Here is a 57208-nt window from a genome sequence, read left to right on the forward strand (position 1 = left end):
GACCGGCTCCGCGTCACCCGGGGATTTCGCGGGCTCTCGGTGCCACAGGCGGTCGGATACCTGGAGGGGCTCGGGGGCGAACGGGTCGACGAGCGGACGGTCGAGGGACCGGGGTGGCGGGCGACGCTCGACACCCGGACGATTCCCGTCGGTGCCTACCGACTGACGGAGGTGCTCGTCACGTGGGAGGGGGATCCCGCCGCCGTCGAAACGGTCGTGTTGCGGTTCCGACTCAAGGCGTTCAGGGCACCCGGGTGAGCGACCGCCGGCACCGGCCCCGAAGCCCTCGCGCCTCGAAACCCGAAAGACAACGATTAAAACCCGCGAGCGGGTTCGTCACTGTATGAGCCAGACGGAAGGAAAGCAGGAGCGTCAATGTGTCTCCTGTGGCATCAACATCTCCGGGATGAGTGCCGCCTCGTTCAAATGCCCGGACTGCGGACAGCAGATCTACCGCTGTGCGAAATGTCGCAAACAGAGCAACCTCTACGAGTGCCCGGACTGCGGGTTCAGGGGGCCGTAAGCATGGGCAAGGTCGCCGCCAAGATCAAGGTCATGCCGGAGAGTCCCGACATCGACCTCGACGACCTGCAGGAGCGACTCGAGGCGTCGCTCCCGGAGGGCGCGAAGATCAACGGCTTCGAGCGCGACGAAGTCGCGTTCGGCCTCGTCGCGCTCCTGCCCACCGTGATCGTTCCGGACGACGCGGGCGGGACGGAGGCCGCCGAGGAGTCGTTCTCCGGCGTCGACGGCGTCGAGAGCGTCTCCGTCGAGAACGTCGGCCGCATCTGAGCCGCGGAACGCACCATTTATAATCGCCACCGCAGTATTCATCTTCACGACAATGCCGAGTTCAAACGGTCCGCTGAACGGGACGCGCGGTAAGCTCTCGAACGACCCGCGGGACCGCGGTGCGTCCCCCCCTCAGCGCGCGATTCAGGAGTACGACGTCGGTCAGAAAGTCCACCTCAAACTCGACCCGAGCGTCTCCGAGGGTCGGTTCCACCCCCGCTTCAACGGGCACACCGGAACAGTCGTCGGGACGCAGGGAAGCGCGTTCAAAGTCGAGATCAACGACGGCGGCAAGGACAAGACGGTCATCGCACGACCGGCCCACCTCAAGGCCCAGCAGTAGAGTCGCCCGATGACTATCTTCAAAGAGCAACTCGACGAGGAGTTCGTCACCGTCTCGGAGGTCAAGGACGTCCTCGCCGAAGTCGAGGCGGAGCGCGCGGCGGACGTCGACCGCGAGATGCGATACGAACTCGCGCGGGCCATCGAGCACGCCAACACCTTCGCCGTCCTCGACGCCGAGGAGTCCCGCGAACTCGTCGAGAACCTCCTCGAACTCGAACAGGTCGACGAGGTGGCGGCGTTCAAGATCGCGGACCTCCTCCCGTACGACCGCGACGAACTCCGGTCGGTGTTCGCCCACGGCCGCTACTCGCTCGACGGCGACGAACTCGACGAGATCCTGAACGTCGTGGCGAAGTACGCCTGATCCCGCGCCGACCGCACCGCTCGGCGGCCGTTCACTCGTCCTCTAGTTCCGTGATCCCCGTGAGCGCCTGTTCGAAGGTCTCCGGATCCATCTCGCCGACCGTCTCCGAGGTCTCGGCGTCCAGTTCCGCCGCTCGCTCGGCCAGCCGCTGGTACTCCTCGCTCTCGGCGAGTTCGGCGCCCGCCTTCTCCGTCTCCAGGGCCGCCATCTTCTCCGCGATGGCGAACCGCTCGCGCACCTGTTCGTCGTAGTCGGTGAGCGTCAGCAGACCGTCGACGGTCTCCCGGAGTTCCGCCTCCCCCACGGGTTTTGTCAGGTAGGCGTCGAAGGGCATCTCCGCGATGTCGAAATCGGGGTCGACGGCCGTCACCATCGCGACGCGAACGTCGAACCCCCGTTCCCTGATCGCCGCGAGTACCTCCCGCCCGGAGAGTCCCGGCATCCGACGGTCGAGCAGGACCACGTCCGCGTCGCTCACCTTCTCCAGGGCTTCCTCGCCGTCGTGGGCTTTCAGGACGTCGTAGTCCTCGGAGAACGCGAGAGCGTAGACGTCGACGATGTCCGCCTCGTCGTCGACCAGGAGGACGGTCGGCTGCGCTGTTGACATCGTAGGCTATCGGACGCCGGAGGGGTTAAACGATGGGGATCGGTTCCCGATCCGCCGGTGGTTCGGACTCCCGTCCGGTCACGTCCGCGTCGACTCCCCCCGAACGGATCCGTGTCCCGTCACTCGTCCGTGTTCCGCAGGTCCCCGACCGTCGGCACCTGCCAGTCCCGCGTGACCGCGACCAGCCGGACCGCCACGGTCACCGTCGCACACGCGAGGGCGGCCCCGCCGTCGATCACGCCGGCACCCGCTACGAGCCAGTACGAACAGCCGCCCAACACCGCACAGCTCGCGTAGAAGTCGTCGAACAGGATGAACGGGGACCGATCGAGGAGGATGTCCGCGAACGCGCCGCCGCCGACGGCGTTGACCGTCGCGATGGCGACGACGCCGAACGCCGAGGTCCCGACGTCGCTCGCGACGATGGCACCGGTGGTGGCGAACGCCCCGAGCCCGACGGCGTCCGAGACGACGATGAGGGTGTGCTCGTCCGGGGCCCGCAGGCGGAGGCTCAACACCACGGCCAGTCCGACCCCGAGTAGTCCCAGACCGATCTCGACCGGCGACTGGAGCGCGAGCGGCACCCGGTTCACCAGGAGGTCGCGCGTGACGCCGCCGACGAAGGCCGTCGCCAGTCCGACGACTACGACCCCGAACAGGTCGAACTCCTCGCGGATCGCCTTTGCCGAGCCGACGAGCGCGAACGCGACCAACCCGGTCGTGTTCACCACTGCGAACGGGTCGCCGAACAGGGCCGAGACGAGATCCTGCGTCACTGCGTTCGCGTTCGCCGGGCGCCGTCTTGAGTGCCACGTCTCCGTTCCGGGACACCCGAACCGATCACGCTCCGAACCCCAGTCGGTCGATAGCTCGTGGTCCCGCTGTACCGTTTCCCCGGACCGAGCCGGTCGCGGCACACCCGTTCGCTTCGTGTATCACGACGGCCTCCTCGGAGCGGCTCACTACGCGAGCAACGGCATCCCCTTTATGATCGGCGGTTCGCGTCTCGACGCTAGCTCCGGTCATCCGCGCCGTCGTACAGTCGCACCGTGATCACGCTGCCTGTCGGCTCGTTCCGGTCGAAGGTGAGTTCACCGCCAAGCTGCGTGACTGCCCAGTGGACGAACCAGAGCCCGATACCCTGCCCGTGTCTGAGTTGGCTCTCCGTCCCGGCGGCCAAGATCTCCCGTTCGCGCTCCGGGAGGCCGGGTCCACGGTCGGCCACCACGACCTCGGGGATCCCATCGGACCCACGCTGGACGCGGATTTCGACGCGTGGCGACTCGGTTTCGGCGTGCTCGAGTCCGTTCTCGACCAGTTCGAGGAGGACCCGCCGCAGCACGGTTCGGTGGGAGACGACCTGCGGTTCGTCGTCCACCACGACCGACACGTCGTTCGAATCGTCGCGCGAACGGAACGCCTCGGCGACGGACGACGCGACGTCCGCGATATCGACGGGTTCCGGCGTGTCGGTGACGGCGGTCATCACGTCCTCGGCCTCCCTGGCCTTCGTGCTGAGCCGTAGCGTCCCGTTCACGGTCGTTCTGAGCGTCTCGCGTACGTCCTCGTCGTCGATCCGGTTGGTGTGTGCGAGTACCGTGTCCAGATCGTTCCGGACGTTGTGTCTGAGGATCCGGTTGAGGACCGAGAGCCGTTGCTGTCGGGTCTGCTGGTCGGTCACGTCGCGGAGGAGGACCGTCCTGGCGACGGGCGCGTCCCGATCCGACGAGGTGTCGGTGACCGCGGAGACGCCGAACTGGAACTGTCGTCGACCCTTCGAGGTCCGCAGCCACACGGTTCCGGTGGCACCGGCCGAGAAATCGGGGCCGTCGAGCCCTTCGGAGAGCGTCCGGATCGGTTCCCCGATCACGGCCTCGGCCGACGTGTCGAACAGATCGATCGTGGCTTCGTTCACGTCGAGTACGTGGTCGTTCCAGTCGAGGACGACCACCGACTCTCGGAGGGTTTCGAAGACGCGCGTTCGAGCGACGTGATCGGCCTTCGGGAAGCCGGTCGTGACCGGATAACGACGGACGGCCACCGTCAAGAGCACGCCGGAGACCAGCAGGCCGACACTCGTCCCGCCCCCCGTCCCGGTGGCGTTCCACACGGTCTCGAACGTGTCGAGACTGATCAGGTACGGTGCAGCGACGCCGCCCGTTACGACGGCGACCTGTGTGTTGGAGACACGGGGATGGTCGCCGCCGAAACGGACCAGCAGGTAGGTGCCGTAGACGAACAGTCCGAACAGATAGAATACCTCGAATCCGATCAGCGGGGCCAACTGACGCACCATCGCCGTCTCCGAGTTCGTGGTGGCGATGGCGACGCCGGACATGACCACGGGGAACGCGATTCCGAGAAACAGCGCGATCCGGCGCTTCGTCAACCCCGTCCCCCGGCCCGTGTACCCGAGCGCGTACACGGTCCAGATCCCCGGAACGAGCATGGCTGCGCCCAACTGACCGAGCGAACAGACCGTCGAGACGACGTCGCCGGGGACGAGAGGCGACAGTTCGTCCCCGAGCGCGAACCCTGCCCACAGCGTCAGGGTGCCGAGCAGGGCCATGAACGGCTCCGCACTCGGTTGCTCCCGTGACTGGGCGGTTCGCCACAGCGTCCGACCCAACAGGGCAGTCGCCACGGCCTTGAGACTGACCGTCCCGAGTGTCGACAGGAGCTCCATGCGTGCTCACTCGGATGGGTTCCGGTCACGCGTCAGGTCACCGTGCGATCGATGGGTAGCGAGCACCACGTCCCGTCGCCGGCGACCGTCGTTCCGTCGGGGCCCGTCCCGACACGACAGTGCGAAGGCCTCCATAGGTCGAGCTGTTCCGTTGTCGCTATGCCCACGGTGGAAATATACCTCCGGTCGCTGCTTCGGACTCGGAAACGCCCGTACGGTGGTCCCCGCCCGTCCCCCCATCAGTCCGGATCCGGGGGTCGGCTCTCCACGGTCGTGCCGTCGTCGCTCACGAACGGGAGCGTTCCCCCGAGCGTGTCGACCCCCACTTCGGCGCCCGGAGGCCGAGTCAACGGCTGTGTCGTACCGGCGTCTCCTGTTCGTTTGCCTTCGCTTCGGTCTCGCTGAGCACTGCTCCGTGGCTGTCGGTGGTCGGATCGGAGGATCGTTCGTCCGATGGTCGTGTTCCGACGGTCCCCCTCGTAGGAAGTGATCCCGTCCGATTCGTTCCCGTCGAACAGGACGTAGGCGGTGAAGCCGCCGAGCACGAACGTGTCGGTCACGGAGAGCGCGCTGGTGCACCTCCTCGGGAGCGGTCGTCGACGGGACGATCACGACCGATCGATGGCGAAGAGCCGCTCGTTGTTCGCCGCATAGAGGAGCTCTTCCCCCGCGACGACCGATCCGACGACGCTGTCCGTCTCGACTTGCCACCGCAGCTCGCCGTCCCGGGAGAACGCGTAGACGTGGTTGTCGTTCGATCCGGCGTACACCATCCGGTCGGTCACGGCGGGTTCGTAGACGGTGCTGTTCTCGTCCGTGAACGACCACCGTTCGGCGCCGTCCGAGCGATCGAGTGCGACGAGGGTTCCGTGCTCCCGCCCGCTACAGCCGAGATACACCGTGTCGCCGTCGACGACCGGACGCGTCCCGCGTTTGGGCGACGGTGTCTCGACCGCCCACCGAACGGCGCCGTCCGCACGGTTCAGGGCGAGCAGCCGTCCCGCCAGTCCCGGCTCGGTCGACGTGGCCACGTAGACGGTGTCGCCGGCGACCGTTGGACCCCGGGTCTCGGTGTCGGTCCGATACCGCCACCGTCGCTCGCCATCGACGTCGAACGCCGTCACGACTCCGTCGACGCGGTTGGTGAAGACGACCCCATCGGCCGTCGCGGCCGGCCTCGTCAGGCGGTCACCACCAGTGTCCGCGCGCCAGACGACGTCGCCGGCCTCGGCGTCGACGGCGAGCAGGTCCTCGGCGTTCGCGTACACCCGCCCGTCGCCGACGCCGACACCCTGCCTGAGCGGCGCGTCGACGAACCAGCTCCGCTCGCCGTCGGACCGCCGGAGGGCCCGGAGGCCGTCACAACCCGGAACGTAGACCCGCCGGCCGTCGACGGCGATGTCGCTGCGGAGACAGAGCCGCTGGTCGAAGTCGCCCTCGCTGTATTCGGTCGTCCACCGTTTGCTCCCGTCGGTCGCGGACAGTGCGTGAAGCGTCAGTCGCCCCATCATGTAGAGCGTCCCGTCGTCGAGGAGGGGCTGACCGCGGATCCGTTTGCGCCACCGGATCCGGTCGGACGACGGCCCGGATCCCCCGATACAGCCGGCAGTACCGCCGGCGAGGAGGACACCGAGTGACCGGAGTGCCGTTCTGCGGGAGACCGGACACTGGGACTCGATCCGTGCGGATTCGGCGTCCGATCGGTCGGCACGCGTTCGTGGCGGTATCATTCCCGAGCTTCGTCGGTGTTGAGCCGGTAGTACGTCGTCGTCCCGTTGCCCGTTTCGACGTCCTTCGTCGCGACCATCCCCTCGGCGACGAGTTCGTCGAGCGCCCCGTCGACGTCGTCGACGAGCATCCCACTCGCGACGATATCGCCGACGACGTCGACCAGTTCGTCCTGAATCTCGGTCAGGACTTCGCGGATCGTCTCCGGGCGGGCGTCGTTGCCGAAGTCGACGCCACGAACGATCTCCGTTTTCGTGTACGCGTTGTCGACGTTTTCCGAGAGGAAGGCGACGATCAACTCCGTCTCGTCCTCGAACTCGCCGACGGGGGTGGTCCCCACCTCCGACGCGTCGTCCGCCCGGGCGCCGTCGTCCCACTCGGTCTCTGAGATGGGCATGAACGTCGATGTTTCCCGACCCCGTTCAATGTGGCTCACTGTTTCCCCGAGTGCAACTCGCTTCGATGGACGACCGACGGCCCTCCAGTGATTTCCGAGCGAGCAACGCTGATTCGGGTTTCACACGTCGGGTGTTCGAAGGGCGTCGTATGGCGCTCCGATTGGGTCAAGCGGTCGGGCGTGGTGCCCGACGCGCACTCTCGATCAGTGGTATCGTCGCGCTCGTACTGACGATCGGGTATCAGATCGTCTTCGTCGGATCGCTGAACACCCTCGTCGTGGACCAACTCCCGCCGAGCGTTCAGCCCGGTGACGTGACGATCGGATTCACGCTCCCGCTCTCGACCGACGTCGCGGCCGCGCTGGGGGTCCTGGCGCTGTTGCTCGGTGTCGGCGTGTTCCTCGTGACCGCGCGGTTGCTGTCGCGTGATCTCTCCGCGCTCGCCACGCTTCCCGGTGGGCTGTTCACCCGCCGCATCGCCCCCGCGTTCCTCTCCGCGCTCGTCGTCAGTGTGGTTCTCGCCGTGGCGATCCCGCTCGGGTTCGCGCTCCTGTTCGTCCCCGGTCTGTTTCTCACGGTGAGTCTCCAGTTCGCGCTGTTCGCCGTCGCCGTCGAGGATTCCGGCCCGATCGACGCGCTCCGTCGGAGTTGGGCGCTGGCGAGCGGTAACCGCTGGCGGTTGCTCGCCCTGGTCGTCCTGTTCGGCGTCCTCGGCGGCATCGGCGGTCTCGTCGGGTCACTGTTCTCCTTCGTCTCACCGTCGGTCGGACAGCTCGCGTCGCTCGCCGTCAATTCGGTACTCGTCGTCCTGATGTACGGAATCCTCGCGGACGCGTTCGTCCAGCTTCGTGGCGAACCGACGCCCTCGGCGAACGCGCTCGCCTGACCGCGGTTGACCCCCGACGGGCCACCGGCCGAGAACGATGCCGGACGGGGTCGAACGGGAACCGGTGTCCGAGATAGAGGAGAGGTCTGCGACGTTCGTAACGGGTATGCCCACAGGACGCGTTCGTGGGGGTATGCCAGGCGCAGCCGTACGGACGTCGTCGACCCGCCGGACCCACGCGGCGAGGGGACGGCTGGGGAGCGCTCCGAGTCGACTACCGGGGGGCGAAGCGTGACCGTCGCGGTCTGCCCGCGTCCGCGGGTCGGGTCGGGGGCGGCGATCGAGGGGCCGACCTCGGGCGACCTGCCGGTACGGGACGTCGATCGCGTCCCGAGCACGGAGACGGTCCCGACGGCCGTCGCCGACCTCGCGGACGGCACCGTTCGGAAGCGCGGGAACGGGCGCTATCGGATCGGCCGTCACACGCGATAACCATGGTCGAGGAAGTCACACCCGAGGAGCTTCACGACCGGTTGGAGTCGGGTGACAGCCCGCAGATCGTCGACATCCGCGGGCCCCGCGAGTTCGCGGCCGGCCACATTCCCGGCGCGATCAACGTGCCGATGGGCGAACTCCCGAGTCGGATCGACGAGATCGACTGGGCGGACGACGTCGTCGTGGCCTGTCCGATCGGCCAGTCGTCGATCCAGGCCGCACGACTCATCGGGAGCTACGAGGACGTCGACGACGCCGGCTCGGTTCGCAGCATGAAAGGTGGCTACGACGCCTGGGAGTACGAACTCGAACGTGACGGGTGACGTGACCGGGTCCGTCCTCCGGCTATCGCGGAGTGCCTACGACGACATCGTCCATCAGGGCTACGACGGCGGCGACGAGGAGGTCTGTGGCGTCCTCGCCGGCGAGCACGGCGACACCGAAAGCGTCGTTCGCGAGGTACACCGGGCGACGAACGTCGCCGACGAGCCACAGGTCCGGTACGCGATGGATCCCGAAGAGCAGTTCGAGATCATCGAGCGGGTGGAAGCGGACGGGATGGCGGTCGTCGGGTTCTATCACAGCCACCCCGCCGGCCCGGTCCAGCCGAGCCGGACGGACGTCGACCGCGCGACGTGGCCCGGCTACTCCTACGCCATCTGTGCGTTCGACGGCTACCCCTATCTGGGGTCGTGGCGGTGGACCGGCGAGACGTTCGAGCGGGAAACCGTCGCGCTGTTCGCCGACTAGTCGCGGTCGTCGGCGCCTCCGGCCGCAGCGCGACCACGAACGGGAACGGAACGTCCGCCTCCCGCGGCGTCGCATCCGTCGCCGTCGTCTCGACGCCGGTCATCCCACGCCGAGTTCGAACACTGCGAGGTATATCTGTCCGCTCCCCGCTAGGATCATCACACCGGCCGCGAACCGTCGCACCCGTCCCGAGTACCTGCCGGCGGAGCTCCAGAAGTCGATTCCGGCGCCGGCGAGCAGCGTCACCCCGACGAGCGGGAGCGCCACCCCGAGCGCGTACACCGCCAGGACGAGGACACTGGAGTGGACCGGCAGTGCCAGCGCCTGGGTCAGCACGCCGAACAGTAGTGGCACCACACAGCCCGCCGCGGCGACGGCGTACACGGCGCCGAACACGCCGAACCCGGTTACTGACGCCGGTCGTTCGGGAAGCGGGACGTGGAACGCCGGCCCTCGATTCAGGAGCGTCAGGATGCCGAACGCTATCAGCCCGACGCCGACGACCGGTTCGAGCATCGGGAGTGCGGTCTTCACCGGCCGGCCGACCGCTAGGACCAGCACGGTGAGGACGGCGAACGCACCGAGCGCACCCCCGGCAGCGGCGACGGCGGGGGCGACCATCCCCGTCTCCCCGTCGTTCTCGCTCAGATAGTACCCCACGTAGCCCGGCAGGAGCGGGAAGGCACAGGGGGCGAAAAACGTCGCGACGCCCGCGCTCGCGGCGAAGGCCAGCGCCGCAACGGCTCCCGGTTCGATCATTCCACCAGTCCGTCGAGGTGGTCTCGCAGCGTGTCCGCGCCGGCGAGCCCGCTGTGACCGAACCGGCGGGTTCCGTCCCCGTCGACGATGGCGATGTAGGGGAGTCCGCTCGCCCCGAACGCACTCAACAGTTCACTCCCCGGATCCAAACCGACGGTCCAGGCGCCGCCGTTGCGATTCCACCACTCGGCGATGTCCGCCCTCGTCAGCGTCTCGCTCGGACGTTCGTTCGTGACGGACACGAACGACACCTCGTCGTATTCGGGACGGATCGCGTTCAGTACCTCGAGTTGGTCGTCACACGGGGCACACCACGTGGCGAAGAGGTCGACGACGGTCACGGTTCCCGGTGTCGGCACGAGCGCCTCTCCCGCCGTCGACCCGTGTGCGTCTAGGGTCTCTACGCGGATCGGCAGTCGCCCTCCACTCCGGGACCGTCCCCCCGGGATACCGCGCTGTGAGACCCAGAGACTCCCGCCAGTGAGCCCGAGTCCTGCGGCCATCGCGGCGACCGTCTGCCGACGGTTCACGCGCCTCTCACCGCTTTCAGGTCGGCGATGATGGTCTCCTCGTCCGGCGATTTCGAGCGATACGCGCGCTCGACGAACCCGTCGGCGTTGACGAGCAGCGTCAGTGCCGCGTGAGTGAACATGTAGCTGTCCATGTCCTCGGGTTCGGTTCGCTGGAAGGCGACCCCGAACTCCTCCTGGACGACGGCCTTCGCTCGGTCCTTCGAGGCCGGCCGGAGAAAGTGCCAGTTCTCCTCGGCGGGGTCGACGTTCATCTCCTCGGCGTACGTTTGGAGGCGTTCTGCGGTGTCACGGGCGGGATCGAACGTCACCGGGAAGAACGAAACGGCGTCACCGTACCCGTTGTTCAGCGCGTGGGCTTGGACGTTCCGCTGTGTCGAGATGAGCACGGGACAGACGGTCCGGCAGTGACTGTAGAAGAACGTCAGGAGTGACGGGGTCTCGACGTCTCGGAGGCGAACTTCCCGGGATTCGATCGGGGCAGGGAGCGTCACGTCCGGAACCCGTTGGCCCCACGCGGGATACGGAACGTCGCCGCTCTCGAACTGCCGGTCGGGTTCCTCGAGGACGACATCGGGGTTCGAGTCGCCCAAGCCGACTGCCCCGAGACACCCGGCGAGTCCGCCGACTGCGCCCGCTGCGCCGGTCGACCGAAGAAACGTCCGTCGGTGCATATCCCACCGTTACGGGCACGACCGCTTGAGGCATCTGGTTCGGTCCTCGAAGACATCCCCGTGTCCCCGTCGACCCTTCCAGCCTCGGTGACGAGGGCGGCAGTGGGATGGCAGGGTATCGGGAGGCGGAACTAGAGGCCCACACCAGACGAGGTAAATACGGCCCCCGACTACGACGCAACGATGAGTGACGGGGCCACACGGAGATATCAGCTCGTGGCGGGAGCGTGTTCACTCCTGTTGATCACGACGGCGGTCGGTGCGTTCGCCGTCGATCTGGGATCGACGCGCCCCGATCCGGTGCCGTTCGCGGACACGGTGAAACTCGGCGTCACCGCCGAAACCGAACAGGCGTCGCAGCACCGTGGCGCTTCCATCCCACGCGTCGAGGTCTTCTACTCGCAGTATCGGTACGTGGTCGGGTACGCGGGCGTCGCAGGGGCGGTGTCGGCGCTCGACGAACCCGGGCGCGAACAGCAGTTCGGGTATCCACTCGCCGTCTACGCCTCCGACTACGCCGGGCGCTCGCCACGGTGTGAGAACGGCACGCTCACGTCCGCCACCAACCCCGACTGGGTGTCAGTGACCGACGCCCAGTTCGTCGTCGGGAGCCGCGCGAGTCTCGCCGGCGAGTCGGTCGTCGTCCCCTTCTCCGCGGCGGACGACGCGTCGGCCTTCGCCGACGACTGTGGCGGCCGGGTCGTCGACTGGGCGGAACTCCGCCGCGACCCGCCCGCGGTTCCCAGCGCCGCCGGCGTGGAATCGAGCCTCGACGACCGCCGGACGCGAGCGGACCGACGCGCAAGCGACGCCGAATCCCTCCTCGACCGCGAGACGTCGGTCGTGGTCGGCCGCGACGCACCGACCGTCCAGCAGGCGGTGACCGCCGCACCGCCGAACACGACCGTCGTCGTGCCGTCGGGGACCTACGCCGAACGCGTCACGGTCGACAAGCCGGTCACCCTCCGTGGCGAGAACGCGACGCTCGACGGCGGCGGTACCGGGACGGTGATCGAGGTTCGGGCGGACGACGTGGCGGTGACGGGACTCACGATACGCGGCGTCGGCAACGCGACGCGTGCCGAGAACGCGTCCGAGAGCGGCGACTGGGACGAATCGATCCAGCAGGGGTACGGCGGCGGCGACGCCGGGATCGCCGCCCACAACGTCTCCGGGCTCTACGTCCACGACGTGACGATGAACACCCCGGCTAACGGGGTGTTGCTCCGGCGGGCACCCGGTGCCGTCGTGGACGATCTGCGAGTGTACGGTACCGACGAGTGGCTCGACGGCTTCATGGGCGTCATCGCGATGAACGAGGCCGTCGTCGTGCAGAACTCGTACGTCGAGGGCGGGCGCGACGGCGTCTACCTCCACCGCGCCGAGGGCACCGTCGTGCGGAACAACACCTTCCTCGACCAGCGGTTCGGCGTCCACCTCATGTACACCTCCGAGACGCTGATCGCGGACAACGTCGCACGCGGACAGCGGGGCAGCGGCGTCGTCGTCATGACGCGCCCGACGGCGAACGCCATCGTCGGCAACGACGTCCGCCACGCCACGGGTGGCATCTTCGTCGGCGGGTCGGGGAGCTACGTCGCTCGCAACGTGGTCGTCGACACCGACCGCGGACTGGTGTCGTACGCCACCCAGACGGCCTACGAGCACAACGTCCTCTACGAGAATCGGGTCGGCTTCGCCGCCTCGTCGGTCGTCCCCTCGAACCGGGTCGTCGCCAACGACTTCGTCGGGAACGACCGCCACGCCACCGCCGGCCCCGGCCCGCTCCGGATCTACACCGAGGACGGCCGTGGCAACTACTGGGAGGGGGCCTACGACCTGTCCGGGGATCCCGGATCGCCGACCCTCGAGCGGGCCTACTCGCCGACGGACGACCTCGACCGCCGGTTCCACCGAACCGACGCGGCGGTGACGCTGAGCGCCGCGCCCACCGTCCGCGGCCTGCGGGCGTTCCGCGGGACGACCCCCGGCCTTCGCAGGGCCAGTATCATCGATCTCTCGCCGCTGGCACGTCCGTCGAATCCGGACCGCCTCGCGGCGGCGCGCAACGAGACGCGCGTGGAGGGTTCGGCGTGACGGAGACGTACCTGCGCGGGACGGACGTGAGCCGCACGTTCGGCGACGTTACCGCGCTCGCCGGCGTCTCTATCGAGGTTCCGGCGGGGAGCGTCGTGGCCCTGATCGGTCCGAACGGCTCGGGGAAGACCACGCTCCTGCGGATCCTGTCCGGCCTCCTCGCCCCGAGCGACGGCGAGGTGAGCTACGACGGGCCGGACGCGGCACGCCCGCTCGGCTACCTTCCACAGGAGCCGACCTTCCGTCCCGGCTTCACCACCCGCGAAACGATCGGGTTCTACGCGCGTCTGGTCGACGACGATCCGGACGAACTGCTCGACCGCGTCGGGCTCGATCGGGTGCCGGATCGCCGGGTCGAGGCCCTCTCAGGCGGCATGACGCGTCTGCTCGGCATCGCACAGGCGCTGGCCGGCGACCCGCCCGTCCTCGCGCTCGACGAACCGGCGAGCGGACTGGATCCCGGCATGAGCCAACGGGTGTTCGACATCCTCGACCGGCTGGCCGAGGACGGCCACTCGGTCGTCGTCACCTCCCACGACCTCCCGTTGGTCGAGCGCTCGGCGGATCGGATCGTCGTCCTCGACCGAGGTGAGGCCGTCGCGGCCGACACGCCGGCGGCGTTACGCGAGCGGACGGGTGGCCCACTCCACGAGACGTTCACGAGTCTCGTCCAGGCCGACGATAGCGTGGGGATCCACACGGGGGAGACGCGATGAGGGGACCGGGCGACGGGTTCTGGGCTGTCTTCGCCCGCGAGGTGCGTGGTGCCGTCCGGAGCCGAACGTATCTCCTCCTCACGCTCGCGCTGACGCTGGTCCTCTTCGCCCTCGCACGGGCCGGCAACGGGCCCGCTGCCGGCTACGTACCGACGACCGTCGACGTGTTGCTGGTCGTGGAGGTGCTCGTCCCTGCGGTGGCCTTCGCCGTCGGCTACCGCGCCATCACCGACGACGCCGTCCGTGGGACGCTCGACGTCCTCGCCACCTACCCGCTCCCACCGTGGGCGTACGTGATCGGTGTCTACGCCGGGCGCGCGGTCGTGTTGCTAACGGTCGTCCTCGTCCCCCTCGCCCTCCTCGGTGTCGCCGTGGCGCTGTCGGCCGGTCCAGCGACGACGGTGTTCGCCACACACCGGGGCATCGACTCGCCGCTCCTGTTCGTCCGGTTCATAGCCCTCACGGCGGCGTTCACGCTCACGACGCTCGCCATCGCCGTCGCCGTCTCGGCGCTTGCGGACTCCCGGCGGCGAGCGATACTGCTCTCGCTCGTCGGCTTGCTGGTCGTGGTCGTCGGTGCCGACGTGACCGTCCTGCAGGCGATGACCGGCGGGGTCGGCGTGGGGCTGGACATCTTGCTCGGGCTATCGCCCGCGAGCGCGTACCGGGGGTTGGTGTTCGAGACGGTGCTGTACGTCGCGTTCTCGGGACGAACCGGCTTCGTGTCGATACCCGTCGCGGCTGCCGGCCTCGTCGCGTGGACCGGCGCCTCGCTGCTGGTCGCGACACTCGCAGTCCGTTCCCGTCGGGCCTAGGCACTGGGGTGACCACCGTCGACCAGCCGCATGAAGCGGTCGACGAGTGTGTCCGCGAGCGACGGCGCGACCGCCTCCAACAACCGAACCGTCTCCTCGGGCCGAGCGAGCGTCACCTCGACCTGCCCGCGCTCGCCGTACCATCGGTCGATGATGCCGGCGTCCACTAGCGTGTCGATGTGCCAAGAGACGGTGCTGCGGGCGAGATCCAGCCGTTCGGCGATCGCGGTCGCCGAGAGTGTTCCCTCGTCGAGGAGGAGCGTGATGATCTCGCGTGCCGTCTCGCGCCGATAGAGCGCGAGGACCCGTCGCTCCCAAGCGTCGTACTCCGGTTCGAAGTAGTGGGTCCGACCCCGGATCCGCTCGGCCACGACCTCGTCCCGCCGGATGAGCCGCCGGAGGTGGTACTGCGCCTGACCGGTCGCGATGTCGAGGGTTCGGGCGAGTTTGTTGAAGTGGACTCCGGGGTTCGTCCGAACGTGCTCGCGCACTTGGCGGCGGACGTCGCTCATACGAGTGGTAATGTTTTACGTCTACAATATCGTCTCGGCACTTCCCAGACTCTGGGAACGACGATCACTGCTGGGCGACGAGTTCGCTGGAGATGTCCTCGGCAGCGATGATTTCGCCGCCGTACGTCGACACGAACTCTTCGGCTGCGCTGGTGGTGCCGAAGGGCACGATGGCCGGGCCCATCGCACCCTCGATTCCCGATCCGATCACCACCTCGAGCGCTTCCGTCACGGCGAAGTTCTCGGCGGCCAAATGTGCCGAGATGACCCGTGCACCGCCTTCCTCCCGAACGGAGTAGTCGACGGTGGCGTAGTCGGTGAGATACGTCACCTGTGGCGTCCAGCCCCGGTTGCCCGTCGCGAACCGGTGACGGTAGGCACACACCGTGCTACAGAACCGAGCCGGTGGGTCGTGACCCTCGGGGCTGTTGTCCTGGTAGTAGGTCTGACCGGACGGGCCCGGCTGCTGAGTGATAACCATCCCACACTGGTCACAGCTCATCCGCTCGGTCAGCGCGACCGGTTCCGGACGATCCGACGAGCCCAGACAGCCCGCGAGGCCGGTGGCGGCTATCGTCACCGTGCCCAGCACGAACTGCCGTCGGGACGAATCGGTTGGCGTGGGTCCGCTCACGTTTCGTGATAGGTGACACGTTGGTTTAGCTATCTTGGTGTAGACGTCGAAAGACCTCGCTCGAGGCACGCGAAAGATGGATGCAGTGCCGGTTGCAATCGACGGTAGGGACACATCAGCGCCGATCGAGCAGTGTTTACTATGGACACGGTCGGCCACGTCGGACATCCGTCGCGACTCCGTCCCACGAAAGCTCACCACACCGCCGGGAGTAGTGGAGCCAACGTGGAGAGGAGGGCGTTAGCCTTCGACGGCCGTGGTCGCAGTTTCTGACCCCTCGTATTTGTTCTCGAACTCCTGGATGAGTTGGCCCATCTTCGCGTACCAGTCGTTGAGCATCCGCTGCATGTCGTCTGCGATCTGCGACGGATCCGTCGGCGAGTAGACGTGGTAGTACCCACCCTGATCGTAGTTGATCTGGTCCTTTTCGATGAAGCCCGTCTGGAGTAGCCGCTGTACGGCTCGGTACGCGGTTGATCGCTCCCGCTCGACGGCATCGGCCATCTCGTCGACGGTCAGTGGTTCTTCAGCCTCGACGAGCACCCGGAAGCACTCCCTGTCGAGCTCTTTGAGCCCGTGAAAGCACTCCAGGAGGCCCTCACACTCCATATCGCGACGGAGCTGCTCAGACATCGAATCCGGCATTGTAATCGTCTACAGTATGCGCTGAGATATTAAAAGATTTTTGCACGAATCGCACAATCTCGTGATGCAGCCAACCGTCTCAACACGGGGAGGACGGGTGAAGGTCCGCTGGCGCCCCGTCACGCAGGGGTGAGGAGGGCACCGGGTAGCGAATCGCGAGCGCGACGACTGCAGCGCCGATCACGAGCCCTAGACCGGCCCGCTCGGGGGCCGACACCCACTGCGATGGCACCCGATGGCGTCGACCAACGTCGAGACGATGCTCAGCCGGTTCACCGAGTTTGTGGCAACTGTTGTCGTAGATCACGCGTCGTTCTCCAATCAGATACACCCTTCACCTGTCTGTGCAGGCCGGCCGCGAACGTGAAAGACCCATACGGTATCGGCGACCGACGCCGACGGCACCGTCTCCTATCGCCGCGACGGGACGACGTGGACGCCGGACCGACTCCGTGATGGGCCGCTGACCGGGTCCGCGACGGAGGGACCGCTGGCTCCGGTCCCGGACTCGCGCGCCGGGCGGTAAGCATCCCGTATCGGCCCGATCGGACCGCACGCGCAACTTTGGATGAGTGACCACCGTCTCCCCGATGGGGTGCGTGACGGGAGCCCCGAGGTGAGCCGCGCCGATGAAGAAGCTACTTCACCGCCCGAGCGCTATCCCCGACCGGTGATCGGGATTCTACAGCGGGTCAAACGCCCGCTCCTCTATCTGATGGGGCCGATGTACGTCGCCGCGGGAGCGTTACATTTCGTGGTGCCGGAGCTGTACGTCCAGATCGTTCCCCCGGTATTTCCCGCACGGCTCGCTCTCGTGTATCTTTCCGGCCTTGCCGAGGTCGGTGTCGGGATCGGGGTACTGCTTCCCCGGACGCGACGGTACGCGGCGTGGACGGCAGTCGCGTTACTCGTCGCCATCTTTCCGGCGAACGTCTACATGGCGACCCACGGTGTCGTGGTCGAAGGGATGCCGGGGGGTGGCGACCCGTCCGGTTTCGTGCGCTGGGGCCGGCTCCCTCTGCAAGGCGTGTTGATCCTCTGGGCGCTCTGGTATACGCGACCCGCAGACGGACCGGACTCAGGCTGAGCACACGGGGCACGGCGATCGGAAACCGTGTATCAATCTGGTGGCCTACTGACCCCGCTCACCCACCACGCTCCCGATACCAGATCCGTTCGCCGACGGCCGACTCTCCCTCGCCGATATCCATCCGTGAGAGAACGAGCTCACGGATCGCGGCCGTGACAACGAGTTCGGTCCCGCCCCCCCCTCGGTTTCGACGGTCACGATGCAGTGACCGTCGCGGTCCGTGATCGACTCGACAGTCCCCGTCGACCACCGACCGGGGTCGTGGGCCGGTCGGCGCGCGTGAATTCGGTCGTGATCCATCCCACTACTTCACGCCACGTTGTCTTGAGGGCGGCGTTCCTTCGGTCGAGAACACGCCTCAAGGAACAGCTCTCCCGGTGTCGTCGACGCCCGGCAGGAGTAGCGCGTTAAATACGGAGACCGAAATCGGGACGACGTTCGGGGTTGCCCACGCGGGGGGTCACTCCCGACCGCCGTCGGTCGGGGAACCCACCCTCGAACGCTCCCGCCCACCTTCCGTGGGCCACACCGGGAGTAAGACGTCGATCGTCGTCCCCTCCTCGTCGACCTCGGCCGCCACCATTCCGCCACAGTACGTCACGATCCACGTGACCATCCAGAGGCCGAGCCCACTACTGTGGTTGAGTTGCGTTTCCTCCCCCTCCGTCAGTATGTGCTGTTCCTGAGCGGATAGCCCGGGGCCGTTATCGCTCACCGAGAACCGAACCTCGCTGTCGTCGCTGAGTGTTACAGCGACGTGTACCGTCGGGTCGGAACTCGTGTTGTGTTTGACGGCATTCGTTATCAGTTCGTCCACGATCGTCAGAATCTCGGGGGTGATCTCGTAGCAGTCGAGATTCTCGGCGACGTCGAGCGTCGTGGTCGCCTCGGTGTCGGACAGCGTTCTTCGGACCGACTTCGTGGCCGACGCCAGCGGCATACACTCCCCCGTCGCGTCGAGGCGATCGAAGATCTGCTCGATTTCGTGCGCTTTCTCCGAGCGAGTCATGATCTCCTCGGTCACGCGCTGGACCTCTTGGACGACTTGACGGGCCTGTGTGTCCCGTTCGCTGGCATCACTCGAGGACTTGTAGAGGTCCTCGAGTCGCGCCATCTGGAGGGAAATCACGTTCAGTTTGTTCCGGAGGTTGTGTCTGAGTAGCCGGTTCAAGACCGACAGGCGCTGTTTTCTGACGATATCCTCCGTCAGTTCCACCTGGATGGCGACGAACGCGATCGGTTCTCCGGTCTCGTCGGTGACCGGTGCGGCCGTCTGGTGGGCGAGGTACCGGTCCCCGCTTTTCGTCTTGTTGATGATCTCGTCCGAGAACACCTCGCCACCGAGAACGGTCTCCCAGAGTCGCTCGTAGTACTCCTCGTCCATCTCGCCGGATTTGAGGATACGCGGTGTCTTCCCGATCGCTTCGTCGGCCGTATACCCCGTGATCTCTTCGAAGGCCGGGTTGACGTGGCGGATTACGCCGTCGATGTCGGTGATGAAAATCGCGTATCCGGCGTGTTCGACTGCTTTCTGGTACTCCTTCGCTTCTTGATGGGCCGTGATGGCCGCCACCGTGTTCGGAACCGCCTCGGAGATGTCTCGGAACAACTCGATCTCGGCTTCGCTGACCCCGTCCAGTGCCGTCGTGTAGACCCCGAGTACGTACTCCCTGCCGGTGGGAAAGTGCAACGGGACCGCCAGACACGCCGTGATACCTCGGTCGGCAGCCGCGGCTTCCCACCCCTCATCGCTGTTCGGATCGACGTCGGCGACGTGTATGTCACCGGTGTCGGCCGCCCTGCCCACCGGGTCGGGGCTGTCGATGTCGCTGCGCTGGCGGTGGACGTACCCGTCGGGTTGGCCAGCGACGTAGCCGGTCTCGTCGTCCGTCGGGGCGCACAGCCAGACCATCCGGTACGCGTCGATGGTCGACAGCTTCTCCGGGACGAGCGTGGTGAACTCGTCCGGATCCCCGTTCTGGATGAGTACTTTGTTGAGCTCACGAAACAACCGGGCGACGTCTTCCAGGTGAACGATCTGGCTCACGTCGGTGAGCGTGATGGCTTCCGAGGCAGTCTCGGCCTCGATGTCCTCCCGGTGGCATTCGAACTTGGCACTCTGGTCGCTCACCGACCGTGAAAGGATGGTCGTTTCGCCGCTATCCAGGCTCGCCAGTTCCGCGTCGACGTCGTCGAGTGACTGGCCTTGGACGGGCCCGTTTTCGAGAACGGAGGCCGCGCTGTCGTTGTAGTTGACGACGGTCCCTTGATCGTCCAAGATGAGTACGCCCTCCGAGATACTCTCGGCGATGGACGACTGGTCGGGATTACTGAGGCGAGTGAACTCGCCGCGTGCGTACCAGAACACGCCGAGTGCGAAGATAGCGATGCCGATCGGCTCGTAGTTCAACAGGAGCACCGGCCCTTCGTGGTAGTAGGCTGCGATGTACGGAACGAGCGGCAGTGCAGTCACCGAGACGAGCAGATACAGCGCGGTCGGACGGGTATCGGCGTCGGCGAACGAATCGAAGAGAAACCAGAACCCCAGTCCGGAGACGGTGTACGAGAACCCAGTCACCAACCAGTGAGGCGCGAAGTGCGTGACGCGGGCGTGGTGGAACGGTTCCGTGACGATTCGCATCTGCATGTAGGCTCCGTGGATCGGGTTGGTAACCTTTATCAGGACGATCGAGGAGAACACGGCGACGGCGACGAGCCGCAGGGATCGTGATCGGTGGTATTGGCGGCCGCTGTAGGCCGAGGCGAAGTAGAGCCACGCGAAGACGGTCCCGATGCCGGCGATCAATCCAAACAGATACACGACACGCTTGCTCGACAGCGTCGGCAACAGCAGTCGTATCGCCATCAGGAGGGCCCAGACCCCGTTCAACAGAAACAACCCGGCAAGCCCACGCCGGATGTCGGCGTGAGACAGCGTCCGAACGCCGAGCAGCGCGCCGAGACAGACGAGGCCAGCGAGACTGAACACCACCACGTAGAGTCCCTGCAACGTCCCGAACATGCTCAGTACCATTTCTTTCTACGGTGTGTCCCTTTTGCCGGATTCCCTATCGGCGTGCGGCAGGAAAACCGTGACACAGCGGTCACGTCCACAACCGACTGTAAAAGAGCGTCACTAAAGTGGTGCTAGCGTGTTCTCACGAGGTGGGAACCCGTACCGTGTCGTCCCGTCGGCTTACGGAACCGTAAACAGGCCCGGGGGCAAGCACCGAGGCACTCGGCCGACGACCGCTTCGGAGGCATCACTGGCGAGGGCGATGGCACTGATCACTACCGGCAAGACGATACCGGACAGGGATACGAGCCGCCCCCGTGTTCCCACGGCTCCGCGGCCGGCATAGCTGAGTGCGTAGACGATCCAAGCCACGGGCAGCAACGACACGGTGCCGAGTCGCGCTACGTCGAAGAACGGCTCGAGGAAACCAACGGTCGCTACCTCTATCGCCGTGGCCTCAAGCGAGAGGACGGCCCGGAGAGTCAGCGTGGTGACCAGCAACAGAAACGGGTCCGCGTTGGGCTGCGCTCCGGATCGGTAGGCCCTCCAAGACGTCCATGACAACAGGACGGATGCCGGAGCAGTGCGCACCAGCGTCAGCACGGGAACCACCGTTCGACGCCTCGGCCTACGAGTTGGCCGTTGTCGCGGTTGGATACGGTGGTTGCTGCTCGGTTCGATTTCCGACGTCAGCGGGCCGATACACGGGGCAACGCACGAGTAGCGACGAACGTGTTTGGAGGGCCGGGGACGCCGATCACCCGCTGGGGGACTGGGCGGGCGTGGGGACCGTGGCTCCCGAAACTAATAGATGGAACCCCTCCGTATCACTCCCGGAAACTCCATCTCGAAACGGTCCGTCTCGCCCAGAGGTGTCCGATGGGGGTGGACGCCGTCACGGAACTGGATCCAGCCACCGGCGGGGCGAACGCGTGGATGGACCGAGTTCAGTACCCCTTCGGAGTGGCTCACCGATGGGACGGTGGGCGGTCCGGACGAAGGCAGAGGTACTCCCGGATTCCAGCGAGTACGCCTCGGCAAACAGGCGTGTTTCTTATTAGCGTGCTCGAAGAAATTGGCCTCGAATGGACAGCAAGGAACTTCTGCCGGCGGGCATCCGCTCACGATACGCGGTGAAGCTCTTTGCTGTCTCGTTGCTCATTACTGCCGTGATCGTCGCTGGCGGGTCGGCGATCGCAGGACAAGTGTCCGATCGGGTCACGGAAGAACAGTTAGACTCCGTGGAAGCCAACGCGGAACTCGAGGCGGAGAGTCTCGCCCGGTGGTTCGAGGGCGAACAGGAGTCGATTCGGCTCCTGTCCTCACATCGAGGCATCGATCCGTCGAACCGGACACGAACCGAAACCACCCTCGACAGGGAACTCAACCGAACGTCGGACGAACTCGTTAGCCTCCACGTCGTCGAGCGGCCGACGGAGCAGCCGTCGAACGGCACGACGGAGCGGATCGTCGCGAGCAGTGACGGGCTAGCCGGCGAGCCGCTGGCTGCGACCGCGATCGACTGGGGGCAAACTGCCTCCGGCGAGGAGGTTGCGTTCCGGTTCGATAGCCCGACGGAGACGCTCGTCTCGTGGGTCTACCTGGACCAGGGTAACATGTCCGTGGCGATCGCCTCACCGACGCGTGATGGCGATCACGTGTTGATCGGCGAGTACCATCCCAGCACTCGGGTCGCGGCGGCGGCCGACGCGACCAACGACACGAGTACCGTCGTTCTCGGCGGCGTGAGTGGGTACGTCATGTTCGAGAAGAACAGTCCAAACGAGTTTCATCCGTACAAGGGCGAGGCCACCGTTACCGAGGTCGAATCCCGGATCGAGGAGCGACCGAACCAGTTCGCGCCGATCAGCGGTGCCGAACTGGACGACACGGAGGTGCGGGGATACCACAGCGTCCCGAGCGACGGTGTCAACTGGGTCGTCGTCAAGGAAGTTCCCACATCGACGGCACTCGCCGTGACCGACCAGGTCCAGACCGACTTGACGGTGCTGATCGGACTCACCGCTGTCGGCTTCTTGTTGATCAGCGGGATGATTCACTTCGGTCCGATCAGTTCGATCAGGCGGCTGTCGCGTCAGGCGGAAGCGATTGCCGAAGGTGACCTGACGGCGGAGATTCCGGACGGCAACCGGATCGACGAGGTCGGACAGCTGAGAACCAGCCTCCACAGAACGAAGGCGTATATCGAAACGATCACCGAACAGGCGGAAAAGATCGCCCGTCGAGAGTTCGACGATACGGCTCTCGACGAAGAGATCCCGGGGCCCGTCGGAACGGCGATGGCGGATATGCGTGACGACCTGGAGCGGTTCGTCGAGGAACGCGAGCAGCGCGAACAACGCCTGGAGGTGTTCAACCGACTGCTCAGACACAACCTCAGGAATCGGCTCGACGTTATCAGAAGCCACGCGGAGCAGCTGGCCGACCGAACGGAGGGCGACGACGCCGAGGCCGTCTTGGCAGCGACGGATCGGCTGGCGTCGATCGGCACTCGCGCCCGACGGATCGACCGTCTGATGGCTCGCGACCCCGATCCGGCGACGGTCGATATCACCGTTGTGGTTTCCGAGCTGCTCTCCCGGACCGCATCCGACGACGTCACTGTCAACACGGAGTTTCCGCCGACGGCGACGCTCCGAACCGACGCCGAGATACTGCGAACGGCACTCACGAGTCCGTTGGAAAATGCCGTCGGATACGCGGAGTCGAGTGTCACTGTCTCGATAACGTCGACAGCCGACGGGTACAGAATCGCTATCAGCGACGACGGCCCCGGTATTCCAGTGGCCGAACTCGAATCGCTGGCGGCCGGAACCGAGAGTTCCCTCCAACACGGGCGTGGACTCGGACTCTGGCAACTCAAGTGGGGTATCGATGCGCTAGACGGTGATCTCTCGTTCGAAACCGAGGACGGCACGACAGTCGAAATAACGCTCGCCGATCTCACGGAGCGAACCGAGAACGGGAACCGGGCGAGATAGCGCCACTCGCTCGACCCTTCGTTGGCCGACGCCTCGTCGATCGGCCGCTCATACGGATTATTGTAACTGGTTACCGGTGGTTCGCCGAGACGGTCCGGCGAACCACCGGTAATGACTTACGATAAACAGTATCAGTCGTCGGCGTCACTACGATTGCTCGGCGGCCTCGAACGTTACCACGAGTTTCTCGGCGGTAAGCGCATAGACGGTCATCTCTCTGCCCTTGACCGAGTACCACGTATCGATCGGCTTGACGAGGTCGTTTTCCTCGAGGCGTCGCAGATGGTGGTGGACGTTCTGTATCGACGTATCGACACTCTCCGCGATCTCGGAGGTCGTCTTCGGTTCGCCCTCCAGCGCCCCCAAAATCGCTTGTGCCGTCCCCGACGACAGCGCTTGGAGGGCATCGACCTGCGAATCACTGGAGACGGTGAAGTCCGCTCGATCGTGAGGACTGTACTCGACGTGACTCTGGTGTGGGAAAGCACTCGTCATCGTCCCTATCCGTGTTCTCGTACCGAATCTCTCTGTAACCGAGGGCTATCAATACGGACTCGACCGATAGAGGCATTCTAGGTATATGCACTCCACCTCGTCGACCGCGGGTCCTATCGGGGTGGTTTTTCAGTTTCTTCGGTGGATCCACGGTCCCGGGCCGGCGGCCGGTCGTGGTGTTTCGACTCGATCGGTGACCCACGGCGTCAGTCTCCGACGTCGACCGTGGCTCCGATTCCATCGCCGAGGGAGAGAGAGACCGACGTAGCCACGGGCTCGAACCGTTCCTTGTGATGGCCGTCGTCACAGATCATCATCTCAGTGCGAACGAGGCCCGCATCACGAAGGTCGTTGAGGCGGCGGTATGCCGTTGCCCGCGAGACGTCCGCTGCCTCGGCGACGGCACGGCCGCTTCGTGGCTGCTCCGTGATCGTCTCGTACACACGGCGCGTGTATTCGTCCCCGAAGAGTTCGAACAGTTCGGTCGCCGAGAGATCGACATCTGCCGTCCAATCGGAGTGTCGTTTCGACTTCTGGGTCGGGTTGACGGACATACTCCTAGGAGCACGCCGTTCGTACTGGATATCGTGGGCAAGCATGCAGACCGCACGGCACTCGGGACTCTAGGAGTGCAGATGGCGTGTCTCGGAGAAGATGACCAGTTATGTGGCTGCAGCCTCGACACCACGTACGCAATCGAAACAGATGTCCGGAAACGAAAGTGCGGCGGACGTGCATACGCTCGTCGTCGACGACGAACAGGAGGTTGCAGACGCGTATGCGCTACGGCTGCGAGGCTACTGTGACGTCGAGACCGTGTACAGCGGGGAGGCCGCGCTGTCGGCAGTCGCGGATACGCCGGTCGATATCGTCCTTCTGGATCGCCACATGCCGGGGATGTCGGGTGACGACGTGCTGTCGGAACTGGTTGCGCGTGGGTACGACGGACGGGTGGTCATGGTAACCGCGGTCGATCCCGGAATCGAAGTACTCGATATGCCGTTCGACGATTATCTCTGCAAGCCGGTCGACCGCGAGGACGTTCGCGCGGTTATCGATCAACAGCGACGGATCCTCGCGTACGAAACGCTCGGGGCGTATTTCAGTGCCGAGGCCAAGCGAGCGGTGCTCGAAGCCGAACTGGACTCCGAGACGCACCGCGAGCACGAACGGTTCGTCGCGGTGGCGGAGCAGGCGGAGCGACTCGAAACCCGAGCCAGACGACTGTTGACCGACGACGAGATCCTCGCTCAGTTCGACGAAATCGATCGCGGGGAGATGTGACGGCCGGTGGCGTGACGGACGGCCGGTGCTTTCGACGAGGTGCGGATTCGACGCCCGACCCGGAAAACCGTGGTACCTGTTCGGAGGGGCGCTGTGCGGTGAGTGTCGGCACCGTCATCCGCTCTCGGATGTCCGCCCCTGTCCGTCGAGATAGGCATCCAGAAGCTTCCGCTGGGCGGCACGCAGGTGATGGAGCAACGTCGACCCGGTGATATCCAGTGAGGCAGCGACTTCTTCGGCCGTGCTTCCACGAGGTGACTCGAAGTAGTCGGCGAAATATGCGGTTTGCAGGACGACCCGTTGTCGCTGTGTCAGCCGGTCGTCCAGTTCGTCGCGGAACTCACGGGCGGTCGTCACGGAGCGTTTCCGCTCCGTCTTCGAGACGAACTCCGCGTCGTACTCCCGACCCACCGTATCCACGATACGGCGGACGTCACCGTCCGGGGGAAGGTCCACGACGAGACGTCCCGCTCCATCGTCGAAGCTGGCACGCCGAACGGTACCTCCGAGCGAGGAGATGGCCAGCAACGGCGTCGAGCCGCGGATGGTGAGTTCGACGGTCCCACCGGACTCGGATTCGTCGATAACTCGTGTCCGATCGATCGGTTCCATCCTCTCGGTCTCCCGGTCGATACGCCCGATTCCGTCGCCTTCGACCGAGACGAAACAGAGCAACGCGTCGTCGGCCTGTGGAACCATCCCTTCGAGCTTCAGCGTCGAGTCGAGCGTCCGACTCAGTCGCGCCAGCAGCGAGCCGTCACCGAGTTCGAAGGTGATCTCTGCGACGCTGTCCGAAAGCAGCAGATTCCGATTCCGAACGGCAGTGATTGCGAACCCAGCGACCTCCCCCAGCGTCTCGAAGCTAGCCCGCTCCCGTTCGGAGAACGCCTCGGTGCCACTCGCATAGACGCCGACGACTCCGTGGACGTTCGGCCCGTATACGACCGGAATGTGCAGTGCCGACTGGACGCCGTCGGCAAAGCCGGCCCTCCGGACCGATTTAGGAACCGCGGCACTGTCGGTGAGTGGCTGGACAGCCTGCAGTTGACCGCTCCTGACTGCGCGCTCTTCGGGCGTCGTCACCGTCTCATCGCCGACCGCGTCACGAACGGCGCCGAAGATATCGCCGGTCTCACCCGCAACGGCGCGGACGGCGAGGTCGTCGCCTCCCACGTCGCGTTCTCCAACCCAAGCGAACTCGTAGAGGTCGGTCTCACCGAGCCCTCGACAGATCGTTTCGGCGATTTCCTCACGAGAGGTCGCGTTGACGAGTGCCGCGAGGATATCCGAACGCACGTCGTCGATGAGCTCCGTCCGTTTGCGCTCCTGTCGTAGCCGTTCGAGAGACCGCCTCTCGCGCCGCCTCTCGGTCACGTCTCGGAGATAGACCGCCCCTCCCTCATCGAGCGCAACGATGGAGACGGCGAACCACCTGTCGGGCCCTGGATAATACTCCTCGAATTCCATCTCAGTGACCGACTCACCCTCGAACGCGGTCACGAGGGTGCCGTCGACGGACCGGGGAAACACCTCGGCGAGCGTGGCTCCAGCCGGATCAGCGGCGTCGATCAGTGTCCGGGCGCGCTCGTTGCTGTCCAAGACGGTCCCATCGGTCGAGGCCTCGAGGACGCCGACCGGCGCCCGTTCCAGCCGATCATCCATGGCTCGAACCACCGCGTTCGTCCCTTCGTTCCCCACCAGTCCTCGTTGCAGGTTCCGTCATCGGTGTTCGAATCGGATCTCGAACCGTGCCCCACCACAGTCGGCTGCAGTGAGGGTTATGTTCCAGTCGTGTGCGACGATGATCCGTTCGACGATCGCGAGACCGAGTCCGGTTCCACCGGCCATCGTCGAGTATCCCGGCTTGAAAACCGTCTCCCGTTCCCCTGTGGGGATACCCCTGCCATCGTCGGCGACGTAGAACCCGTCCCCTAACGATCCTACAGTGATCGTCACGCTCTTCTCGGGAGTCGTCCCGTCGCCAGGGGACTGCTCTCGGGGTCCCGGACGCCGTTCTCCCCCGTGCTCGCGTGTGTTCGGCGAGGGTGTGTCCGAGTCGTCTGTCACCGAACCCTCGGACTGCGTCGGGATGGCCGCAGAGTCATGCTCCGTGCCGTCATCGGGGGTCTGCGACCGATGGCTCGTGGAGCCATGCTCCCCGCTGTCGCCGTACTGTCTCCGGCTATCGGTGGCGTTGTGCTTCACCGCGTTCCGGAACAGATTCTCGAACAGCCGTCGAACGCGGTCGGAGTCGGCGGTGACGGTCGGGAGTGATCCGACGAGTTCCAGCACTGCGCCCCCAGTATCGACCGATTGCCACGCGTCCGTCGCCGCAGTTTCGATCGAGACTCGTTCCGACGGGTCCACGACGGCGTCTCCCCGTGTGAGAGTGAGGACGTCGCGAATGATCCGTTCCATCCGATCGTGCGCGTCGGCGACCGACTCGAAGTGTTCCGGCTCCCCTGTTTCCCGCGCCGCTTGGAGGTGTGCCTTGGCGACGTCGAGCGGGTTACGGAGGTCGTGGCTGATCACGCTGCTGACTTGGTCGACGGCGGGCATCTCCTCAATAGCGGGACACTGCTGTAGGTCCGAAAAGACGAGATATCCGGCGTCCTCGTCCGAGGGGACCACCCGCAGGAAAAACGCCCCTCGATTCCCGTTCCCGTCGAGATAGATCCCGACACGATCACCCCGAACGACGTGGGTTATCGGATCCCGGTCGCCGGTCGCAGTACGGTGACTAAATCGCTCGAATACCGTCGAGACGTGCGCGTCGGACGAAGTATCCCCGAACCGCCGCTCGAAGGCCTCGTTCGTCGTCGTGATGCGGGCCTCACCACCGTCTACGGCATAGGCGAGCACGGGATCCGGAAACGCCTCCAATGGGATCGCCGCAGTACATTCGTCGGTCATCGGTCCCCCGTCGTCCTCCCGTACGACCGTCGCGGGACCACCAGCCTCGGGAGCCGGTGAAGACGCCTCCGGTGGGAGCGAAGTCGGACGCGACTCATACGTGCCTCTTGGATCCGACGCGTGTTTATTATTCCCCACCTGACTCTGACTCGGAAACATCGGGTTAGCGTCCCGTGGTTCCCCGTTTCGAGTTGCCGGGGACGCCGTTCGGACGCTGACTCCGCCGAACGACACCGGAAACGACGACGCCACCGAGCGTCAGGGCGGATGCTATCGGGAGTGCTGGCCCCGTGATCGTAACCTCCAACGCACGAACAACCCGGTCGAGTCGACGACGAGCCGGGCGTGACCGCGACGGGTGACGAGTTACTGATCGCCGCCGGACGGGTGTCGAACGCCGATACGCTGAATCTCGACGCGACGGCGGTCGAAACCGACGAGCAGGGGTTCGTCGAAACCGACGAGTACCTGCGGACGGCCGCCGACGGCGTGTGGGCGCTGGGTGACATCGTCGGCGAGTACCTGCTGAAACACAACGCCAACCACGAAGCACGGACCGTCGCGCGAAACATCTTCGGGAGCGACCTCGAGCCGATCGATTACAGCGCGATGCCCTTCGCCGTGTTCGCCTCGCCGGAAGTGGCTGGCGTCGGCGCCAGCGAGAGCGACCTGCGAGCCGCCGGGCGGGACTACGCGACCAACACCTACCGATACGAGGAGACCGCCCGTGGCGACGCGATGAAAGCCGAAGGCTTCGTGAAGGTGCTCGTCGACCTCGACGGGGAAATACTCGGTTGCCACATCGTCGGCCCCGACGCCTCAACGCTCGTGCAGGAAGTCGTCGTCGCGATGACGGCCGGCACCGGAACCGTACAGGACATCCGCGAGAGTATTCATATCCACCCGGCCCTCCCCGAAGTCGTCCAGCGGGCGTTCTCCGGGCAGTTCACCCGCGGCGGACACGATCACTGATACGGTCACTCTTTCCGGCGACTGGTCTCCCCGAGGGGTGCGTCCCCGTATCGATATCCAGCCGGCAGTACGATCGACCGCAATCGACGGAGCTGGCACCCTCCCCGTTCGCATCCCTACGACTCGGCGGTCGTGAGCGAGTAGACACGCTGTCGTGCGTCGGCGAACGAAATCCGGGAGGTCATCAAATCCTCGTCTTCGAGTTCCCGCAGAGCGTACCGGACGGTTCGATCCGGAGTTCGACTTCCTCGCGGTCGTGCGCTCGTTCCTCGTCGAGCAGGGACTGATCGAGAGCGAACTCGACACGATCATCGAGGAGACGTGGGCGGACGCCAATCGCTTTCCGCACTGGCACGGATTCCTTCTCGATTCGATCGAACGCTGTACCGGCTCGAACGTGGCGAACTGGTCGTCCGCACGGAGCCCGCCGATGGACGAAGCGTGGCCGACCCCAATCTCGGCTACGCGGTGATTGCCGGTGCGCTCGTCGTGGCAGCATCGATTCTGACGTTCCACGATCGTCCGTACGAATCACCCGTACTCGCCGTCGCAGCCGCCTTTCTCCTCGTCTACCTCGTTCGGCGACGGGCGTCGTGATGCCTCTATTCTGCGGTTGCCCGGAAGAACGGACCCGCGGGGGGAAGAACCGACGGTCACGCTCGTCGCCAACCGTGGATCGGAGCGCGTTCTCCGGCGAGCGTCGGCGGATACGAAGACGGACAACGAATCGATACGCTCGGGACTGCGCTCCACGCCGGCCACATCGTCACGGAGTAAAGAACCTCGATCCGGCGCACGGAGACGAGGTGGGAGCCTACGGTCGGTGGGTGATATTCACGCTCTTCGTCGCGCCGTAGCCGAGAACTCCCGGTAGATTTGACGATCCAATCACGGACGGGATCCAGCGCTCTCAGTGTGCTATCGGAGTGGGGCACGGAGGATAGCCCTGAGACACTTCGTCGGAATCCTCAACCAGCGACAGTACGGCGTCTCGTAACCAACCACTGCCAGCTCTCGAAACTGCGGGGGCCCAGTTGATTGCAGCCGAGAGAACCCAGCGATCCAACAATTAGCAGCCCTGCGCCACGCCGTAGCGGCAGCGAACTACGGGACGAACCCGCCGTCGTTCGGAATCGGTCAGTAGCGAAACGAAAGCACCACCAGTGTATCCAGTGGCGACGACGTCGACGTTCAGCCCGCCGCTGTCGTGCGATCCCGTTCTCTCCGGAGAGCGACTCGGTCGGACGCGAACTTCGATGGAAGCCACTCTCCCGTTCAGCGGTGATCGCGCGAACTTCACCGCCGCTCGTTGCCGCGAAGACGTATCCGTCGGCGATGACGATACTATTTCGTACCCCCGAGTCCGGACGGAACTGTCACCGTGATAGCTCTATTCTGACGATGTTGCCGGCTGGCGAATTCCCCTCAACCGTGATGGTACCGCCCGACCGGGTGGTGATTAACTTCACGAGCCACAACCCGAGACCGCTCCTGTGGTACAGCGGTGTTTGTTCCGCTTGGTCTTCCAATAAGTCCCGTTCCATCTCGGGGATGCGTGGCCCGCTGTCGGCTATTGCCATACGAACCGTCTCGTCAGTCCGGGTGACGGTAACAGTGACTTCGGGCGACGGCGAGTCGCTGTGGATGATCGCGTTCGTAACGAGTTCTTCGATCGCCTGCCCAAACTGTGGTATCGCCTCGACAGTTACGTCGTCAGGACATTCAACGGCAATCGTCGCGTCCGAGTGCTCCGAACCGACACTCGAAATAACGTCCTCGAGACGATCACGTACCTCGATTTGGTCGCGTGTCGGATCCTCCCGAAGCAATTCCGTTATCTGACGTTCTTTCTCTGCCAGTCGGATCAGTCGATCGCTCGTGTCCGCGATCGTCTCGGCGGATGCTGCAACCTCGCCCGACGTCTCGCCGTGGATCGTCTCGGCTCGTCCTCGGATCACGTTCATATCGTTGCGCAGGTTGTGGCGTAACACTCGATCGAGAACTTCTAACTGTCGTTGGCGCTCCTTGCGTCCGGTGACATCCTGTTGGAATCCGATGAAGTTGACGACAGCACCTGCATCGTCCCGTACGGGTGCAATTTCGAGGTGGTTCCAGAACATCGTTCCGTTCTTGCGATAATTTTTGAGGTCGATCGATAGCGGTTCCGCTGCGTCGATCGCTTCCCGAATTTCGGCAACCTTGTCCGGGTCGGTACCCTCGCCCTGGAGGAATCGACAGTTCTCCCCGATCACCTCCTCACGCGGGTAGCCCGTCAGGTCTACGAACGCATCGTTGACGTAGATCAGCGGGTTGTCCTCCCGTTCCGGATCGGTGATGGTGATGCCGACTGGCGCTTCGTCGATCGCTTGGGTCCGCCGTTCGAGTGTCTTCTCTCGCTCTTTGCGTTCCGTAATGTCGTCTTGGACTGCCACGAACGCGTGAGTCTGGTCACCGTCGATGACGGGTGCGACCGTCTGCATCGCCGTGTACGTCTCCCCGTTCTTCCGACGGTTGACGATTTCCTCTGCCCACACCTCTCCGGAGAGGATGGTGTTCCAGAACTCCTCGAAATACCCATCCGGCATCTCACCGGAGTTCAACACGTGCGGTGTCTTACCGACGACCTCTGCCTGGGTGAAGCCGGTCGTCTCCTCAAAGCCCGAGTTGACGTACTCGATTCTCCCCTTGGGGTCGGTGATAAGGATCGCGTGGCCAGCGGCTTCGACCGCTTGCTTGATGCGCTGGAGGTCGAGTTCGCGCTCCTTGCGCTCGGTGATGTCCTGCATCGTCCCTCGAATGCGGGCCAGTTTCCCGTCTTCGTACTGGGGTTCACCCCTCGTTCGAACCCATCGCCGGTTGTCATCCGCATCGATGAGTCGGACTTCGATATCGTACGGCTCACACTCCTCGATAGCCGTCTCGAACGCATCTTCGACGATCGGTCGGTCCTCGGGGTGAAAATGTTGAAGGCTCAGCTCCGGGGACGGCGTCGTGTCGTCCGGGAGCGCATGGATGCGGCGAACCTCGTCGGTCCACCAGCCCTCTTCAGCCTCGACGTCGTACTCCCACGCTCCGACGTCCGCAATATCCTGCGCCTTCTCGAAGAGATCGACTTGGCGTTCGAGCTCGTGCTCTCGTTCTCGCAAGGTGAGCGACTGATTCCGGAGTCGGAGCAACGCCTCGAGTCGCCAGTTGAGTTCGGCCTGCTGGATCGGCAGGGAGACGATCTCGTCGATCGTTTCCGTGACCACGTTGTCGGCTAGCTGACCGGCATCCGACTCGATGATATCCGCCCCGGACTCCGGAAGCAACAGGAGATACGGAAGCAAAACGGGGGCCGCCGCCGTCTTCTTCGCACGGAGCGCATCGAGGTGTTCCTGGAACGCCCCCTTGTCGAGGATACAGACATCGAAGTCGGCGTCCTCGATGTCCCCCGAGAAGTCCACGGATTCGTAGGAGGGGTGGTCGTCGATCCATCTCTCGAGCAACTGGCGATTGGCCGAATCCGCGATGAGCGGGAGGACCCGGGCCGGGGAGTCGTGTACCGCTTCAGGAGTCATCGCCATTGCTATCCACTCCCGTCCGTGACTCAGTCTCCATCATCATCCCAGGTCGGTGTGCCGGTGAGAATCCCCCGGAGTTCGGGCAGCGAGTCCCCGACCCGCAGGCCGTGTTCGGTGATCTCCAGTTCCCGGAGCTGGTTTTCGTACTGGCTGGTGCGCATCTTGAGGACGCCGATCACCTTCCGGAGCGAGCCCTTGTATTCGACATGGCGTAGGACGACGATGCTGTCAGCGAGATAGCTCATGCCTTGGTCGGTCGCGCGGAACTCACCGGTGATGTTGTGGACTTCGTTCGTCACCAGTCCGGTCACGCCCATGTTGCGGAGGTAGCGACCGACCTTGACGAGGTCCCGCATCGGGTCTTCGTCGACGCCGCGTAGCGACTGCTCGAACCCACTGGTCCCGTCAATCATCACGATTTCGGCGTCTTTGTCTTCGACTTCCGATCGGATGTGGTGGGTGAACTCGTCGACGGTGAGTTCTTCGGGGCCGATCACCTCTACGTTGAGCGTCCCTCGGTCGATCATTTCGGTCACCGGGATGTTGACGGCTTCCGCGCGCTCGAAGAGGGTGTTGTGGTCTTCTTCGAAGCTGTATAGGACCGAGCGCTGGCCTCTGCCTGCGGCCTCTTTCATGAACTGGAGGCCAGTCGTTGTCTTGCCGACCCCTGTCGGCCCGCTCAGAAACGTGATCGTTCCAGTGGTGAGGCCACCCGACAACAGTGAGTCCAGTGCCGGAACACCCGAGGAGAGTTTGGTCGAATTGTGCTCGCGCTCGTGGCGGTTGGGGTCGAGTCGTGGCCACACTCGCATGCCATCGTCGGTGATCCGGAGCGTGTGGTGACCGGATCGGACGGAGGAGCCACGGAACTTCGAGACGTGGATCGTTCGACGATCCGCCTCCGCTTTCACGTTTATGACGGCATCGACGAGAAACTGCAGATCGTCGTCGGGCATCGACGCGGCAGCTTGTGAAGTGAGCAGGACCGTCGCGCCCTCGCTTTTGAGAAAGTTGATCAGGCCCAGGATCTGAGATCGGAACTGGTGTTCGTCGGGGGCGAGATACCGGAATTCGGTGACCGGATCCACCACGACCCGATCCGGGTTGATCTCCTGGATCTCCGCGCGAATGCTCTCGACGAGCGAGGGCGTTTCCACTTCACCGGACTCGAACAGGGTGTACGTCTCCTCGCCCTGAAACTGGTCGCCGGAGGCAGAGAGGTTGAGGAATTCGATCGCATCTATAGCGAAGCCGAAGTGCCGGGCAGTATCCCGAATGTAGTCCTCCGGTTCGCCAAGGTTGATGTACAGCCCGGTCTCGTCCGTATCCAGACCAGCAGCGAGAAAGTGTAACGAAAAGATCGACTTACCAGAGCCGGGTTCGCCTCGCACGAGCGTGGCGGACTCGGGGAGATAGCCGCCGCCGAGAATATCGTCCACGCCCGGAATGCCGGTTACGACCCGCTCTTGGCCCTTATTATTCGTTTTGCTCATGTATGAACTGGGACTCTGACGCCATATGTGTCTTCGCACTCGATCCAGAGTTATCGCCGGCGTCAACCAGGGCTCCCATCGAGAAATCGCTCCGAGCGGAGTTCGGCGCCGAAGCGATAGAGCGTCGGGAACAGGAACACATCGGCAAGTGTCGGTTGGTCGCCGGCGAGAAATCGGCGAACTCCGAGGACACTATCCCACTGTTCGAGCGCGTCGAAGGGATTTCGGACAGCTGTCTCGTACCCATCTCGTGTGTCCGCGAACCCGGCTTTGTACACACCCGGGTTGATGTCGTCGTGGATCGACTCGATGATCGCGTCAATTTCGCCTCGTTTGTGTGGGGGAGACAGATCAACATCGTTGGTGGCGTCGGCGTCGAAGGCCTCGTCGAGCATCCGAGCTATATCGGCAGACTCGTTGTTGACGATGGTTTCGGTGGCAGTATCGTAGAGGACAGGGACGGTCACACGTCCCGTGTATCCCGGATCTGCTTGCGTGTAAATCTCGCGGAGATACTCGAATCCGTGTACCGAGTCCGGTGTGCAGGTCCGTTTCGATGGGGTGAATTCCCAGCCGTTGTCTCGGCGGAGCGGATCGACGATATCGGCCGAAATCACGTCTTCGAGTCCTTTCAGACGGCGCGTAAGTGCTACACGGTGTGCCCACGGGCACGCCCGAGAAACGTACAGGTGGTATCGATCCGGTTCAGCCGGATACTCGGGCTCACCGTCTCCGTTCGTCCGACCGATCCACGCGTCGAATCCCCGATCGTCGTGTCCGCGCTCGGGAGCCTCTACCCACGTGCCATCTACGAGTTTTCCCGTCACCACGTTCCTTCGGAGTGGTTGCCGTAGTTGCTGGTTCGAGTGCCGATACGGTGGTGAATCGCTGGGTCGCACATACCACGTAGACCTACCGAGCGCCCCGCCTAATCTTTCAGGTAGAATACAAGAAGCTAGGTATCATGCACAATACCTGGCGCGCTCGGTCACGGTTCGAGCGTGACGGACTGGACGGTGGCGTCCGCATCGAGCGTGACAGCGAGTTTGCCGTTGGGTGTCGGTGCTTCGACGGTGACCTCCCATGGGTCACGACTCTGGACGGTGACGCATTCCCCGTCTGTAACGAAGGGAAACTCCCAGAGAAACTGGTCGGTCGTATCGAGTCCGCTCGTAGCAAGTTGGCCACCCACAACCGGATTATCTAGGAGACGGATACCAACCGGAATGTAGCTGTAGAAGCTACAGTTCTGACAGCTGAGATGGAAGAGGGCGGGGTGATCAGCGGCGAAGAAAGTACGGTAGCGGTCGTTGGTTTCGATGTCGGCAGCGGTCTGGGTGTATGTAACGGACACGCGACCAGCACAGACGAAACAGACGCCACTCGAAGCCAGTCGCCACTTGTACGTTGTCCGGCGGTCGAACGTCTCGATGGCCTCTTCGATCGACCGACCCTGGAATCCACCGGGATCGAACGGATATTCGATGCGTTTGGTCTCACAGTCCGGGCAGGAAACGGTCGCGAGATGCTCGTCATATTCGAAAAGAGGGGTCGTCCCACAGCGCGTACAGGCTCCGGGTGCTTCGACAGGAGAGACCGTCGGCGACGTGTGGAAGACACCGCTCTGGATGGCGTCGATGACGCGATGCCCAGCGTACTGAAGGACATACTGTCCCTCGATCTCTTTGACGAATTGCTCGGTGAGTTGTTCGAGATGGTAGGTGAATTTGCCCGAATCCCGTTCATCGACAGCGTCCTGAATCTCCGAAAAGGCCAGCGCATATTCCGGGGCCTCCCAGAGGGCGAACAGGATTTCGAGGCGCAACTCATGGCTGAACAACTGAAACGCGTCCTGTGGATCGATTTCAGCCGGGAACTCGCCACTCGCCCCCGTCATACATCCAACCGTTCTGTACCCACCCAGATAATTCTCGGGTTCTCGAGAGACGAACCGGCGGTGACGGTGCGCTGTCAGCGTTCCTTCGGTGTTACCGGAGCCGCCTCCTGAAGTCGTCGGGATCGTCCACGGCGTCCATCCACTCGACGGCCCACTGGCTCACGTCGTCGAGTCGGCTGACGAGTGTCTCGCCCTTCTCGGTGAGCCGATAGTAGACGGCGATAGGGGCTGCCTCCTCGGTTCGTCGCGTGATGAGATCGTTTTCCGAGAGGACATCGAGCGCGTCGGACACGGTCTTCGATCGGCCACCGGTGGCGCGTTCGAGCTCGTCGAACCGCAGTTCCGGGTCACGGAGCGCGTACAGGATCTGGAGCCGTCAGGGCGTCCCAACGGCCTCCAGCGTCTGGACGACTGGGCACGCTTCGACGTTTTTCGACCGTACTTCCCCTCGACGAGTGGTCGTAGTTGACACGAGTGTTAATCTGCGTGGGGCTGGGCTTGGCAGGTGGATGCGGTGGCAGGGTACTGTGCAACGTCGGCGTACTCGACGAGTTTCGTGCCGAGTTCGTCGACTCGCTCTCGCAGTGACTCCTCGACGAGTTCGCCATCGACGACCTGTTCGTATGAGTCGGGAATGGCTACGTCGAGAGGCAGCGGCCACGCGTCGAGTGCTCGGGCCACCGATCGAAGATGCTCCAGCGCGGTCCTCGGGAAGGACCCGCCGGAGACGGCCAACAACCCCACAGTCGTGTCCTCGAACTCGTCGAAGCCGCTATAATCCAGTGCCGTCTTGAGCGGGGAGCTGAACGAGCCATGGTACATCGGCGTTCCCAGCACGATCGCATCTGCCTGCCGCAACTGGGCTCGCAGTGCCGGGGCGTCACCGGCATCCTGATTGTCGGCGTCGAACGTCGGGAGGTCGTACTCCCGGAGATCGACGAGCGTGGTCTGTGCACCCGCGGCCTGTGCTGCCTGTAAGGTCTCCCGAAGCGCGACGCGAGTCACGCTCTCGGCGGCTAAACTTCCACAGACGGCCACTACCTGGGTATCTCGGGTCATCTCGCTTCACACGAATGGAGGCCTCCATCCCACTTATCGTCTCTGTGAACTGAAATTCACCTCCTGCCAAGGGTGCGGATGCGGATGGCGACCGTAACCGGTCGTTTCGGTAACGTGGGGCGACGCCTACTGATAGAAACAACATACGTGGTGAAACTCGTTTGAGAAACCCTGTATCAGCACACCAGACGAGACTCCAAGTGGCGGCGCACACTGTCCCGCGAACTCTCGGGCGAGAAGAACGGCAAGCAATGTGACTGGCTGCCAGCCACATGCCGGTTCAGGGCTCGAGGGGAACTATCGCGAGCACGGCAGTGAAGAGGGTGGCCCCGACCTGGCACCGAGAAGCGTCGATTGGTACCCGATGGCACCGCCGGCGAGTGTGAACGCCACCGGTCCGACGACCTGGCTGATGCCGATGGTCGTCGTCCGGAAACTCATCACGCCAGCGCGGAGGTTGTCGGGCGCAAGCATACTCCGGCCCGCAAATAGCGTCGGCGTCACCGGACCACTGCCAGCACCGAACACGAGCAAGGCACCGATCGGCACTGGCGGAGAGTGAGCGAGGGCGACACCGGGGAACCCACCGGTGTACAGCGCGAATCCACTAACCAACAGGTTCGATCGGTCGATCATATCGACGAGCCACCGTACCTTGTCTTTGAACGAGTGATTGAGACGGACCGCATTCTCCGGTTATTATGGGGTGGCTGTCGTCCAGGTAATTCGGGATTTGAACATTTTGTAGTGACCATCCAGTCGCACTATCTTGAGGAGGCGTTGTACGAGATACGCGTCCTCTGTTCAGCACAGCTCCTCAAACATAGCGCTCAGTGAGGGTTTCAACAGAACGGGCGATCACTAGTGGATTAGTTCACACGTCGAACCCGTTCCGCCTGAGTGCCTCTGCCAGCTCACCGTCGGGATCAGCATCGAACTCGACCAACGATGACTCCGGTCTCGTTGTCGTATACAGTTCCGAGTCAATATTGTCGGGGATTTCGTTCGTGTGTGACTCGTCTACCACTGCAACTGATATTTTTGGCCTCGCGGACGTGTCTTGTGACTCGCTCACTAACTGACGGTACGGGAGAGCGACGGTTGACCTTTGGCATTCGGGTATGAAACGCTCGTCACGAGCAGCGCATTTGACGGGGAAATAGCACAACCGCACAATCCGTAGTGAGTGAACTCGATCGGGAAACGTCGTCGTGCTGTATTCGCGCGCTGTATTCAGCAGACATCATAGTAGAAGTTCCGGGCAGATGTACGTGAACTGGCCGTTGTCGTCGGTGACGACGACAGTTTCCCGGATATTCGAGAGGACGGTTTGATGGAGGTGGTTCAGGCGAGTGATTTCCTGCGCACGTTCCTTGCGCTCGGTGATGTCGCTTGCAACCCCAAAGATGGCAACGGGGTCGTCCGGATCCGAATGGGTACCGATATCGTAGATGGGCGTCTTCGAACTCAGATAGAATCGTTCCTCGCCGTCTACCACGATACGTTTCACCTCCTGTCACGGGGTCGTATGTTCGGACATCCTTGACCCGAAGAACTATCGTGAAGTCCGAACCGGCGGTTTCAGGTCGGTAACGCGAAAAAGAGCGCGGCTATAAAGAGGACGATTGCTGCTCCGATGAGCGTTACAATGTACATCCCAGCAGCGACTCCGAGGCCGGCGATAGTCCGAAGCGTCAACCACTGCTCCATCGATCGTTGCCAACAATACAGACGAACACCTATCGTTCCAAGGCCCCACACCGCTATTGGATAGGCTATGAGCACCGCGACGAGTCGAAATTCCCGAAACTGCGGATCGCTCTGCGTGGACCCGACGTGAAGCACCTGCCAGCCAGCAACGATGGCGACCCCCTGACCGAGTGCGATAACCCCGACCAGTAGCAAATAGTTCACCGGGAATCGGTCAGTTGGCCAGCTATCGAGTCGGGCACGAAAGTCCGACACCGTGAGTGACGGGAGACACCCGAGGGCAACAACGCCGAGTACTGCCAGATACTGCAACAGCGTCGTCGCGAACTCTCCGACGGACGAATACGGAATCACAGTGCCTGTGAGCGTTGGCTACTGTATATTTTTGTCTTTGACTTAATGGGTGATTGAAGCCATACTGTGGCCAACTACCATACCTGACCACTACAGGACGAGGTTTTGCTGGTTCGAACGTCTTCGGGCGAGTCCTGCCCCGTGTTTTGTATTCGTCACGCACCGGTAGGTCCGTTCGGGAGATGGCCCCTCGTCACGATATCGAACGCTCCCTGAAACGCGATGAGGTGGAACACCAATAGAAGACTTCAGCCGGATACCAACAGTTGGCTCTTTGAGATTTTGCTCCTGCTTCACTGAGGCCCCCTCATGTCCCGCAATTCGAGTAAGGCCCAGAATACGAACGTGGTCGAAAAAGAAAGTGCTATCCCATTCAGTGGTGAAAATATCACTGCGCCGACAGCAAATGAGCCAACCATCCAGAGGGTGACGAGCAGACCCCTATATTTCATATGGGGTTTCTGTTCGCCGACCTGTATGTACCCCCCGAACGGTTTCAGTAGTCGCAATGGATGGCGCATATATATCAACGGTACTGCAGCGCAAGTATCGATAGAAAGGCCGTCACGCCGACAACGAGCATCGTCACAAGGATACGACTCGGTAGAGGACTCGTTTTTCGTCGGGAATCGCTTCCGGTTCGAAGTACCCCGAGAGTAGCCCACCGCGGAAGAATGCTAACGTGACTGCCGAAATACCGATAGCCAGCGATACGGTCCTTGATTCGGGAAGAGCAGCCTGCCCCATCCAGAGACTCATAAGCAACATCGATAGCCCAAAGCCTGAGCGGCGCTAGGTATCCTCGGTCGTCCAGCGGCGTTTGTAATTGAAATGGAATTTTCGTTCACGACGATACGACGGCTCGACAAACGGAAGTTCAGTCGTCAGCCGCTAATACGTGCGTTTCCGAGCTGTTTCGATCTAATATCGACGCGATCATGAATTAATATGCCGACCTAACCGTTGGATATCAGTCTTGTGTGGGATGGGGGTTGGATCGAGCGTCACGTTCGCCCTCACCGCGTGGAAGTTGAACAGTTACAACGGTTCCGGAGCTGTCGGCGTCGAACGAGAGCGTACCACCGAGTCGGGTGACGATCCACTGCACCATCCAGATGCCCAGTCCCCGACCATGACGAAGCTGTGACTGTTCGACAGATCCGAGCACTGCGTACTCCTGTTCGGGGATGCCTGGTCCCTCGTCTTCGATCGTAACCACCGCGTGTTCGGCGGATGCACGAACTGAGATGCGAACAGGTGGTTCATCCATCTCGGCGTGTTTCATGCCGTTGCTGACGAGTTCGGCTACAACGGTCCGGACGGCCTCACGACTGGTGTACAGCGTTACCGGCTCCGCGTCGACGGTCACGGTCCCTCCGAAATCGTCGGCGGTCTGTTCTCCTACCTTCCCGATGAGTTCCCCTATTTCGATCCGTTCCCGGTCGATGTGTTCTTGGGAGAGGAGTTGGTCCATCTCGGTGACGGTTTCGCTCACCGTCGCGAGCTCTCTGGCCGAATTCGCGATCTGTTTACCACGTTCCGGCTGGTCATCGAGGAGTTCCGCGTTGGCACGGATCACGTCTACTTTGTTACGGAGGTTGTGACGCAAGAGCCTCACGAGGACGTTTCTCCGTTGCTGGTTGCTCCGCCGCGCTGTAACGTCACGGAAGATGTAGATGTCCCCGGTCCGGTCACCGTTCCGTTCCGTCATCGGGCTGTGTGTCATCTCGAACCATCGGCGCCCGATTTCGGTCGTCAGTTCACGGTCGACGGGAGCATCGCGGAGTTCATCGGGTCCAACCCCGATGAGCGACTCGAAATCACGTCCGAAGGCGTCTCGGGACTGTGTCCCGAGAAACACCTGCCTCGCGGTTTCGTTCGTATAAATAATATTTCCACGCGTATCCGTTACGATCACGGCTTCCGAAACTTCTTCGAGAACCACGCCGCGGGCCAACCGTGCCTGTTTCGTGGTGTCTTCGGCTGCTTCGGTGAACACGCTCGCCGCCAATGGCACTCCAGAGCCGAGGACGGTGGCCAAGATGAGGTTCTGGACGACACTGTCTTGCAGGGGTGTGAGTGAGGCGGCGAACCCGACCATAACGAGACTGCTACCGCTGATTGGAAGGAGAACGCCTTGCCACAGAGGGACCAATTTGCGCTTGAGTGTCGCCTGTGAGAGCAGAAAGGTCCCCGCGACACTCCCGTACGTTGCCGAGATATTGATGATGGCCACCGAGGCGTCCTGGATCACTGATACCGGCAGTTGCGTCGCGAACACGAGGGCGACAGCCGTCCCGGTGCCACCGAAAAGTCGCTTGCGCGTGAGTTCTGGACCGCGACCGGTGTGTTCGACTGCGAACCACAACCAGGATATCGACGCCCCAAACAGGGCGACTCTCACACCGCTGAACAGCGTCTCGATATCAACGACTCTCAGCCGGACGGCCACGTCAAGGACGGCGACCACGGCGAGACATCCGGCAGTGATACCGAGACCGGTCGTCCCGAGTTCCGGTCGACGGGTGACGGCCGTGATTCCGGCCGTGACCAGGGTCACGACGAGCAGGACATCGGCGACGACGAGCGGGTCGATCATCGCTCACCCTCGAACCGGGGCTTGCGTGCGGGAAGCGCCAAGCGGAGATGCTCCCACGGGGTTCCGTCGACACCCACGTTCCCGCCAGCATCGATGGCAATCAACGAGAGCAGCTTCGCTGCGGGATGTTCCGCGGTGGGTTCCGACACCGGATCGGCCTCCTCGTCGCGGGAGTCCGTTCGTATATCGACGTATACGATTCCGTCGTATCCGTGACCGTCGGCTGCCATAACGGCCAGTTGCGGATCCGGCTGGCGGTTCGATGCGCCCGCATCGGATTCGGTACCCGACTCGGTGCTAGCGACCGATCCGTTGCGTGCGCCCCACCCTCCGATGTCGGCCTCGAACGAGATGGTCACCGAACGATTCCGGATCGTGACAGTGTCGAAAACGGCCGCGAACCCCGCAATCAAGAGCGGCTGCGGGACTGCGACGGTGTACGACTCTCCGGTCGCTTGGATGGCGTGTTCGTCTGCCTGTATCGAACTGCGCGCCGCGGCAGTCCGCATCCCTGTCAGCAGGTCGCTAGATTCTTCCAAGGAAGTCCCGGCGAGCGCTTGTTCCATCTCTCTTGCACGCTGCCCGACTGTGAGCAGGAGGTCGCTACGTGTCCGGATTCGTTCGCCCACACCCTCGGGGTCGGCCCGCGCGTCGTTCGGCGCGACTCCGGGGGTGTTACAACCATCCTGTTCTTCAACCGACGATGCGAACCTTGCGATTTCGTCGAGCTGGACGCCGATCACTTCGGAGAGGAGATCGGTCAACATGCGCGTTTGCCGCTCGCGGAGCCGCTGGTCGGTCGCGTCTCTGAACAGCAGTACCGTGCCGAGAGGAACGCCGTCGGTGTCGTCAACAACCTCCGGAACGACGGTCAGGACTCCATCGCTCACTCGAATCAGTTGTCGCTCCTCGTGTGCCAGCACCGCATCGTCGAAGATACGTTGAACGGGTCGTCCGACCACGGCCGCCTGCTCGCAGCCGAACGTGTCTTCGGCGGCAGTGTTGAGGTCGACCACCCTGTCCTTACGGTCGATCGCCACGACCGGTTCCGACAACTCATCGACGATACGACTCTGGACTACCGGCCGGGCAACCGGAAGCTGTTCCAACGGCCGGTACCAGCGCAGCGTGGTCAAGAGCCCGCCGCCTGCAAGGAGCAGGACGACAGGAAAGATCCGCTCCGAGTGGGCAAATACCGACGACAGGATCGGAGCCAGGGCCAACACGAGAAGTGACCCAGCCGGTAAGAGCCCCTGTCCATACGGCACGGCATCTCGAGAGATTGCCGCCCAGAGAAGGATGGCGGCAGCGATAGCGTACAGCGGAGTAAGGACATCCGAGACGAGTCCGATTACGCGCTGAGCGAGGAGACCCGCCTGCGATGTCGTCTCGACACCCAGTTCGAACGGGAGGAAACTTACTACCAGCAACATAATTGGCAGCGATATCAAGAGCGTTCGAACCGATCGCGTGAGCCACTGGCCGCGCCCGGTAAACCTGATAGCGAACCGGAACGCGAAAACGGCGACGAACCCGGAGGTGTTGTACAACGTGACGATCCAAAGTTCCTGATACCGTGCCGGGTAGACGAACATAATTACGAAGGCGATACTACCCAGCGTGAGCAAACCCCCGATAGTAGCTAGCGCTCTGGATCCTGGCCTGCTTCGTCGATTCCACGCCGATCGGGTGAGCGCAGCTGCGATCAACAAAGCGGCGGCGCCAAGCAGTGAGTGGGAGAGAGAGATCCCGTAGGGTGACATACAGCTACCGATTGGTTGTGATAGGTCGTGGATATAATTTCGGACGCATCGTCGGTGATCGGGCGTCAGCCGCAAATGAGGTGTGATTTTCGGGTGATTGTATCCGAACCCGTCCCCCTCAGCGGCGTGGCTTGAACGTGCAGTCGTGCAGGCTTCATCCCTCCCGACCGGTGAGGCGGTCACGGTCGCTCGGTCGCGGGGACGCGTTCGGAGGTCGATTCTGGGGGCGCTGGACGGCGACCCGAAGACGACCTCCGAGATCGCGGAGAGAGTCGATACAGAACGTCAATCATTACTTGCGGCGCCTCGAAGAGAACGACCTCGTCGAACCGATCGACACGTGGTACTCGGTAAGGGGTCGAGAGATGACAATCTATGCACTCACAGCCGAGAAACTCGTCGTGCAGTTCGGAGCGGCCGAGCAGTCGTAGTGACGGATGACGGGCCCCATTCCCGGATATTAAAAATCGTCGCGCCCCTTTCAGCGACGGACGCGATCGATCGACGACGAGGAGCCGACTCCCGACGGGTCTCAGCTACTGGTGCTATCCCACTCGGTCCCCGTTCTCAGTTTGGTCGGTGACATCGGCGAGCGTAATATTGACCGTCGTGCCGTCGTCGTTTCGCTATACACACGTTCCGAGGGGACTGGTTCCGAGCTCCCCGACCTCCCCGATTCGGTTTTCGTCCGGAATTTCCGCCGTCAGGTCCACTTCGGCGACTGCTTTCGCCTGACGTGACCGTCGTCTGATCGAGGTGATTGGACCGAAGAGGATCTCCCCACTGCTCAGCAAGAACCCGACTCCTGTTCACCCTCGAACCATCTGGCGAGACTCTCCGCCTCGAGTTCCGCGTTGGCTTCGACCGGGGCCAACTGTTCGTTCGTGACTGGATCGAAGACCCGACTGACGATCGCCGTCCCCCAGCGACGATAACGGCGGTAATGAGCAACGAGACAGCAAAGTGCTTCACCGCGTATCGCGAGCGGACCTCTCCGGTAGAACGCCCTTACGGTCCATTCAGTAGTGTTTGTGAGGGAACTATTAGGACCGGCTCCGATCGTCGATCCGTGCTCCCGGGACGCCGGTAGCGTCCACGGCTTCGTCCGGGGCGACATCTACACCCTCGGCCAGTTATCCCTAAGCGCCACCGAGTTCAGTCTACGCCGGGCGTTCACCCCCCGTTGGATGGGAACCTCCTCGATAGTGGCGTCTCATCTGTTCGACACACTTCGAAGCGATACGAACCGCTTCAGGGCGTCAGTTTCCGATAGTGAAACACAGGGGCTCCATCCATTAATTTCGGGACTCATCGTCACTATGCCCGCTCCGTCCCCCAGCGGGTGAGCTAGGTCCCCAACTCCCCAAACGCGTTCGTCGCTAATCGTGCATCGCTCCGTGCATCGGCCTTCCGATTTCGAGACCGAATCGAGTAGCCATCGCTGTATTCAGTCGACATAACATCCAAATCGCTGTCCGAGATATGGAACGATGATTTCCGGTACTACACTGACTACGCTGGTACTCAAGGCTCTGGCGTCCGCCCTTTTGTGTTGGACAACTTGGCGAGCTTCCCGGTCCAGAGACCAGCCCAGTGCGGAACCGTTTCTCGTACTCTCGATCACGCTAACTGTCTGGGCAGCCTCGTCGCTTGGGGCCACGGTCGTCGGCGTGGCGACCGTGCGCTTCCTCGAGTCGCTTTTCGACGTAGTGCAATTCGGTGCCCTACTGTTTCTCCCCGTGGCTTGGATCGCCTATGCACTCAGCTATGCCGGCCGCGGAATCATGGCGACACGGAAGCGGATCGTGCTGCTGTCTGGCATCGTGTTACCGGTGGTGATCGGCGCGGTCGCTCTCGCTAGTGATGCCTCCAAAACGGTCGTCGGACCGATACTCGGACTCGCGCTCGGATGGACGATCCTGTACGGCTTTCTGTTGTTCCTGTATGCCCTGTATGCGACGTATCTACTGATCGATCTCAGTTGGGGTCATCCTCGGGTGTCGAGCACACAGATAACCGTACTGACTGCCGGCGTTGCGGCTCCGAGCCTGCTCTCCGTTGCGGAGTCCAATACCTCACTGATCGGCGGCACGACGCTCGGTCTGCTCCTGTCGGGCGCTTTTCTGACCGCTGCGATACGACGGTACCCAGTACTGACCGGGTTCCCGAAAGCCGACTACGTCGCACGGACACGCGTAGTCGAAACCCTCCAAGAAGCGCTCGTCGTCCTCGACTGGGACGATCACGTCCTCGATATTAACGAGACGGCGGCAGAGTTGTTCGACGGTTCCACGGAGGGGATGATCGGGGAACCGGTTCAGTCTGTCATCGACGGACTCGAAGGGACCGAATTCCACACAGGTGCGACGGGAACAGTCGCACTTCGGACGTCCGAAGGGCGTCGACAGTTCCAATTTAGCGTCTCCGCGGTCGAGGAAGCCACGACCAACGACGAGGGTAATCCCGTCGCCAGAACCGTGCTCTTCCGAGACATCACCGACCGAGAGACCAGAGAACAGCGACTCACGGTTCTCAATCGTATCCTCCGACACAACGTGCGGAACGACTTGGACGTCGTGCTCGCGTACGCCGACCACGTCGACGACGAGGAGCTACGGACCGGCATTCGAGAGCGCGCGACCGACCTTCTCGAACTGAGTAACAAGGTCAGAGAGGCGGAGGCAGTCATGACCGAGAGTACCGATTCACCGGAATCGGTCGATCTGACTGACGTAGCCAGTACTGTCGTGGATCAGTTCCGATCCGAGAACGAATCGGCCGACATCTCGCTCGTCCACCCCGCCGAGGTGACTATCTCCTCTCATCGAGCCGTACTCCGACAGGTGCTTTTCGAGCTGGTGGAAAATTCACTCGAACACACGACTGCGGACGTACCCCGCGTCGAACTCAGTGTTCGGGAGGTGTCGGACGGGACGGTCGAACTCTCCGTCGCGGATAACGGACCAGGGATTCCCGAGCGGGAACGAGAGATGCTCGCTGCCGGAACCGAGACACAACTCGACCACGGCCAGGGTATCGGACTCTGGTTCGTCAACTGGGCAGTCACTCAGTTAGGAGGGGAGATCCAGTTTCGGGAGAACGACCCCGAAGGTAGTCTCGTAACGATCCGGCTCTACGATTCGGTACGGTAACTGGCCGACACCCAACCGCAAAAGACGAGTACGACCCATAGAGCGGAAGCCAGTGTATTCCGACCGTCCGAGGACGGAGACCGTTCGTAATGCACCGAACGCCACTCTTTGGCCGAGCAACACCGTGACGGGGTTTTTATATATAGCGACAGATATCCCGACGTGGTTCGGATTGGTCCCCTCCAGTTGACCGAGACGTGGACGTACGCACTCGTCGGTGGGCTACTCGCACTCCCCTTCACCGCGCTCGAAGTGTGGCGATCCCCGGAAAACATAACCCTCGGAGCGGTCCTCGTCGGGAGCGTATTCGCCGGGTATCTGATCAAGCGACGCGGCGGGAACAGCACCGCGACCGGAATACGAGCCGCGCTTATCGGTGGAATACCGACTCTCTGGGCGCTGACCGAACTGCTTCGGGCGATCACGAACATCCCGAACCCGCCCTGGTTCCAAGCGGCCAGCGTCGGGATGGCACTCGCGTTCGGCGGCCTCATGTTCGTAATAGTGGCCCTCTCCGGAGCGCTCGCCGGTCGCTTCGGCGGCTGGCTGGCCGAACGGAGGGGTCGCGATGGCGTCGCCGACCCACGGAGTCGTACGTAGCGAGGACTCTCGGATGAAAGAAGCTATAGTAGCGATTGAAAGTCATTACACAGCCGATCGCAGTACTGCGTACGGTCGGCTGTGCAAACAGTTTCATACGGATTATTGTAACTGGTTGCCGGTGGTTCGCCGGACCGTCTCGGCGAACCACCGGTAATGACTTACAATAAACAGTATCAATCGCTACTATAGAACGCACTCTACACTACTGGTGTTCCTGAGACACGACGCCTCTCTGTGTGACTACTATTTCTTCCTCGATTAACACGATGTCGAGTTCGTGGTGGTACGGTATCGCCCTGTTCCCCCTCGTTGCGGTGGCGACGCTCCTCTCCGACTTCGGTTCGCGGACGTTTATTGTCGTGTCCTCGTCCGGCGGTGATCCGAACGTCGCTACTGGCATCGCGTCGTTCGTCCTCGCAGTGGCTTCGTTCTGGGGCGGTATCTTCGTGGCCCTCGTCGTTTTTGTGTGCCTGCTCGCAGACGTTCGAGCACTCGGTGACGACGAGCACTGGTCGCCGAGTATCGCGTGGAGCCTCGGCGGCCTCGCACATCTCGGGGCTGCCGTCTTCTCGCCGCTATTGCTCGTTTCGGTTCCTCTCCTGACGTGCTACCTGTATCGACGCCGTGGCCGTCTCGGACGCAGTTGACACTCCCTCCGACCGAACACTCCCCGGTCACGAACAGACAGCCGCCGGGGCTCGCACCCGCGGACGGGAGTCCCGGTCGGATTCGAAGCCGGTGTACCGAAGCTTGACCCAGTAGAGTCGCCCCTCGTATCGGGTAACCCACGACCCGGACGCGGTGTTCGCTGAAACCGCCGTGTGGCTGTGGAACGTCTCAACGAGGGATCGAAACGCCGTGTCGCTGGTGTTCTCCGCGCGGTACGTTCCGTCGGCCGCCTCGTTCACAACCTCTCGCGTGTTCGGATCGAGCCCCGACAACTCGAACACATACTCGTCCTGCAGACATGCGGCGTACGCGTCAGCGGTCGTCGCAACGGGTCTCGGTTGGTACCGATAGACGGTCAGAGAGCGTGGTTCGCTCGACGCGACATCGACTTCGACCAACGTTCCATCGTATCTGATCGCATCGTACTGCTGGTCGGCGATGACCGACCGGTTGAGTTCGGCTGGACTGTACGTTCGCCTCTCCTTGATGCTTGACCGACTGCCTTCCTCTGCCGTTATCACCGACAGGGGCGTCCGAAGCATCGCCCTGTCGACCGGCGGCAAGTCGTCGTACGCGACGGTTGCCCACCCGTTCCGATCGGCCTCGTCCGTAGTCGCGTTTCCATCGAATCCGTAGGTCAGTTCCCGCCCGCTCGTCGTGCCTACAGTCGTGTACGAAAGGGTGTAGAACCGGTCGCCCGTCCGGTATACCGTCGAATTGTTCTTGTGGGGCGGGTCCGTCGCAGCGACCGTCGCGGATTCGTTATCGACGGCCCGACTGAGAACGTGTGGCTGCGGGCCGCGTTCGTGTTCCTCCGCTAGTTCATCCTCGGAGACGGCCCTACTGGCGTGGTCGGCCAGTTCCGTGTCGTTGAGCGAGTCCATCGAGAGCGAACCGGCGGGCTGTGAACAACCGGCGAGTGCAACGAGACAGAACGCTGTGGCTGTGGCAACGAGCAGTCGAGTTTGCATATCGATACGACTCCTTCACCGGCTATTGAATGCTCAAACCGTATTTCGCAGTCAGCAACGGGCTGACTGTGAATACGTTCGAATATGGCACATCAGAGCGGGTACCGGGCGACGAGTCGCTAAGCCCGCTTTCCCGCCAGATGATGCGGAGAGGTTTCACGAAGAGTTTAGATACGCGGCAGTATCCGTGATTCAGTCCTGTCTCACCGTCCGAAACTGCCGGGACGGCGGTACAAATCCGCCTCAGGCGAGCGAACTCGTGGCGGACGCCGATCCACCGCGCAGCTGCACGAACGAGTCGGCGATGATGCCGTACATGAGGATGACGAGCACCGAATTGATGACGAGCGAGGCGAGTTGGCCGGCGGACGGCGAGACGAAGGCGAACACCGATCCGACCGCCCCACCGATAGCGCCGATGACACCGAACAGAACGACGAGTGCGAGCAGCCGCCAGCGGTTCCCACTCGCCAGGCCCCAACTTCGACGGAACGCCTCGATCGGACCCGTGTCTTCGACGGCGACGGCAAACACCGCGAACTGGAGGCTCACGGCGAGGAACAGACCGGGAACGAGGAGGAACGCGAACCCGATCGGGATCGCCACTCCGAGAACGACGCTGACGACGAGCGCGGACAGGAACGCACGGCCGAGACGCCGGGTGAACAGATTCCCGGGGAGCGACGAGAGATCGGAGAGGTCACGTGCCAACAGCCGTGCGGTCACGAGAAAGATGCCGATGCCGAGCAACAGTGCAAATACGGCCAGCCCGGCTGCAACCTCGGTCGATAGCGGGAGCGCGAAGCCGATCCCGGCGTCGCCGGATCGAACCTCCGATGGGAGCGTGTCCACGATGACCGCGTTGAACGACCCGACGAAGAGGACCTGATAACAGATCATCAGTACGAGCGCGACGATGCCACTGACCGAAAGCGAGCGTCGGGCACCACGCCCGATCGCTTTGCCTAACTGGAGGGCCATACGTGGTGTGTCGAGAGTGGGACGTGAGAAACGTCGTCCAGCGTTTCTCGTTCGGAAACCCCCGCGTGGGCCCGTCGTTCGCGTTCCGCTCGCTGCGGGGACGCCACGTCACGACGCTGTTGCAGGCCACGAAACGCCGTGTCGACAGCTTTTGAAACATCGGACTATGGGGAACTCGTGAACGGATATCGCGTACTGGGCCCCTCCAGCTGCCGGTGGCGGCGGTCGGCGCAGGACTGGCAGCTTTCGGCTACCGGGCGCTCGTGAGGCTGCCATCGCCGGGCACGGGAGGGCTGTTCGGTCCGGCGGTTGCGCTCCTCTCGCTGTCGCTCGTCGTCTGGGCCGGTCTGTTTCTCCTCCCGCTCGGGCTGTTGATTCCGCCGACGGGTGGGTACGGCATCGAGTTCGACGACAGCCAGCGACGGCTGCTCGTGGGCACGACGATCACCGTGGCCGTTGGCCCGTTCGTCGGGGTCGGGATGGCGTTCGTGACGCCCTGGATCGTCCCGCAGACGCTGACGCTCAGTATGTGTGCGGCGCTGCTTCCGCTGTTTGCCACCCTTCTCTGGCGTGCCGGCCAAGCGCTCCGGTCGCACGCGGCATAGCGACGACGGCCGATCGACCCCGAATCGGTACTCGTGGCCCCCAACAGATCCGACCAAACAATGGTGTCGGTGTTGCCGACTCTGAAACCTCCACGGGGTATTCATCGGCCGCCATCCCGTCCCAACGTCCTGTGACCGTCATTAGCGCCACGGACCTCTCGAAGCGCTACGGCGACGTGCTCGCTCTCGACCGCGTCGATCTGACCGTCGAGGCCGGCGAGACGTTCGGCTTCCTCGGACCGAACGGCGCGGGCAAGTCGACGTTCATCGACATCCTGCTCGGATTCGTCGCGCCGACCGACGGCACACTGTCGGTGTTCGGCCACGACTGTCGGGACGACGGCGTCGCAGTCCGCGAACGTATCGGCGTCTTGCCGGAAGGGTACGCCCCGTTCGATGGACTCTCGGGCCGCGACCACGTCGAATACGCGATCCGGTCGAAAGACGTCGACGAGGACCCCGCCGACGTCCTCTCCCGTGTCGGACTCCGTGACGACGCCGCCCGCTCGGCGACGGACTACTCGAAGGGGATGCGTCAGCGGCTCGCGCTCGCGATGGCGCTCGTCGGGGAGCCGGACCTGCTCGTCCTCGACGAGCCGACGACCGGGCTCGATCCGAACGGCGCCGCGGAGATGCGGACCATCCTCCGCGAGGAGGCCGACCGCGGGGCGACCATCTTCTTCTCGAGTCACGTCCTCGAGCAGGTCGAGGCGGTCTGTGACCGAGTTGGCATCCTCCAGAACGGTCGGCTGATCGCGACCGACACCATCGCCGGGTTGCGTGAAGCGATCGGCGGCGGGACGAAGCTGGTCATCACGCCCGACCGGGTCGACGACGAAACCCTCGACGCGGTCGGGCGGGTCGAGGGCGTCGAGACGGCGGTCGAGCGCGACGGCACCATCGAGGCGACGTGTACGAACGATGCGAAGATGGACGCGCTGGTCGAACTCCACGACGCCGGCGTCGGGGTCGTCAACTTTCGCACCGAGGAGGCGTCGCTCGAGGATATGTTCGTCGAGTTCACCGGAGGCGACCGGGTGTGACGTGGCGCGTGATCGCCCGTCGGGACTGGCGAGTAGTACTCGATGCCCGACTCCCGAAGGCCGCGCTCGTCGGCCTGATCGGCGTCGTGTCCATCGCGGCGTACGTCTACCCCGTCGTCGGCACCCCGCCGATCACGACGAGTCGGTTCGGCGCCTTCGTCGGTGGGTGGCTCGGGGCGTTACTGGCTCCTATCGGCGTGTTGTTCGGATACGGCGCCATCGCCCGCGAACACGAATCCGGCGCGTTGCGGCTCGCGCTTTCGATGCCACACGGTCGGTCGACACTCGTACTCGGACGATTCGTCGGCCGAGCAGGCGTGCTGGGAGCCGCCATCGCCGTCGGGATGGTGATTGCGGGTGTCCTGGTCGTCTACCCGTTCGGAACGCTGCAGCCGCTCCGCTTGCTGGCGTTCGTCCTCCTGTGCGTCGCCCACGGCGCCATCTGGGTCGGGATCGGCGTTGCAGCATCCGCGCTGGTCGCGACGAACCGCCGGGCACTCGTTCTCGGCGTCGCCGCACTCTTCGTACTGGTTATCGTCTGGGACCCCGTCACTGCGGGGGCCGAAGCTGGTCTGGTGGCAGCGGGGGTCGCCGACGGGCCGATCCGTACCGCGGTTCGGGTTAGCGCCCAACTCGACCCCGGGAGCGCCTTCGAGACGCTCGTTACCGCCTTGGCTGCGAGCGATCGGGGGGCTGGCACGTGGTACGACGGGCCGGCGCTGGCACTTCCGGTCTTCGTCGGCTGGCTCCTCGGTCCACTGTCGGTCGCGATACTCCGGTTCGAGTGGAGGGACCTCGCGTGACGTGGCGCGACGTCGCCCTCCGGGACGTTCGTGCCGCCAGCCAGTCAGTCGGCATCTGGATCGTCGGCGGGGTTCAGATCCTCCTGTTCGTCGGCGTCGCCGCCGTCGAATTCGTGCTCGACGACGGCTCGTTCCCGACGTATATCGATAGCCTCACCGGGGTCGTCGCGGTGACGACTCCGCTCGTTGCGCTCTTGCTCGGGTACAAGTCGATCCTCGCGGAGCGAACCGGTGGACAACTCCGACTCGCACTCTCCGTCCCACACTCCCGCCGGGACGTGGCCGTCGGCAAATTCGTCGGGCGGAGTGTCGTTTTCGTCGTGCCGACAGCGCTCGCGCTCTGTCTCGCCGGCGGCGTAGCCACCGTCCTCGCTAACGGGAGCGTGCCGTGGCCGTGGCTGCCGTGGTTCGTCGGTGTAACGGTACTGTACGGGGTGGCGTTCGTCGGGCTGGCAGTCGGCGTCTCGTTATCGACAGCGACTGGTCGACGCGTGACCGTCGGTACTATCGGTGCGTATCTAGTGTCGGTCGTCCTCTGGGAAGACCTCCATACGGCGGTGCTGTTGATCCTCCATCGGTTCGACACGGCAGTCACGAACGACATGCCCGGCTGGGCTCTCTTCGTCCGCCTCGCGGCACCGAGTGAGTCCTTCGACCTGCTCGTCCGGACTGGGTTCGCCGTGGATCGGGCCGGTCGGTACGTCGACAGTGGCGTCGCGTATGTCGCTTGGCCGGCCGCCCTTGGACTGCTACTCGCGTGGACGTTCGTTCCCGTCGCGCTGGGCTACCTCCGGTTCAAGACTGCCGACCTCTAGCGGATGTGGATTCTCGGTGTGGGGGACAGTTCGGAGCCGTTTGTAACAGGCCTAGGCGGCTCCGTCGCAATACAGGGATCGTTAGCAACCGATGCCGCGCCGAACAGGCGTGTCTCGGGATGTACGCTGAGGTGATCGGCTCTCGGAGTAGCCTGCGAAAATGAAGGGGAGAAATCCGAATCGGGCAGTCCAACAGACGAGCCCGAGATATTTCACACCAAAATGAAAAGCAAGGGGGTGAGCGCTGTGGAATCTCACACGTCTCTCACATCGACTGATCGGGTTTTGAGGTTACTCGTGACAGCAGTCGTGGTTGGTTGGCAACTCTCTGTCAGTAGTGGCTTCACAGCAACAGCAGCTCGGATACTGACCGTCGGTGGCCGCGCTCTCGGAGCCAGTAGACAGATGTTCGAACGGTATCGTGAACGGTGAACAGCGGGCTGTACAGTTGATTCACCAGCTTTATCGTGAAACAAACACCGACTTCGTGCTGAACCCATCCTCCGTATCTCGCACACGACTACGACGGCTGTCGGGTAGTTCGGCAAGTTGGTGCTGCATACAGCGCGCTCATGTCGGGGACGCTACGTTCAGTGATTGAGTCGCACTTTTCGACGTATAGTCTACACACTCACGCGAACTCCCTCTGTTCAGCCATCTCAAACTCAAATCGTGCCCCACCATCAGTTCCATCGAGTACAGACAGCTCCCAGCCGTGGGCTTCCACGATTCGTTTTACGATGGTCAACCCGAAACCAGTACCGCCCTGTGCCGAGGACTGCCCCGGTTCGAACACTTCGTCACGCTGTTCGACTGGAATTCCTGGTCCATCGTCTTCGACGTAGATTCCCGTTTCATTGTGAGATCCGACACGGACGGCTACGTCCGACCCACCGTGTTCAACGGCGTTCCGGAACAGGTTCTCGAACACGTGTCGTAACCGCCCTGGATCGCCTTGGAAGGTTATCTCGTCGACGATCTCGATGGTTGCGTCGGCCGTGTCTACTGTCGCCCAGCACTTCCCGACGAGGTCAGTCAAACTGACCGACTCCGTTTCGCTTATCGTGTCGCCTTGGCGAGCAAGCGTCAACGTGTCCTCGACGATTGCCTCCATCCGGTCGAGCGCCTGCAGGAGTGGATCGAGATGATCGCTTTCCGTTTGCTCTGCGAGGAGCGTTGCACGACCCCGTGCGACGTTGAGCGGGTTGCGCAAATCGTGAGAAATAACACTCGCAAACTCCTCGAGACGCTCGTTTTGCTGGCGTAATTGTCGCTCCCGTTCGACGCGTTCAGTCACGTTCCGAGTGACCCCAACGAGGCGAGTTATCCCACCATCGGAGACTACCGGCGCAAGTTTCGTCTGCCAGAAGCGTGCTCCTTCGCCGACCCGGAGTTCCTCTTGGTACGAGATCGGTTCGCCAGCGTTGACACAGCGGTGGTAGTTCGCTTCTAACTCGGTTCCTTGCTCCTCACCGAATATCTCTCGTGGAGTCTGACCTTGTACTTCCTCGGTCGTAATGCCGGTTTGGTGCTCGTAAGAGGGACTGAGGCGTTCGAATTCGAATCGGACAGTATCCCCGTCTTCTTCCACATTGATGAGAAAGATGGCATCCTCCACGTTGTTCAAGAGGGCCTCGTACTCTTCGGCGAGCTCTTGGAATTCGAGCTCGTACTCCTTCCGCTCGGTGATATCACGACTGCTAAGCAGAATCCCGTCGATGACGTCGTCGTCGAGTCGATTCCGCACCGTGGCTTCGATCCAGCGCCACGAGCCGTCGGCGTGGCGGAAGCGGACTTCGACCGTCTCGGATTCGGATGGGTCCGAGAGAACGGTCTCCAGCGCGTCGGCGTTACGTTCCCGATCCTCGGGATGGACGAACTCGTATCCTTCGTGACCGATCAATTCGTCGGGGTCGTAGCCGAGAATCCGTGTGACGGCCGGACTGACGTAGGTTATCGTCCCGTCGGTATCGACGACTGTCGCGAGATCGTTCACCTCCTCAACGAGCGTCCGATACCAGCCATGCCCACGTTGGTCGTTCTCTCGAGGAGTCGTATCGTCTTCCATTAGTCGTACTGTGTCCACTACACGTGTATGTATTTCGAACGGAGGTGTTTCAGAGAGTGGAACAGTGACCGGCGGTTGATACACTAGACGGACTATCACTATGACATGACTCGGAGTCAACAGTTCGATACTGCAGCAGCTGGCGGATGGTCACTCGCGAACCGTCTCTTCGGCGTCGGCTTTCGTCGTGAGACCTACGCGAACCTAGCGTATCTGCTCGCCCGGTTTCCGCTCGGCCTGGTATACTTCACGGTCTTGGTAACCGGCCTCAGCCTGGGGGTGGGACTGGTTCCGATGGTCGTCGGACTCCCGATACTGGTCGGTGTTCTCGCGCTCGGCGGCTGCATCGGGGTTGTCGAAGCGGAGCTCTTGAGCCGACTCCGCAGGCGTGACGTGTCCGTCACCCTCGCCGACCCTCGCGAACTGTCGGTGACGGAGTATCCGAAAACCGTCGCAACCACCCCCCGAAACTACCTGCTCGTCGCGTTCGGGTTGGCATCGTTTGTCGTCGGTATTCCGTTGTTCGTTGCCATTACCGTCGTGTTTTCGATTGGGTTCACGCTCGCTGCCACGCCCTTCGTCTACTGGATACCCGGTGTCGGATACGACTTCACAGGCCTCCGTGGCACCATCGGAGTCGGGTGGTTGTCCGTCGACGCCGGGTCTGTGGTCGGAGCCAGCATCAATACGCTTCCGGAGGCGCTGGCCGCGTCAGCGGTCGGTGTCGTCGTCTGTCTCGCAGGCCTGCACGCAGTCAACCTGGGCGCTTGGCTACTCGCCGGACTGACCGAGCGCCTACTCACTTTCCAGTCGGAGTGATCGTTCTCCGTCTCAATACGGGACCGATCCGTCGCAACACACGGCGGACTGACGTTCTAGACGCTCGACAGCTCGCTCGGCGAACATTCCGATGAGCGCGATGCTCCCGCCGATAGCCGTGTAGAGCGATAGGATCGCACTGATTCCGTAGCCTTGGAGAGAGCCGATGCTCGATAGCCAGAGCATCTCGAGAAGGCCGCTCAGTCCCCCGGTGACAATCGGGGCACGTGCGACGACCATCGGCAGTCCCCCGACGACTGCAGGTGCCAGGGACGTCGCGACGAACGTGCCGAGGAATCCAGCCGCGGCGAGGACGACTATCAGCGCACTCAGCGGTCGTTCACGCCTGTGGTATCGCTTCGCAATGGCAAGTACCTCCCGTGGCCGGCCGACGGGTCGTGTGGAGGGCAACAACAAGCGATCAGCGTGGCGGTCGTGGGGTTGGGAACTGCTCCGTTGGTTCGACGAACGCAGCGATCCGTGTGAATCCCCGGACACTGACGAGTCGCGTCCACGGGTGCGGGGATCGCTACGCCGGCTGGAATCGGCGTGAGACGTAAAGTAGAACAACTCCGAACGCCGCAGTCACTACCGCCTCCGGAGTGATGACAGGCGGACAGGACTCCCCGGCCGTGCAAACCCGTACACTGCCGACTATCTCGGCAATGATGAGAAACGCCCCACCGAGTAGCAGCGTCACCCGCGAGAGCCTGTCCAGATACGCTCGGAGTCGAGGGACGACATCCGTACTCACACGATACCGCTACACGGCTACGACACTTCAAGATTAGCAGCCGGTTGCACTCGCCGAGCAGCGACGACCACGCTGAAGTCGTTACGGCTCGTCACGAACGGGATCTGAGCAGTTCACCGGCACGCTCGGGGTCCGGAACGAATGCGACCGACGACCTCGGGTCCTGCACGGAGTCGCCGTCCGTGGAGCTCGAAATCCGATCGAAAAACACCGTTCCGGCATCAAGCCAGAGCGGGCTTCCGAACAGCCCACGCTCGACCGAGACGTTCCGGACGCCGTCGTACGACGCCGTCCACTGGGGTCGTCCGAGGTATCGGTCGTACGCCACCACCTCGGACTCGT

58 protein-coding genes and 2 pseudogenes (2 of these 60 cut by a window edge) are annotated in these 57208 nt (G+C 63.3%); 25 read left to right on the plus strand and 35 right to left on the minus strand.

Annotated features, from left to right (window positions below):
• From EI982_RS02110 to EI982_RS02130, 5 genes are all read left to right on the plus strand, one after another.
• Positions 1–258, plus strand: partial view of a MoaD-like domain-containing protein gene (locus tag EI982_RS02110; RefSeq protein WP_233255267.1) — the 3' portion only. The gene continues 87 nt to the left of window position 1, outside the view; only the last 258 of its 345 coding nucleotides appear in the window; its start codon lies beyond the left edge, outside the window; it ends in the stop codon at positions 256–258.
• Between the two features lie 85 nt (positions 259–343).
• Positions 344–523 (plus strand): HVO_2753 family zinc finger protein, encoded by a 180-nt coding sequence (locus EI982_RS02115; protein ID WP_157687919.1) that lies wholly within the window; start codon positions 344–346, stop codon positions 521–523.
• A gap of 2 nt (positions 524–525) precedes the next feature.
• The gene (locus EI982_RS02120) at positions 526–792 is read left to right on the plus strand and encodes an elongation factor 1-beta (RefSeq protein ID WP_157687920.1); all 267 of its coding nucleotides are present in this window, start codon (positions 526–528) and stop codon (positions 790–792) included.
• A gap of 52 nt (positions 793–844) precedes the next feature.
• Positions 845–1135, plus strand: coding sequence for a 50S ribosomal protein L21e (locus tag EI982_RS02125; RefSeq protein ID WP_157687921.1), 291 nt, complete (start codon positions 845–847; stop codon positions 1133–1135).
• A gap of 9 nt (positions 1136–1144) precedes the next feature.
• Positions 1145–1501, plus strand: a complete 357-nt coding sequence (locus tag EI982_RS02130) for an RNA polymerase Rpb4 family protein (RefSeq protein WP_157687922.1) — start codon at positions 1145–1147, stop codon at positions 1499–1501.
• A 31-nt stretch (positions 1502–1532) separates the two neighbouring features.
• On the opposite strand, the gene EI982_RS02135 is transcribed toward EI982_RS02130, so the two are convergent.
• The 6 genes from EI982_RS02135 to EI982_RS02160 form a co-directional block, all read right to left on the minus strand.
• Entirely contained in the window at positions 1533–2108 is a 576-nt protein-coding gene (locus tag EI982_RS02135; protein WP_157687923.1) for a HalX domain-containing protein, read from the minus strand.
• Positions 2109–2227: 119 nt separating this feature from the next.
• On the minus strand, positions 2228–2884 hold the full coding sequence (locus EI982_RS02140) for a trimeric intracellular cation channel family protein (protein ID WP_157687924.1): 657 nt from the start codon (positions 2882–2884) through the stop codon (positions 2228–2230).
• 236 nt (positions 2885–3120) lie between these two features.
• Positions 3121–4794 carry a sensor histidine kinase gene (locus EI982_RS02145; protein ID WP_157687925.1) on the minus strand — a complete coding sequence of 558 codons (1674 nt, stop codon included), beginning with the start codon at positions 4792–4794 and terminating at the stop codon, positions 3121–3123.
• Between the two features lie 239 nt (positions 4795–5033).
• Positions 5034–5354, minus strand: a complete 321-nt coding sequence (locus EI982_RS02150) for a hypothetical protein (RefSeq protein ID WP_157687926.1) — start codon at positions 5352–5354, stop codon at positions 5034–5036.
• Between the two features lie 48 nt (positions 5355–5402).
• On the minus strand, positions 5403–6524 hold the full coding sequence (locus tag EI982_RS02155; RefSeq protein ID WP_157687927.1) for a BamB-related PQQ repeat family beta-propellar protein: 1122 nt from the start codon (positions 6522–6524) through the stop codon (positions 5403–5405).
• Positions 6521–6919 carry a hypothetical protein gene (locus tag EI982_RS02160; protein ID WP_157687928.1) on the minus strand — a complete coding sequence of 133 codons (399 nt, stop codon included), beginning with the start codon at positions 6917–6919 and terminating at the stop codon, positions 6521–6523. The genes EI982_RS02155 and EI982_RS02160 overlap by 4 nt, the downstream gene beginning before the upstream one ends.
• A 149-nt stretch (positions 6920–7068) precedes the next feature.
• Between EI982_RS02160 and EI982_RS02165 the strand changes: the two genes are divergently transcribed.
• The 4 genes from EI982_RS02165 to EI982_RS02180 all read left to right on the plus strand — a co-directional run bounded on the left by EI982_RS02165 (position 7069) and on the right by EI982_RS02180 (position 8991).
• Entirely contained in the window at positions 7069–7806 is a 738-nt protein-coding gene (locus EI982_RS02165; protein ID WP_157687929.1) for a DUF7847 domain-containing protein, read from the plus strand.
• A gap of 231 nt (positions 7807–8037) precedes the next feature.
• Positions 8038–8238: a hypothetical protein gene (locus EI982_RS02170; RefSeq protein WP_157687930.1), complete on the plus strand. Its 201-nt coding sequence runs from the start codon at positions 8038–8040 to the stop codon at positions 8236–8238.
• A gap of 2 nt (positions 8239–8240) precedes the next feature.
• Positions 8241–8564 carry a rhodanese-like domain-containing protein gene (locus EI982_RS02175; protein ID WP_157687931.1) on the plus strand — a complete coding sequence of 108 codons (324 nt, stop codon included), beginning with the start codon at positions 8241–8243 and terminating at the stop codon, positions 8562–8564.
• A 1-nt stretch (position 8565) separates the two neighbouring features.
• A complete protein-coding gene (locus tag EI982_RS02180) occupies positions 8566–8991 on the plus strand; it encodes a desampylase (protein WP_157687932.1) in 426 nt (141 codons plus the stop codon).
• Positions 8992–9090: 99 nt separating this feature from the next.
• On the opposite strand, the gene EI982_RS02185 is transcribed toward EI982_RS02180, so the two are convergent.
• The 3 genes from EI982_RS02185 to EI982_RS02195 are packed head-to-tail and all read right to left on the minus strand — an operon-like array spanning position 9091 to position 10954.
• On the minus strand, positions 9091–9750 hold the full coding sequence (locus EI982_RS02185) for a cytochrome c biogenesis protein CcdA (RefSeq protein ID WP_157687933.1): 660 nt from the start codon (positions 9748–9750) through the stop codon (positions 9091–9093).
• Positions 9747–10280, minus strand: a complete 534-nt coding sequence (locus EI982_RS02190) for a TlpA family protein disulfide reductase (protein WP_157687934.1) — start codon at positions 10278–10280, stop codon at positions 9747–9749. Before EI982_RS02190 ends, EI982_RS02185 begins: the two co-directional genes overlap by 4 nt.
• Complete coding sequence (locus EI982_RS02195) at positions 10277–10954, minus strand: SCO family protein (protein WP_157687935.1); 678 nt, start codon at positions 10952–10954, stop codon at positions 10277–10279. Before EI982_RS02195 ends, EI982_RS02190 begins: the two co-directional genes overlap by 4 nt.
• A 183-nt stretch (positions 10955–11137) precedes the next feature.
• Between EI982_RS02195 and EI982_RS02200 the strand changes: the two genes are divergently transcribed.
• From EI982_RS02200 to EI982_RS02210, 3 genes are read left to right on the plus strand one after another with little or no spacing between them, the layout of a single operon-like run.
• Entirely contained in the window at positions 11138–13051 is a 1914-nt protein-coding gene (locus tag EI982_RS02200) for a right-handed parallel beta-helix repeat-containing protein (RefSeq protein WP_157687936.1), read from the plus strand.
• Positions 13048–13767, plus strand: coding sequence for an ABC transporter ATP-binding protein (locus EI982_RS02205; protein ID WP_157687937.1), 720 nt, complete (start codon positions 13048–13050; stop codon positions 13765–13767). The genes EI982_RS02200 and EI982_RS02205 overlap by 4 nt, the downstream gene beginning before the upstream one ends.
• Positions 13764–14582 carry an ABC transporter permease subunit gene (locus EI982_RS02210; RefSeq protein ID WP_157687938.1) on the plus strand — a complete coding sequence of 273 codons (819 nt, stop codon included), beginning with the start codon at positions 13764–13766 and terminating at the stop codon, positions 14580–14582. Before EI982_RS02205 ends, EI982_RS02210 begins: the two co-directional genes overlap by 4 nt.
• On the opposite strand, the gene EI982_RS02215 is transcribed toward EI982_RS02210, so the two are convergent.
• The 3 genes from EI982_RS02215 to EI982_RS02225 form a co-directional block, all read right to left on the minus strand.
• The gene (locus EI982_RS02215) at positions 14579–15094 is read right to left on the minus strand and encodes a winged helix-turn-helix transcriptional regulator (RefSeq protein WP_157687939.1); all 516 of its coding nucleotides are present in this window, start codon (positions 15092–15094) and stop codon (positions 14579–14581) included. The genes EI982_RS02210 and EI982_RS02215 overlap by 4 nt on opposite strands.
• A gap of 64 nt (positions 15095–15158) precedes the next feature.
• Complete coding sequence (locus EI982_RS02220) at positions 15159–15728, minus strand: nitrous oxide reductase accessory protein NosL (RefSeq protein WP_199243695.1); 570 nt, start codon at positions 15726–15728, stop codon at positions 15159–15161.
• Positions 15729–15968: 240 nt separating this feature from the next.
• On the minus strand, positions 15969–16373 hold the full coding sequence (locus tag EI982_RS02225; protein ID WP_157687941.1) for a helix-turn-helix domain-containing protein: 405 nt from the start codon (positions 16371–16373) through the stop codon (positions 15969–15971).
• A 715-nt stretch (positions 16374–17088) separates the two neighbouring features.
• Between EI982_RS02225 and EI982_RS02230 the strand changes: the two genes are divergently transcribed.
• The gene (locus tag EI982_RS02230; protein WP_157691042.1) at positions 17089–17460 is read left to right on the plus strand and encodes a DoxX family protein; all 372 of its coding nucleotides are present in this window, start codon (positions 17089–17091) and stop codon (positions 17458–17460) included.
• Positions 17461–17518: 58 nt separating this feature from the next.
• On the opposite strand, the pseudogene EI982_RS18620 reads toward EI982_RS02230, so the two are convergent.
• From EI982_RS18620 to EI982_RS02245, 3 genes and pseudogenes are all read right to left on the minus strand, one after another.
• Positions 17519–17763 (minus strand): annotated as a pseudogene (locus EI982_RS18620) (DUF7861 family protein).
• Between the two features lie 160 nt (positions 17764–17923).
• On the minus strand, positions 17924–20485 hold the full coding sequence (locus EI982_RS02240) for a PAS domain-containing protein (RefSeq protein WP_199243696.1): 2562 nt from the start codon (positions 20483–20485) through the stop codon (positions 17924–17926).
• Between the two features lie 174 nt (positions 20486–20659).
• Positions 20660–21082: a hypothetical protein gene (locus tag EI982_RS02245; protein WP_157687943.1), complete on the minus strand. Its 423-nt coding sequence runs from the start codon at positions 21080–21082 to the stop codon at positions 20660–20662.
• Between the two features lie 482 nt (positions 21083–21564).
• Between EI982_RS02245 and EI982_RS02250 the strand changes: the two genes are divergently transcribed.
• A complete protein-coding gene (locus tag EI982_RS02250) occupies positions 21565–23481 on the plus strand; it encodes a sensor histidine kinase (RefSeq protein ID WP_157687944.1) in 1917 nt (638 codons plus the stop codon).
• A gap of 147 nt (positions 23482–23628) precedes the next feature.
• Here the strand turns inward: EI982_RS02250 and EI982_RS02255 are convergent, their stop codons facing one another.
• Together EI982_RS02255 and EI982_RS02260 are read right to left on the minus strand one after the other, a co-directional pair.
• Positions 23629–23976 (minus strand): ArsR/SmtB family transcription factor, encoded by a 348-nt coding sequence (locus tag EI982_RS02255; protein ID WP_157687945.1) that lies wholly within the window; start codon positions 23974–23976, stop codon positions 23629–23631.
• 206 nt (positions 23977–24182) lie between these two features.
• Positions 24183–24530: a winged helix-turn-helix domain-containing protein gene (locus tag EI982_RS02260; protein ID WP_157687946.1), complete on the minus strand. Its 348-nt coding sequence runs from the start codon at positions 24528–24530 to the stop codon at positions 24183–24185.
• A 151-nt stretch (positions 24531–24681) separates the two neighbouring features.
• On the opposite strand from EI982_RS02260, the gene EI982_RS02265 reads away from it, so the two are divergent.
• Positions 24682–25260 (plus strand): response regulator transcription factor, encoded by a 579-nt coding sequence (locus EI982_RS02265; RefSeq protein ID WP_157687947.1) that lies wholly within the window; start codon positions 24682–24684, stop codon positions 25258–25260.
• Positions 25261–25374: 114 nt separating this feature from the next.
• On the opposite strand, the gene EI982_RS02270 is transcribed toward EI982_RS02265, so the two are convergent.
• A complete protein-coding gene (locus tag EI982_RS02270) occupies positions 25375–26922 on the minus strand; it encodes a bacterio-opsin activator domain-containing protein (RefSeq protein ID WP_157691043.1) in 1548 nt (515 codons plus the stop codon).
• A 57-nt stretch (positions 26923–26979) separates the two neighbouring features.
• A complete protein-coding gene (locus tag EI982_RS02275) occupies positions 26980–28173 on the minus strand; it encodes a sensor histidine kinase (protein WP_157687948.1) in 1194 nt (397 codons plus the stop codon).
• Between the two features lie 339 nt (positions 28174–28512).
• On the opposite strand from EI982_RS02275, the pseudogene EI982_RS02280 reads away from it, so the two are divergent.
• Positions 28513–29145, plus strand: a pseudogene (locus tag EI982_RS02280) (FAD-dependent oxidoreductase); the annotation flags it as partial.
• Between the two features lie 256 nt (positions 29146–29401).
• Positions 29402–29617: a hypothetical protein gene (locus tag EI982_RS18220; protein WP_199243698.1), complete on the plus strand. Its 216-nt coding sequence runs from the start codon at positions 29402–29404 to the stop codon at positions 29615–29617.
• A 904-nt stretch (positions 29618–30521) separates the two neighbouring features.
• Here EI982_RS18220 and EI982_RS02295 read toward each other — a convergent pair.
• The 12 genes from EI982_RS02295 to EI982_RS02350 all read right to left on the minus strand — a co-directional run bounded on the left by EI982_RS02295 (position 30522) and on the right by EI982_RS02350 (position 43583).
• Positions 30522–32705: a PAS domain-containing protein gene (locus EI982_RS02295; protein ID WP_199243699.1), complete on the minus strand. Its 2184-nt coding sequence runs from the start codon at positions 32703–32705 to the stop codon at positions 30522–30524.
• Between the two features lie 29 nt (positions 32706–32734).
• Positions 32735–34201 (minus strand): ATPase domain-containing protein, encoded by a 1467-nt coding sequence (locus tag EI982_RS02300; RefSeq protein ID WP_157687950.1) that lies wholly within the window; start codon positions 34199–34201, stop codon positions 32735–32737.
• Between the two features lie 62 nt (positions 34202–34263).
• On the minus strand, positions 34264–35028 hold the full coding sequence (locus tag EI982_RS02305; RefSeq protein ID WP_233255268.1) for a glutathione S-transferase C-terminal domain-containing protein: 765 nt from the start codon (positions 35026–35028) through the stop codon (positions 34264–34266).
• A gap of 161 nt (positions 35029–35189) precedes the next feature.
• Positions 35190–36098 carry a winged helix-turn-helix domain-containing protein gene (locus EI982_RS02310; RefSeq protein ID WP_157687952.1) on the minus strand — a complete coding sequence of 303 codons (909 nt, stop codon included), beginning with the start codon at positions 36096–36098 and terminating at the stop codon, positions 35190–35192.
• Between the two features lie 91 nt (positions 36099–36189).
• A complete protein-coding gene (locus EI982_RS02315; RefSeq protein ID WP_157691044.1) occupies positions 36190–36465 on the minus strand; it encodes a winged helix-turn-helix transcriptional regulator in 276 nt (91 codons plus the stop codon).
• Between the two features lie 110 nt (positions 36466–36575).
• A complete protein-coding gene (locus EI982_RS02320) occupies positions 36576–37157 on the minus strand; it encodes an NADPH-dependent FMN reductase (RefSeq protein ID WP_157687953.1) in 582 nt (193 codons plus the stop codon).
• Positions 37158–37454: 297 nt separating this feature from the next.
• Positions 37455–37793, minus strand: coding sequence for an MFS transporter (locus EI982_RS02325; RefSeq protein ID WP_157687954.1), 339 nt, complete (start codon positions 37791–37793; stop codon positions 37455–37457).
• 238 nt (positions 37794–38031) lie between these two features.
• Positions 38032–38232, minus strand: a complete 201-nt coding sequence (locus tag EI982_RS02330; RefSeq protein ID WP_157687955.1) for a hypothetical protein — start codon at positions 38230–38232, stop codon at positions 38032–38034.
• A gap of 168 nt (positions 38233–38400) precedes the next feature.
• Entirely contained in the window at positions 38401–38655 is a 255-nt protein-coding gene (locus EI982_RS02335) for a PAS domain-containing protein (RefSeq protein WP_157687956.1), read from the minus strand.
• A gap of 83 nt (positions 38656–38738) precedes the next feature.
• Positions 38739–39221, minus strand: a complete 483-nt coding sequence (locus EI982_RS02340; RefSeq protein WP_157687957.1) for a hypothetical protein — start codon at positions 39219–39221, stop codon at positions 38739–38741.
• Between the two features lie 970 nt (positions 39222–40191).
• Positions 40192–41820, minus strand: coding sequence for a PAS domain-containing sensor histidine kinase (locus tag EI982_RS02345; RefSeq protein ID WP_157687958.1), 1629 nt, complete (start codon positions 41818–41820; stop codon positions 40192–40194).
• The gene (locus EI982_RS02350) at positions 41817–43583 is read right to left on the minus strand and encodes a histidine kinase N-terminal 7TM domain-containing protein (protein WP_157687959.1); all 1767 of its coding nucleotides are present in this window, start codon (positions 43581–43583) and stop codon (positions 41817–41819) included. The genes EI982_RS02345 and EI982_RS02350 overlap by 4 nt, the downstream gene beginning before the upstream one ends.
• Positions 43584–45073: 1490 nt before the next feature.
• Here EI982_RS02350 and EI982_RS02355 point away from each other — a divergent pair.
• The 3 genes from EI982_RS02355 to EI982_RS18630 all read left to right on the plus strand — a co-directional run bounded on the left by EI982_RS02355 (position 45074) and on the right by EI982_RS18630 (position 47985).
• Positions 45074–46735 carry a sensor histidine kinase gene (locus EI982_RS02355; protein ID WP_157687960.1) on the plus strand — a complete coding sequence of 554 codons (1662 nt, stop codon included), beginning with the start codon at positions 45074–45076 and terminating at the stop codon, positions 46733–46735.
• A 186-nt stretch (positions 46736–46921) separates the two neighbouring features.
• The gene (locus tag EI982_RS02360) at positions 46922–47335 is read left to right on the plus strand and encodes a DUF5518 domain-containing protein (protein WP_199243701.1); all 414 of its coding nucleotides are present in this window, start codon (positions 46922–46924) and stop codon (positions 47333–47335) included.
• 269 nt (positions 47336–47604) lie between these two features.
• Complete coding sequence (locus tag EI982_RS18630; RefSeq protein ID WP_157687961.1) at positions 47605–47985, plus strand: hypothetical protein; 381 nt, start codon at positions 47605–47607, stop codon at positions 47983–47985.
• 27 nt (positions 47986–48012) lie between these two features.
• Here EI982_RS18630 and EI982_RS02370 read toward each other — a convergent pair whose 3' ends face one another.
• Positions 48013–48570, minus strand: coding sequence for a hypothetical protein (locus tag EI982_RS02370; protein ID WP_157687962.1), 558 nt, complete (start codon positions 48568–48570; stop codon positions 48013–48015).
• A 651-nt stretch (positions 48571–49221) separates the two neighbouring features.
• A complete protein-coding gene (locus EI982_RS02375) occupies positions 49222–49959 on the minus strand; it encodes a DUF7847 domain-containing protein (protein ID WP_157687963.1) in 738 nt (245 codons plus the stop codon).
• A 263-nt stretch (positions 49960–50222) separates the two neighbouring features.
• Between EI982_RS02375 and EI982_RS02380 the strand changes: the two genes are divergently transcribed.
• The 4 genes from EI982_RS02380 (at position 50223) to EI982_RS02395 (ending at position 53225) form a co-directional block, all read left to right on the plus strand.
• Positions 50223–50564 (plus strand): hypothetical protein, encoded by a 342-nt coding sequence (locus EI982_RS02380; protein WP_157687964.1) that lies wholly within the window; start codon positions 50223–50225, stop codon positions 50562–50564.
• A gap of 131 nt (positions 50565–50695) precedes the next feature.
• Entirely contained in the window at positions 50696–51607 is a 912-nt protein-coding gene (locus EI982_RS02385; protein ID WP_157687965.1) for an ABC transporter ATP-binding protein, read from the plus strand.
• The gene (locus EI982_RS02390) at positions 51604–52410 is read left to right on the plus strand and encodes an ABC transporter permease (RefSeq protein ID WP_157687966.1); all 807 of its coding nucleotides are present in this window, start codon (positions 51604–51606) and stop codon (positions 52408–52410) included. Before EI982_RS02385 ends, EI982_RS02390 begins: the two co-directional genes overlap by 4 nt.
• Positions 52407–53225: an ABC transporter permease subunit gene (locus EI982_RS02395; protein WP_157687967.1), complete on the plus strand. Its 819-nt coding sequence runs from the start codon at positions 52407–52409 to the stop codon at positions 53223–53225. Before EI982_RS02390 ends, EI982_RS02395 begins: the two co-directional genes overlap by 4 nt.
• Positions 53226–53856: 631 nt before the next feature.
• On the opposite strand, the gene EI982_RS02400 is transcribed toward EI982_RS02395, so the two are convergent.
• Positions 53857–55293 carry a PAS domain S-box protein gene (locus EI982_RS02400; RefSeq protein WP_157687968.1) on the minus strand — a complete coding sequence of 479 codons (1437 nt, stop codon included), beginning with the start codon at positions 55291–55293 and terminating at the stop codon, positions 53857–53859.
• 105 nt (positions 55294–55398) lie between these two features.
• Here EI982_RS02400 and EI982_RS02405 point away from each other — a divergent pair, with 105 nt between their 5' ends.
• Complete coding sequence (locus EI982_RS02405) at positions 55399–56112, plus strand: sensor domain-containing protein (protein ID WP_157687969.1); 714 nt, start codon at positions 55399–55401, stop codon at positions 56110–56112.
• 845 nt (positions 56113–56957) lie between these two features.
• Here the strand turns inward: EI982_RS02405 and EI982_RS02410 are convergent.
• A protein-coding gene (locus EI982_RS02410) for a hypothetical protein (RefSeq protein WP_157687970.1) crosses the window boundary here: on the minus strand, positions 56958–57208 show its 3' end. It continues 847 nt past the right edge of the window; 251 of the gene's 1098 nt are visible here — the last part of the coding sequence; its start codon lies beyond the right edge, outside the window; the stop codon is at positions 56958–56960.

The organism is Haloplanus salinarum, from assembly GCF_009762275.1.
Classification (GTDB): domain Archaea; phylum Halobacteriota; class Halobacteria; order Halobacteriales; family Haloferacaceae; genus Haloplanus; species Haloplanus salinarum.

What these genes read in the sequence shown, in the direction of transcription:
- EI982_RS02115 (WP_157687919.1), top strand. Translation starts at nt 344, where the DNA reads ATGAGCCAGACGGAAGGAAAGCAGGAGCGTCAATGTGTCTCCTGTGGC.
- EI982_RS02120 (WP_157687920.1), top strand. Translation starts at nt 526, where the DNA reads ATGGGCAAGGTCGCCGCCAAGATCAAGGTCATGCCGGAGAGTCCCGAC.
- EI982_RS02125 (WP_157687921.1), top strand. Translation starts at nt 845, where the DNA reads ATGCCGAGTTCAAACGGTCCGCTGAACGGGACGCGCGGTAAGCTCTCG.
- EI982_RS02130 (WP_157687922.1), top strand. Translation starts at nt 1,145, where the DNA reads ATGACTATCTTCAAAGAGCAACTCGACGAGGAGTTCGTCACCGTCTCG.
- EI982_RS02135 (WP_157687923.1), bottom strand. Translation starts at nt 2,108, where the DNA reads ATGTCAACAGCGCAGCCGACCGTCCTCCTGGTCGACGACGAGGCGGAC.
- EI982_RS02145 (WP_157687925.1), bottom strand. Translation starts at nt 4,794, where the DNA reads ATGGAGCTCCTGTCGACACTCGGGACGGTCAGTCTCAAGGCCGTGGCG.
- EI982_RS02155 (WP_157687927.1), bottom strand. Translation starts at nt 6,524, where the DNA reads ATGATACCGCCACGAACGCGTGCCGACCGATCGGACGCCGAATCCGCA.
- EI982_RS02160 (WP_157687928.1), bottom strand. Translation starts at nt 6,919, where the DNA reads ATGCCCATCTCAGAGACCGAGTGGGACGACGGCGCCCGGGCGGACGAC.
- EI982_RS02165 (WP_157687929.1), top strand. Translation starts at nt 7,069, where the DNA reads ATGGCGCTCCGATTGGGTCAAGCGGTCGGGCGTGGTGCCCGACGCGCA.
- EI982_RS02175 (WP_157687931.1), top strand. Translation starts at nt 8,241, where the DNA reads ATGGTCGAGGAAGTCACACCCGAGGAGCTTCACGACCGGTTGGAGTCG.
- EI982_RS02185 (WP_157687933.1), bottom strand. Translation starts at nt 9,750, where the DNA reads ATGATCGAACCGGGAGCCGTTGCGGCGCTGGCCTTCGCCGCGAGCGCG.
- EI982_RS02195 (WP_157687935.1), bottom strand. Translation starts at nt 10,954, where the DNA reads ATGCACCGACGGACGTTTCTTCGGTCGACCGGCGCAGCGGGCGCAGTC.
- EI982_RS02200 (WP_157687936.1), top strand. Translation starts at nt 11,138, where the DNA reads ATGAGTGACGGGGCCACACGGAGATATCAGCTCGTGGCGGGAGCGTGT.
- EI982_RS02210 (WP_157687938.1), top strand. Translation starts at nt 13,764, where the DNA reads ATGAGGGGACCGGGCGACGGGTTCTGGGCTGTCTTCGCCCGCGAGGTG.
- EI982_RS02215 (WP_157687939.1), bottom strand. Translation starts at nt 15,094, where the DNA reads ATGAGCGACGTCCGCCGCCAAGTGCGCGAGCACGTTCGGACGAACCCC.
- EI982_RS02225 (WP_157687941.1), bottom strand. Translation starts at nt 16,373, where the DNA reads ATGCCGGATTCGATGTCTGAGCAGCTCCGTCGCGATATGGAGTGTGAG.
- EI982_RS02230 (WP_157691042.1), top strand. Translation starts at nt 17,089, where the DNA reads ATGGGGCCGATGTACGTCGCCGCGGGAGCGTTACATTTCGTGGTGCCG.
- EI982_RS02240 (WP_199243696.1), bottom strand. Translation starts at nt 20,485, where the DNA reads ATGTTCGGGACGTTGCAGGGACTCTACGTGGTGGTGTTCAGTCTCGCT.
- EI982_RS02250 (WP_157687944.1), top strand. Translation starts at nt 21,565, where the DNA reads ATGGACAGCAAGGAACTTCTGCCGGCGGGCATCCGCTCACGATACGCG.
- EI982_RS02255 (WP_157687945.1), bottom strand. Translation starts at nt 23,976, where the DNA reads ATGACGAGTGCTTTCCCACACCAGAGTCACGTCGAGTACAGTCCTCAC.
- EI982_RS02260 (WP_157687946.1), bottom strand. Translation starts at nt 24,530, where the DNA reads ATGTCCGTCAACCCGACCCAGAAGTCGAAACGACACTCCGATTGGACG.
- EI982_RS02265 (WP_157687947.1), top strand. Translation starts at nt 24,682, where the DNA reads ATGTCCGGAAACGAAAGTGCGGCGGACGTGCATACGCTCGTCGTCGAC.
- EI982_RS02270 (WP_157691043.1), bottom strand. Translation starts at nt 26,922, where the DNA reads ATGGATGATCGGCTGGAACGGGCGCCGGTCGGCGTCCTCGAGGCCTCG.
- EI982_RS02275 (WP_157687948.1), bottom strand. Translation starts at nt 28,173, where the DNA reads ATGACCGACGAATGTACTGCGGCGATCCCATTGGAGGCGTTTCCGGAT.
- EI982_RS02295 (WP_199243699.1), bottom strand. Translation starts at nt 32,705, where the DNA reads ATGACTCCTGAAGCGGTACACGACTCCCCGGCCCGGGTCCTCCCGCTC.
- EI982_RS02300 (WP_157687950.1), bottom strand. Translation starts at nt 34,201, where the DNA reads ATGAGCAAAACGAATAATAAGGGCCAAGAGCGGGTCGTAACCGGCATT.
- EI982_RS02310 (WP_157687952.1), bottom strand. Translation starts at nt 36,098, where the DNA reads ATGACGGGGGCGAGTGGCGAGTTCCCGGCTGAAATCGATCCACAGGAC.
- EI982_RS02320 (WP_157687953.1), bottom strand. Translation starts at nt 37,157, where the DNA reads ATGACCCGAGATACCCAGGTAGTGGCCGTCTGTGGAAGTTTAGCCGCC.
- EI982_RS02325 (WP_157687954.1), bottom strand. Translation starts at nt 37,793, where the DNA reads ATGATCGACCGATCGAACCTGTTGGTTAGTGGATTCGCGCTGTACACC.
- EI982_RS02345 (WP_157687958.1), bottom strand. Translation starts at nt 41,820, where the DNA reads ATGATCGACCCGCTCGTCGTCGCCGATGTCCTGCTCGTCGTGACCCTG.
- EI982_RS02350 (WP_157687959.1), bottom strand. Translation starts at nt 43,583, where the DNA reads ATGTCACCCTACGGGATCTCTCTCTCCCACTCACTGCTTGGCGCCGCC.
- EI982_RS02355 (WP_157687960.1), top strand. Translation starts at nt 45,074, where the DNA reads ATGATTTCCGGTACTACACTGACTACGCTGGTACTCAAGGCTCTGGCG.
- EI982_RS18630 (WP_157687961.1), top strand. Translation starts at nt 47,605, where the DNA reads ATGTCGAGTTCGTGGTGGTACGGTATCGCCCTGTTCCCCCTCGTTGCG.
- EI982_RS02375 (WP_157687963.1), bottom strand. Translation starts at nt 49,959, where the DNA reads ATGGCCCTCCAGTTAGGCAAAGCGATCGGGCGTGGTGCCCGACGCTCG.
- EI982_RS02400 (WP_157687968.1), bottom strand. Translation starts at nt 55,293, where the DNA reads ATGGAAGACGATACGACTCCTCGAGAGAACGACCAACGTGGGCATGGC.
- EI982_RS02405 (WP_157687969.1), top strand. Translation starts at nt 55,399, where the DNA reads ATGACTCGGAGTCAACAGTTCGATACTGCAGCAGCTGGCGGATGGTCA.